This is a genomic window from Buttiauxella agrestis (genome assembly GCF_900446255.1).
Classification (GTDB): domain Bacteria; phylum Pseudomonadota; class Gammaproteobacteria; order Enterobacterales; family Enterobacteriaceae; genus Buttiauxella; species Buttiauxella agrestis.
Genome location: NZ_UIGI01000001.1, coordinates 2984529 through 3041644 on the forward strand (window position 1 = coordinate 2984529; position 57116 = coordinate 3041644).

Sequence of the window (57116 nt, forward strand, 5' to 3'; positions counted from 1 at the left end):
ATCGCCGGGGATCATGAATTGCTTACCGCTGCTGGCCTGGTAGATTTCAGGCATACCGCCCTCACCTACCTGGTACATTGAGCCAGCCGATACCGGGCCACCATTCTTGCGTTTCCCTGCAATTGAACTGGAAAGCGCCATTGCTGCTATTACTGCGCCAATACCAATTGCTGCTGCGCCACCGAATGAGCCGATATCCGGAACACGCCAAACCCTACCCTTCAGGTCAAACTCTGATTTCTTAGCCAGGCGAAGCTCTACGCCGCGACAACCGGTAAGCAAGAGAAGCTTCAGAAATAACTGGTTCTGATAAGTGATCGTTGACGCTTCAACCGCCTTCCAGAATGCATTAATTTCACCATCGCTAAAGTTCCGCTTCCCGCTTTTCGCTGGTTTACCCACATCGATTATGCGTAAGTCAGCTACAGGGTTTCTCTTGATCATCTCTGTACGGATGCAATATGAAAATATTGTCTTCATGCGAGACAGTACTTCCCCTGAAAAAGTCTCTGCACCATTCTCACGCATTCTCTTGAAAACTGGCTGCCAGTGAGAAATAGCCATGTCATCAACAATCATGTTACCGACATAAGAGCTAACGTGCCGTTTTAGCGCCCTATCCCAATGGTCTCGCTTGACAAGCCGACTTGCTGACGCACTTACCAGCCACGCATTAATACAGTCTTCAACAGTCGCGGCCTGAATGTTGGTTTCAATCTGCATATCTCGAACCGTGATAGGGTCACGCCCAACGGATACGAGCTTCCGATATTCAGCGACGAGTTCTCGCGCTTCCTTAAGCGATAATTCATCATACTGGCCCAGCGTCATTCGCCTTGGCTTGCCGTCAATTTTGTATCGGTATTGAAAAGCGATCACTCCAGTCGGGGTTACGCGAACTGAAAGCCCATTAGCATCAGATAGCTCAATACGCTTTTCTATAGGCTTCCCGTTTATCTTCCTGAGCTTTGCATCCGTTAACATGTGTACACCCTGATAACTGTGTACACGATTTTTACGGCACGAACTGGAATAAGATAAAACGGAGTGAAACACCTGAATGGTGCTTAGTCAATGATAGCAAGGCGTTAGATTGGGAAAGTGAAACGGGGAGTAACAAGGGGAAACACTAGAGGTGGTCTACACGTAAGATCACATGCAACGTTTATTTTGCTTTAGTTTCAAATAGTTGGGCAGCCATCTCGCCTACAATTGCAAGGCCGACTGCACAATTTATGCGCGCGCGTGAGGTTCACAGCTTCGCGACGGTTGGGAATACTATCACTTTCAGGAGGGAATGTCGCGCTTTGAGACCAAAAGGTCTCGTCTGACAATAAGAATAACCACCTGTTTTATCTTCATTTTAGGGGCGTTCTCTATGGGGTCTTATTAATTTAAGGAAAGCCTGTTCATTACAATTAATAAATTTCTCTAACGTTTTAAACTCAATCTATTCCGTGATACCGAAGTCGTGTGCCAGACATAAAAAAACCGGGCTTCATGCTCGGCTTTTTATTTCATGCGAAATTTAAATGAAGTCATCAATTAAGAGTTCCGCACAAAGGGATAATAAAACTTAAATTGTTAAGACCACTCACCTGCAACCAGGGTATGAACATTAAAAGCATCATCCATAGATTGCCCTGTAGATTGTGCGCCAGGTTGAATATTGGAACCAGCTTCAATATCGGTTGCATGCCATACGGCAGCAGGAGCGGTTTCTGTTGTTGTGGTCGTAGCAGGCGCTGCAGCAAATGCGCCAAATGAAAGCACCGAAAGTGCAATAGCTACAGTGGCATATTTAATATTTGTCATAGTCTTTATTCTCTTATTTATTAGTGGGCCAGCAAGTTATTATCTCTCTACAAAATAAGAGTAGATCCAGATCACACTTTTGACAAGGCTAATGACTTATCAATTCGTGTCAAATATATAGAAGATATGACTAAACAGAAGATTAAGGAGGAATTATGGAGAAAATTAGTTAGGTATCTTTTTTATTTAAAATAAAACCATGGACCAAAATAATATTAGCACATATTGATAATTTAAAACAATAAAGCCGGGCATGACCCGGCTTTGCCAATTACATCTTATAACCAAGCGTCACTGCAGTGCGGCGATCGGTGTGCTCAGGTGCAGAATCTGGCGGATTGGCGTTCCAGGTGACGTTATAACCCACCCGCAAACCGAAGTGCTCATTGATAGCAACTTCGAGCGCCGTTTCAGAGTTCACCGTCGTATCTTCACTACCCAGCACAGAAACGCCCTGGATAAATTTAGCATTGTCGGTCAATTGCCAGTTATAGATACCGGACGCATAACCCAACGCCTGAGTCTTGTGATCGCCATCTGAGTATTCGTCGTAACGAACGCCAGGACCGAATTCCACACGCAGACTGTGCACAGGCCCACTAAGGAACTGACGACCATAACCCGCGGTGAGGACATCCCTGGCTTGATAACCGTTGAATCGGTCCGTCAACCAGCTTCCCTGGCCAAACAAATAATCGCTGTCTGTCATGTTGTAACGGCTACGACCGCCCAGTGCATAAGTCTCAGAAGAGCGCTGATCGTTAGCAGAGGTATTGTTTGCGTTGCCCCACAGAGACCATGCGGTAGAGGTGTTGTACCAGGTCAGGTTGGAGTTCGCCGTCAATGAGGAGCTTGTTGTGTTACCTGATTGAGCAAGGTAGCCCGCGTTCAGATTACCTTCGAAAGGTTTTTTGGCGGTGGATGGGTCATCCATGACAGTGAAAACCGAATTATCTGCAATTGCAAAGTGACTCAATAGCGCACTTCCGGTCAGCAAAATAGCAGCCGGTACTGTCTTAACAAAATTCATTTAATCGTCCGTACAACATAAAAAGAAACCATCAAGGTTCCGGAATCTTTTCTGTGGATCAAATATTTATGAGCCAAGAAAGGTTACAAATTATAAAAAAGCCCGAATAACATAGCAATGAATTCTTCTTTCATTTTTTGAATAAGAGAGCTCTTAAAACATGTTTACTTTCATAAACATAGAGATCGGTTGCTTTTTACAAATCATTTGATAAATCATGATGTTAATCGACATTCAACATCCTGAAACAGTGCTACGCTTTATCCCAATGCTAAATTAAGGAGGATATATGACACGCATTTACACTTTGACTCTCGCCCCTTCTCTCGACAGCGCAACACTCACCGCACAAATTTATCCCGAAGGGAAACTACGTTGTACCGCACCCGTTTTTGAACCAGGCGGTGGTGGCATTAACGTTGCGCGAGCGATTGCTCATCTTGGCGGGCAGGCAACCGCCATTTTCCCGTCAGGAGGTGCCACCGGAGAACACCTTTGCAACCTGCTTTTAGATGAACACGTTGCTATTGATACCGTTGAGGCACAGAACTGGACGCGGCAAAACCTGCATGTTCACGCGCAATCCACAGGCGAACAATATCGTTTCGTCATGCCGGGTGCCGCACTGAGCGCTGACGAATTTCGCCTTCTTGAAGAAAAAGTGCTGACCATACAATCCGGTTCCATTCTGGTCATTAGCGGCAGCCTGCCGCCGGGCATAGATGTCGCTGAACTCTGCGCATTAGTCAAAGCCGCGCAAAAATCCGGAATACGCTGCATTGTCGATAGCTCTGGTGAGGCGTTAAAAGCCACGCTTGAAATAGGAGGTATCGAACTGGTTAAACCCAATCAAAAAGAGCTGAGTGCGCTGGTGAATCGCGACCTGACGCAACCTGACGATGTCCGCAAAGCAGCACAAGAAATTGTTGATAGTGGCAAAGCCAAATGTGTCGTGGTCTCACTTGGCCCGCAAGGTGCGCTGGGCGTTGACGCCAGCGGATGTGTGCAGGTCGTTCCGCCGCCGGTGAAAAGCCAAAGTACCGTTGGCGCGGGTGACAGCATGGTTGGAGCGATGACCCTGAAACTTGCCGAAAGCGCGCCGCTATTAGATATGGTTCGTTTTGGCGTCGCCGCCGGTAGTGCCGCAACGCTTAACCAGGGTACGCGTTTGTGCTCACTGGAAAACACGCAAAAAATCTACGACTACTTGCGAAGTTAACGAGTCGGGTACGCGCTGGGCGACTTGTCGTTTCGTCAAAAGTCGCCATTTTGCGCAGAAAGGCTATGCTAAAACCTTCGGGATAACAACGAGGTGAATCATGAGTAACGGAGACATCGAGCGGTATGTCATCACATTAAAATTTCAGGAACATAATCTCACCGACCTTAACGAGTTAAATAACCATCTGACGCGCGGCGGTTTTTTGCTCACACTGTCTGATGACGAAGGGAAAGTACACGAATTAGGTATCAACACCTTCGGTTTAATTAGCCCTTTAAGCCCGAAAGAAGTGGAAGAACTTGCCCGTGGTCTTGGCAAACTGGCATTAGGCGTGGAGCCAGAAGTTTCAGTCACAACCTGGGAGGCCTGGCAGCAAGAGAGTAAATAGCTTTGTTTCAAATATCATGACCGGGGATGTGCGTTAGTTCGAAGTTTGACCCGGTTAACAGCGATAAGCTAATGATCTACCAGAAAACCTGGGGAGAAGTATCATGTGGCAAGCCATTAGTCGTCTGTTAAGTGAACAACTCGGCACCGCTGAAATCGAACATCGTACAGAATTACCCGGCGGAGAGATTCATGCCGCCTGGCGTATTCACTATGCCGGTCATGAGATCTTTGTCAAAAGCGACGCTCGCGAGATGTTACCCATTTTCACCGCCGAAGCCGATCAGCTTGAGTTACTGTCGCGCAGTAACACAGTGCGAGTCCCCAAAGTCTGGGCGCTCGGCAGCGATCGAGATTACAGCTTCCTGCTGCTCGAATACATGCCCGCTAAACCGCTGGATGCGCATAACGCCTTTTTGCTGGGGCAACAGCTGGCACGTTTGCATGAATGGAGTGACCAACCGCAGTTTGGGCTAGATTTTGATAACGATCTTTCTACCACGCCGCAGCCAAATGCCTGGCAACGACGCTGGTCCACATTCTTTGCCGAGCAACGTATCGGCTGGCAACTTGAACTCGCCGCAGAGAAAGGTATCCAGTTTGGTGATATCGACTTAATTGTCGAGTTTGTTCATCAAGCTCTTGCCTCCCACCAGCCGCAACCTTCTTTATTACACGGTGATTTGTGGTCGGGGAATTGCGCGATGGGCCCGGATGGGCCATTTATCTACGATCCGGCATGCTACTGGGGTGACAGAGAGTGCGATTTAGCCATGTTGCCTTTGCACCCGAATCAACCCCCACAAATTTATGATGGTTATCAGTCAGTTTGTCCCCTTCCTTCCGATTTCCTCTTACGCCAGCCGATTTACCAACTCTACACCCTGCTCAACCGTGCAATTTTGTTCGGCGGTCAGCATTTAGTGGTCGCACAAAAAGCGCTTGATAGAGTTCTGGCCGCGTAAAAAACTCGCCACTCCCGCGCATCAGGAGTGGCGTTTTTCTAGATAAAGCCCAATAAAGAAAAGAAGAAGTAACCGATGACGATGATAATGACAGGTAAAATATAGAGCGGGAAAATTTGCAGGAATATCGTGTGGCGTGGCACCACAATTTTGCTGTCGATTTGCTCTTTGGTTAATCCGTCCGGCCCTTTTGCCTGTTCCAGAATCAACTGATCCTGCACACCTTCGCGCAGAAACTTCGCCTGGCGGCTCATGCGCGCGCCCGATGCCTGTAACGCAAGACCCACAAATATCAGCGCGTAGATCACCCAAAACAGCACATTGGCTTGTTGATGGAACTCCGGCTGGGGCGAGTTGTACCAGAAGAAATTCAAAAATGGCGTATTAAAACGCATCATCTCAATCATGACGTGCGCGAAATCCAGCATCACGGCATTAATGCCCGCCTGTTTTTCGCTATGTTCATACATAAACTTCAAAATTGAAATCAGTGTTGAAATCACTGCCGGGATGAAAATTACCCAGCCAGCCACACGTTTGAGTACGGCAATGCGTCCAGCTTGTTGATACGTCATTCGTTCCCCTTTGGTTAAGACGCAACTTGTACGCACAAAGTTTACCTCGTTTGGTGTGATTTCGCCTGAGCTTTGCGGGCGATTTTCACAAAGCGGTGGCATCAACGCGTAATTCCAGCTATTCATAAGGGATCTTATTGGTAATGCACAAAGACAGGAGTCGATAAATGGCTGCAACGCGCCAGATTTTAGCTGCAATTTTTGATATGGACGGTTTGCTGATTGATTCAGAACCATTATGGGACGAGGCGGAGCTGGAGGTCATGGCGAGCTTGGGTGTGGATATTTCGCGCCGTTGCGAACTGCCCGATACGCTCGGTCTGCGTATCGACCTGGTGGTTGATTTATGGTTTGCCCAACAACCCTGGAATGGCCCAGGTCGCGAAGAAGTCACCCAACGCGTTATTACGCGTGCGATTAGCCTGGTTGATGAAAAGCGCCCCATTTTACCCGGCGTTCGCGAAGCCATTGCGTTATGTAAAGCGCAGGGTCTGAAAGTCGGTCTGGCTTCAGCATCGCCGCTGCATATGCTCGAGCGCGTCCTCGAAATGTTTGACCTGCGTGACCAATTTGATGCCATTGCGTCCGCTGAACATCTACCGTACAGCAAGCCACATCCGCAAGTTTATCTCGATGCTGCCGCAAAACTGGGAGTTGATCCGCTGACGTGTGTCACGCTCGAAGATTCGGTTAACGGCATGATTGCCACCAAAGCGGCCCGCATGCGGTCGATTGTGGTTCCAGCCGAAGAAAACCGTAGTGATGATCGCTGGTGCCTGGCAAATGCCAAACTCTCCTCGCTGACAGAATTACGCGCCGAACATCTGCTGGGTTAATCATTTTAAGGTGCGGGGCTACCCCGCATCCTTCTCAAAACACTACCTGCGTCAAAATTATTGAAACATCATTTCAATTAAGTTTGAGTTTCTGCAATCCCCTACCTATCCTTTATTTACACGCGCAAATGCGCATTTCCGGATACCGGGGTAACTATGATTCTCGATGCTTTTAATCTGCAAGGTAAAGTCGCTATCGTCACGGGTTGTGATACCGGGCTTGGCCAGGGAATGGCGATTGGCCTTGCCGAGGCTGGCTGCGACATCGTCAGTGTGAACCGCAAAGTCCCGCAAGAGACAGCGCAAAAAGTTCAGGCGTTGGGCCGACGTTTTATGGCAATCCAGGCCGATTTAAGCCAGCAAGACGCCATTGCCAGTATCGTAGAACAAGCCGTCGCCGGTATGGGGAAAATCGATATCCTGGTCAACAACGCCGGCACTATTCGCCGTGAGGATGCCCTTGAATTCAGCGAGAAGAATTGGGATGACGTGATGAACCTGAATATTAAATCGGTGTTCTTTCTCTCACAGGCGGTAGCAAAGCAGTTCATTAAGCAAGGAGGCGGCGGCAAAATTATTAACATCGCTTCCATGCTTTCGTTCCAGGGCGGTATCCGCGTCCCCTCTTATACGGCATCGAAAAGCGCAGTCCTGGGTGTCACGCGTCTGCTGGCAAACGAATGGGCGCAACACAACATTAATGTGAATGCCATCGCTCCGGGATACATGGTGACCAACAATACTCAACAGCTCCGCGAGGATGAACAACGCAGCCAGGAAATTCTCGACCGTATTCCCGCAGGCCGCTGGGGGCTTCCTGCCGACCTGCAAGGCCCGATTGTGTTTCTCGCATCCAGCGCTTCTGATTACGTCAATGGTTACACCGTTGCCGTCGATGGAGGCTGGCTAGCCCGCTAAACATGCCGCCGCCGGGCAATCGGCGGTTGCAAAATGTTACGCCGTCACCTCTTCCGTCTACTGTATAAAAACCCTATACTGTATGAATCGACAGTTTTCATCCAGGTAGCATCATGACGGCGGAAGGCCACCTTCTTTTTTCCATTGCCTGTGCAGTATTTGCTAAAAATGCTGAACTCACGCCAGTGCTCGCTCAGGGCGACTGGTGGCATATCGTGCCGTCAGCAATTTTGACCTGTTTACTACCGGATATCGACCATCCCAAGTCATTCCTCGGCCAACGCTTACCCTGGATTTCCAAACCGATTGCCCGCGCCTGCGGCCATCGTGGTTTTACACACAGTTTGTTCGCGGTGTTTGCAAGCCTTGCGTTGTTCTATCTCAAGGTGCCTGAAACCTGGCTCATCCCCGCCGATGCGCTGCAAGGCATGGTATTGGGCTATTTAAGCCATATTCTGGCGGACATGCTGACACCGGCTGGCGTTCCACTGCTCTGGCCGTGCCGCTGGCGCTTTCGTTTCCCGATAATCAGGCCGCAAAAAGGCAATCAGCTTGAACGCGCCTTATGCATGGTGTTATTCGGTCTGGCTGTGTGGATGCCGCAAAGCGTGCCCGATAACAGCGCAGTGCGCTGGTCATCACATATGATAATTTCGCTGCAAATGACCTTTAATAGTTTTTTAAATAACCACCTGGAACAATAATTAGACGAAATAACTCAAAATGTAATAATCAATTCCTTTTGAATATAAGACTCGTTCTGAGCTTCTGGTACGATTTACCCAATAAAGATGGCAAACAGTCCATCTATTGGTAAAACACTCAGGAGATACGGGATGAACTTTCCACTTATAGCGAACGTTATCGTGTTCGTTATTCTGCTGCTGTTGTTGGCGCAAACTCGCCACAAACAGTGGAGTCTGGCGAAGAAAGTACTGCTTGGTTTAGTGATTGGTGTGGTCTTTGGCCTTGCACTGCACACCATTTATGGCGAAGACAGCCCAGTACTGAAGCAATCTATCCAATGGTTCAACATCGTCGGCAACGGCTATGTACAACTACTGCAAATGATCGTGATGCCATTAGTGTTCGCCTCAATTCTGAGCGCGGTTGCACGTCTGCATAACGCATCGTCTTTGGGAAAAATCAGTTTCCTGACCATCGGCACTTTGCTGTTTACCACGCTGATTTCAGCGCTGGTCGGTGTTTTAGTCACCAACCTGTTTGGTTTGACGGCTGAAGGCCTGGTACAAGGGACTGCGGAAACTGCGCGTCTGAGCGCCATCGAAACCACTTACGTGGGCAAAGTGGCCGACCTGAACGTGCCACAGCTGATTCTGTCCTTCGTACCGAAAAACCCGTTTGCTGACCTGACCGGTGCGAATCCAACTTCCATTATTAGCGTGGTAATTTTCGCCGCCTTCCTGGGTGTTGCTGCACTGAAATTGCTGAAAGATGATGCCCCGAAAGGTGAACGCGTCCTGGTGGCGATTGATACGCTGCAAAGCTGGGTGATGAAGCTGGTTCGTCTGGTCATGCAACTGACTCCGTACGGCGTGCTCGCCCTGATGACCAAAGTCGTTGCCGGTTCAAACTTGCAAGACATCATCAAACTTGGCAGCTTCGTGGTCGCGTCCTACCTCGGCCTGGCGATCATGTTCGGTGTGCATGCGATTCTGCTGGCGGTTAATGGCGTTAGCCCACTGAAATACTTCCGTAAAGTGTGGCCAGTGCTGACCTTTGCCTTCACCAGCCGCTCCAGTGCTGCAAGTATCCCATTAAACGTTGAAGCGCAAACGCGTCGTCTGGGTGTTCCTGAATCTATCGCAAGCTTTGCTGCATCCTTTGGTGCGACCATCGGTCAGAACGGTTGTGCGGGTCTGTACCCGGCAATGTTGGCCGTAATGGTAGCGCCTACCGTGGGTATCAACCCGCTGGATCCGGTATGGATTGCAACGTTAGTCGGTATTGTGACCGTTAGCTCCGCAGGCGTGGCCGGTGTGGGCGGCGGTGCAACCTTCGCCGCACTGATTGTACTGCCAGCGATGGGCTTGCCGGTCACTTTGGTCGCATTGTTGATTTCTGTTGAACCGCTTATCGATATGGGCCGTACCGCCCTGAACGTCAGCGGCTCCATGACTGCCGGTACTATCACCAGCCAGTTGATGAAACAAACCGATAAAGAAGTCATGAATAGCGATGAAGAAGCAGAACTGGCGCATCGCTAACCAGTAGCTAAATCACCGCAGAATCTGCGACAATAAAGCGGCTCCCAAAACAGGGGGCCGTTTTTTTATTTATAACTTAGAGCGCCCGCATAGGGAGCCAAACCCGATTACCGCCTACGGAATTTCTTTCATGAAACGATTGTGCATTCTGATGTTCTTTTGTTTATCAACCGCCTGGGCCGAAACGCCCGACAGCCCCTATTTAAAGCAGGCTAAGGCAGGCGACAGCCGCGCTCAGTTCTATCTTGCCGATACCCTTTTTAGCGCAGGCGAATACCAGCAGGCTGAAGACTGGGCTGCAAAATCTGCGGCGCAAGGTGATGCTGATGCACTCGCCCTTCTGGCGCAGTTAAAAATTCAGAACCCGGCAACGGCGGATTACCAACAGGCTAAATCATTAGCTGAACAGGCAGTACAACGGGGCAGCAAAACCGGCGAAGTCACGCTCGCACGCCTTCTGGTAAACACACAAACCGGTAAACCTGATTACCCTGCTGCCATAAAGCTGCTGGAAAGCGCATCGCAGGACCTTGAAAGTGACTCCGCGGTGGATGCGCAGATGTTCTTAGGTTTGCTTTATGCCAATGGCGTGGGCATTCCCCAGGACGATGAGCAAGCCACATTCTGGTTCAAGCGCAGCTCGGCACTCTCCCGCACCGGTTATGCCGAATACTGGGCGGGCATGCTGTTTTTAAACGGTGAGAAAGGGTTTATTGCGGCCAATAAGCAACGAGCGTTGCAGTGGTTAAACCTGAGCTGTATGGAAGGTTTTGATACCGGCTGTGAAGAGTTTGAGCAAATCAGTAACGGCGGGTAAACCCGCCATTACGGCAACACCAAATCCGATAATCCCTCAGGAAATCTCGTTTTCATGTCTGACTTGCATCGCCCAACGTTGAGCCGCCTCCGGTAACGTAAAGGGCGGTGACTGGCGGAACGCATTCCCCACCAGCACAAATGCCACATAGCGATTGCGTAGCATCCACACATCCTTAAATCCTTCTACACGCCAGGCATGGGCTGGCGGCACGGGTTCAACACGCGGTTGATACGTAATAACGGGGCGAGTATTCGGTTGGCGCAAAGGTTTCATAGGCAATGGAATCAAAACTAAATTGATGAACAACTTCACTATGATAGCGGAGAACTGCCCTTCTCGTCTCGCGTTGAGATGACCTTGTCCTATAGTTAAAGATGTTTTGATCATACAAAGCATCTTTATAACAAGACTAAATCAGGAGAAGTGTTCAATGTCGACGAACGATAAACATCCGCTTAGCCACAATGCACCGATACATGACGCCAATGAATCAAAACCCGGAATGGATTCGCTGGCACCCGAAGACGGCTCACATCGCCCTTCCGCAGAACCCACGCCACCCGGCGCACAGCCCACCGCTGCGGGGAGTTTCAAAAGCCCGGACACTTCCAATGAAAAGCTGAAATCGCTCGATGTGCATCGCAAAGACGGTGAAAACTTCCCGCTCACCACCAACCAGGGCGTGCGCATCGCCGACGACCAAAATTCACTGCGCGCAGGTACGCGTGGGCCTACGCTTCTGGAAGATTTTATCCTGCGGGAAAAAATCACCCATTTTGACCATGAGCGTATTCCCGAGCGTATCGTTCACGCCCGCGGTTCAGCCGCCCACGGCTATTTCCAACCGTATAAAAATTTATCGGATGTCACCAAAGCCGATTTCTTATCCGACCCTGACAAAATCACCCCGGTATTCGTTCGATTTTCTACCGTCCAGGGCGGCGCTGGCTCCGCCGATACCGTGCGTGATATCCGTGGGTTTGCCACCAAGTTCTACACCGAAGAAGGGATTTTCGATTTAGTCGGCAACAACACGCCGGTGTTTTTCATTCAGGACGCGCATAAATTCCCGGATTTTGTCCATGCCGTTAAACCCGAGCCGCACTGGGCTATCCCGCAAGGCGGCAGCGCCCACGACACCTTCTGGGATTATGTTTCGCTGCAACCCGAAACATTGCACAACGTCATCTGGGCGATGTCTGACCGTGGCTTACCGCGCAGTTACCGCACCATGGAAGGTTTTGGGATCCATACCTTCCGCATGATAAACGCCGAGGGCAAAGCCACTTTCGTGCGCTTCCACTGGAAACCAACCGCCGGAAAAGCCTCTCTTATCTGGGATGAGTCGCAAAAACTGACGGGCCGTGACCCGGACTTCCACCGTCGCGACCTCTGGGAATCTATCGAGGCAGGCGATTTCCCGGAATACGAACTGGGACTGCAATTAATTCCAGAAGAAGATGAATTTAAGTATGACTTTGACCTGCTGGACCCCACTAAACTGATCCCTGAAGAACTGGTTCCGGTTCACCTGGTGGGCAAAATGACGCTCAATCGCAACCCGGATAATTTCTTTGCCGAAAACGAACAGGCGGCGTTCCATCCGGGCCATATTGTTCCTGGACTCGATTTCAGTAATGACCCGCTGTTGCAGGGGCGCTTGTTCTCCTACACCGATACGCAAATCAGCCGTCTGGGTGGGCCAAACTTCCACGAAATCCCGATTAACCGCCCAACCTGCCCGTATCACAACTTCCAGCGTGACGGCATGCACCGCATGGATATCGACAGTAATCCGGCAAACTACGAGCCGAATTCAATTAACGATAACTGGCCGCGTGAAACGCCTCCAGGCCCGAAACGCGGAGGTTTCGAAAGCTACCAGACGCGCGTTGAAGGGCATAAAATCCGTGAGCGCAGTCCATCGTTTGGCGAATATTACTCACATCCGCGCCTGTTCTGGCAAAGCCAGACGCCTGTTGAACAACAGCATATTATCAGCGCGTTTAGCTTTGAATTATCCAAGGTCGCCAGACCCTATATTCGTGAACGCGTGCTCGATCACCTCACGCGTATCGATATTTCCCTCGCTCAGCCGGTTGCGGAAAACCTGGGCATCGAACTGTCACACGAGCAAATGCACGTCGCACCACCGAAAGACGTCAACGGATTGAAGAAAGACCCGAGCCTTAGCCTGTATGCGGTGCCGAGTGGTTCCGTAAAGGGCCGCGTAGTGGCGATTTTGCTCAGTGAAAAAGCCAATGCAGCGGATGTGCTGGCGACCATGAAAGCATTAAAAAATGAAGGCGTGCACACCAAATTGCTGTTTGCCCGTATGGGTGAAGTGGCTGCTGATGACGGTTCCCTATTGCCCATCGGCGCAACCTTTGCGGGTTCACCTTCGGTCACAGTCGATGCGGTCATTGTGCCGGGAGGCGACCTGAGTTCAATTCTCGATAATGGTGATGCGGCTTACTATTTACTGGAAGCCTATAAACACTTGAAAGTGATTGGTCTCGCAGGAGATGCCCGCCAGTTCAAATCTAAACTGGCGATTGATGCGCAGGGTGAAGAAGGTGTTGTAGAAGGTGACGCTGTCACAAAATCATTTACCGATGATTTCCTGAAATCTTTAGCCGCCCACCGCGTCTGGTCGCGGCATAACAAAATCGCTCATATCCCGGCATAAGCCATAAAAAAAGCCGCCACATTAGTGACGGCTTTTTCAGAAATAACGGGAATTATTTCTTAGTCTGCGGATCGGTATCGTACTCAGCACAAGTCTGATAACCCGAATTCATCACATGCCCGGTGTCATCAAGGGCGACGAAATAAGTTTCTGTTTTGCCATCGCGCTGGCCAAGAATATAAGTCTGGCAAGTCCCACGCGCGTGAATCATGGTCACTTCAGAAGAAGGCTTGCCGGCCACCTGCTGCACTTGCTCACGGCTCATGCCTTTTTTCACATCTTTCACGACTGGCGTCGTAACCTGATCTTTTGTGCGGTCATATGCCGTACAACCCGCAAGCATAGTCATCACCGCTGCTGCACCTAAAATTCCTGCAAAAGTCTTGTTCATATTTTATCCTCGTTTTTCAGGGTATTGCTCATGCGTGTTAGATAAGCCTGGAATATAAAAGAGGTTTTATCAACTAAGCAGACCAAATGAACAAATTTTAGGATTATTATACAAAACACCATGTTAGCGCCAAATCGCTCTAAATCGCGCCAAATGGTTCCCATGCCCCCGCATGAGTCTTGTCGTTTTACCTACAAAAGGTTAGTTTTAATCAATCTACCTGCACGCGCAGGTGAATTTCAATCGGAGGGTTTAAATGGCTCTGCAACAAGAGATTATCCAGGCACTAGGGGTTAAACCGCAGATCGATCCTGCACAAGAAATTCGTGTCAGCGTCGATTTTTTGAAAGCCTATCTGAAAAAGTATCCCTTTATTAAATCTCTGGTGCTGGGCATCAGCGGCGGTCAGGATTCAACCTTGACCGGCAAACTGTGCCAGACCGCCATCAGCGAACTGCGCGAAGAAACCGGTGACGAGAGCTACCAGTTCATCGCGGTGCGCTTGCCGTTTGGCGTGCAGGCCGATGAGCAAGACTGCCAGGACGCCATCACCTTTATCCAGCCCGACCGCGTGTTAACCGTGAACATCAAAGGTGCCGTGCTGGCGAGCGAACAAGCGCTGCGCGAAGCCGGTATCGAACTGAGCGATTTTATTCGCGGCAACGAAAAAGCCCGCGAGCGTATGAAAGCGCAATACAGCATTGCCGGAATGACCAAAGGCGTGGTGGTTGGGACTGACCATGGCGCAGAAGCGGTAACAGGTTTCTTCACCAAATACGGCGATGGTGGCACCGATATCAACCCAATCTTCCGTCTGAACAAACGTCAGGGCAAAGCGCTGCTTAAAACCCTGGGCTGCCCGGAGCATTTATATCAGAAAGCGCCAACGGCTGACCTCGAAGACGATCGCCCTTCTCTGCCTGACGAAGCCGCACTGGGTGTGACTTACGACCAGATTGATGATTACCTTGAAGGCAAAACGCTTGATGAAGGCACCAGCAAAATCATTGAAGGCTGGTATCTGAAAACCGAACACAAACGTCGCACGCCGATCACTGTGTTTGATGATTTCTGGAAATAACTTTTTCTGTAAATAGCGTCGGATGGCGCTTCGCTTATCCGACAAGACTTATCTGGAAACCCATGGATAGCGCTGCAAAACGCGCCACGGCCTTTGGCCTGCTGGCCATTCTCCTCTGGAGTACCTCGGTTGGTTTACTGCGAAGTATCAGCGAGCATTTTGGCCCCGTCGGCGGCGCGGCGCTGATTTATACCGTCAGCGCCCTTTGCCTGTGCCTGGCTCGCGGTTTACCCAAAGTCCGTGAAATCCCTCAGCGATATTTATGGATTGGCGGGGCATTATTTGTCACTTATGAAATTTTCCTCGCCTTAGCGATTGGCCTTGCACACACCCGCACGCAGTCGTTAGAACTCGGGATGATTAATTACCTGTGGCCGAGCCTGACCATCTTACTGGCGCTATTTATCAACCAGCAACGTAGCAGCTTGTGGTTATGGCCGGGGCTTGCACTTTCGCTTGCGGGTATTGTGCAGGTGATGAAAGGGGATGGAGTCTGGTCGCCGCTGCAAATGTGGCACAACATTCTCGATAACCCGCTGGCTTACGGCCTGGCGTTTGCCGCAGCACTCATTTGGGCGCTGTACTGCAATATTACGCGCCGCTGGAGTGACGGAAAGAACGGCGTTTCATTGTTTTTTTGCGCCACCGCTGCTGTGCTGTGGGTGAAATTCGCCTTCGTGAGCGAAGCGCCGATTCACTTTACGCTGCCTGCAACGCTGCAACTGTTGTTTATGGGAGCTTCCACGGCAATAGCCTATTCGGCCTGGAACCACGGCATTCAACGCGGGAATATGACGTTACTGGCTACGGCATCGTATTTCACGCCAGTGCTTTCGGCGTTAATGGCGAGTTTGTGGTTGGGTCTGCATCCGGGTTGGGGGTTTTGGCAGGGTGTGGTTATGGTGGTGGCCGGATCGCTTCTGTGTTGGCTCGCGACCCGGCGTTACAGTTAAGGCGTTATTTCACCATCGGGAGTTTTAAATCATGCTCCCGCGCGCATTCAATGGCGCTCTCATAACCCGCATCGGCGTGGCGCATCACGCCGGTTGCCGGGTCATTCCACAGCACACGCCCCAAACGCACCTCCGCTTCCGGGGTACCATCGGCCACAATCACCACTCCGGCATGTTGCGAGAAGCCCATCCCCACGCCGCCGCCGTGATGCAAACTCACCCAGGTTGCACCGCCCGCAGTATTTAACAACGCGTTGAGCAATGGCCAGTCCGAAACCGCATCAGAACCATCTTTCATGGATTCCGTTTCACGATTGGGCGAAGCCACTGAACCGCAGTCCAGATGGTCACGCCCGATAACCACTGGCGCTTTCAACTCGCCATTGCGTACCATTTCGTTAAACGCCAGCCCTGCGAGATGACGCTCTCCCAGACCCAGCCAGCAAATACGCGCCGGTAATCCCTGGAAAGCAATGCGTTCCTGCGCCATATCCAGCCAACGATGCAAGTTCTGGTTATCCGGGAATAGCTCTTTCAGTTTGGCGTCTGTTTTCGCAATATCTTCCGCATCGCCCGACAGCGCCACCCAGCGGAATGGCCCTTTGCCTTCGCAGAACAGCGGGCGAATATAGGCCGGAACGAAGCCCGGGAAATCAAAGGCATTTTCCACGCCTTCATCGAAAGCCACCTGGCGAATGTTATTGCCATAATCCACCGTCGGCACGCCCATTTCCCAGAAATCGAGCATCGCACGAACGTGTACGGCCATTGACTCACGCGCCGCTTTTTCTACTGCTTTAGGTTGCGTGGATCTTTCGCTCTGCCAGCGATCCACTGTCCAGCCTAACGGCAAATACCCGTTGACCGGATCGTGCGCCGACGTTTGGTCGGTCACGATATCAGGCTTGATCCCACCCGCTTTGGCGCGTTTGACCAGTTCAGGCAAAATTTCTGCCGCGTTACCCAGCAGGCCCACAGAAATAGCTTTTTTCTCCGCATTGGCCTGCTCAATAATCGACAGGGCTTCATCCAGATTCGTCGCTTTATAATCCAGATAACGGGTACGCAGGCGGAAATCAATGCGAGACTCCTGGCACTCGATAGCTAATACCGAAGCGCCCGCCAGAACACCCGCCAGCGGCTGCGCACCGCCCATTCCGCCCAGCCCCGCAGTCAGAATCCATTTGCCGCGTAAATCACCGCCATAATGCTGGCGGCCTGCTTCGGCAAAGGTTTCAAACGTCCCCTGCACAATGCCCTGCGCACCGATATAAATCCACGAACCGGCGGTCATCTGGCCGTACATCATCAGCCCGGCTTTATCCAGCTCATGGAAATGATCCCAGTTAGCCCAATGCGGCACGAGGTTTGAGTTGGCAATTAACACTCGCGGCGCATCCGTGTGAGTGCGGAAAACACCCACCGGTTTGCCGGATTGCACCAGCAACGTTTCATCAGCTTTAAGCGTGCGCAGCGAGGCAAGGATCTGCTCGAAGCATTCCCAGTTGCGAGCCGCTTTGCCGATCCCGCCGTACACCACCAGATCCTCCGGGCGCTCAGCGACATCCGGATCGAGGTTATTCTGGATCATGCGGTAAGCCGCTTCGATCAACCAGTTTTCGCAGTGCAGCGTGGTGCCATGTGGAGCGCGTACCGTGCGGGCTACCGCCTGTTTTACAGATTCAGTCATTGGAGTGGCTCCCGGCATCACGCCGATGTAGAAGGAAAGAGTTGAGTAATCACCGCAGGCAGTTCGCCGCTGGCACCCCACTGGCGCATGCTTTCAATATCGGGTGCCAGTAAACGGTCTTTATCGAGGAATGCCACGCGCTCACGCACGCCGCTGAATACCTGCTCCATGAGCGGTGAACTGCGCAGCGGGCGTGAAAATTCAATCCCCTGAGCTGCCGCCATCGCTTCAATTCCCACCACTGCGGAGGTGTTGAAGCACATATCACCGAGGCGGCGAGCCGCGTAGGTCGCCATCGAAACGTGATCTTCCTGGTTTGCCGACGTTGGCAGGCTGTCAACGCTGCCAGGATGCGCCAGCGATTTGTTTTCAGACGCCAGAGCGGCGGCAGTGACCTGAGCAATCATAAAGCCTGAGTTAATCCCGCCCTCTTTCACCAGGAATGGCGGCAGGCCAGAAAGCCCGGTATCCAACAACAACGCCAGGCGGCGTTCGGAAATCGCACCAATTTCTGCCACCGCCAGCGCGATAATGTCTGCGGCGAACGCAACGGGTTCAGCGTGGAAATTACCGCCAGAAATCACCTCACCCGTTTCGCTAAACACCAGCGGGTTATCGGATGCGGCGTTGGCTTCAATTTGCAGCACACGCGCCGCGTGGCGCAGGTTATCGAGACATGCGCCCATCACTTGTGGCACGCAGCGAATCGAATACGGGTCTTGCACGCGCCCACAATGCTGATGGGAATCGACAATCTCACTGCCGTCCAGCAACGCTCTGACTGCGGCCGCGACGTCAATTTGCCCGGTTTGCCCGCGCGCTTCATGAATACGGGCATCGAACGGTTTCACCGAACCTTTGATGGCTTCGAGGGATAACGCGCCCGCCACCAGTCCGGCACCAAAGACTTTCTCGCCTTCAAACAAACCGCGCAGCGCCAGTGCTGTAGAAACCTGGGTGCCGTTGAGTAACGCCAGCCCTTCTTTTGGCCCGAGCACTAACGGCTCGACACCGGCAATTTTCAGCCCGGCAATCGCAGGCAGTTCTTCGCCGTTGATACGAACGTTGCCTTCACCCAGTAGCATCAGGGAAAGATGCGCCAACGGTGCTAAATCACCCGAGGCACCCACTGACCCTTTTTCAGGGATCACCGGCATCACGCCCGCGTTAAACAAGGTCAGCAAACTGTCGATAACCTTCATCCGCACGCCAGAATGACCACGGGCGAGACTGATGATTTTGCTCGCCATCACCAGGCGCACAACATCATCAGGCAGAGGTTGCCCAAGGCCGACGCTGTGGGAAAGCACCAGATTGCGTTGCAACTCAGCGAGGTGCTCTTTTGCAATGGTGGTTTGCGCCAGTTTGCCAAAACCCGTGTTAATGCCGTAAACCACATCGCCGTGATTCACGATATCCTCAACGGTTTTTTGGGACTTTGCGACTGCCTCAACGGCCTGCGAATCAAGGCTCAGAGTGACGGTTCCATGGTAGATTTCACGCAGCGTGGCGAGCGTTACACGCCCTGGAGTGAGACAGCACAGCTTTTTTTGCAGGGACATAGTGACATCCTGATGGCATCAATTCGTATGAACGTATAGAGTTGTATAGACAACCTAACTAATAAACCCAAATGACCGCCAGCACGTCATAGGTAATTTTTATTGAACAGTGAGCGGGATCGCGCTTTCACCGCAAAATGAAATAATCAAGGAACCGCTAATGTCTGAGACTCTCGCCCAATTACGCGCCGCCATCAGTGATTTACCCGCGCCCATTTATTTGCGGGTGAAGCAGGGAATTATCACTCAGATACGCAGCGGTAACTGGGTTGCCCACCAGCGAGTGCCTTCGGAAACTGAATTGGTTAATGCGCTTAATGTCAGCAGAATGACGATTAACCGCGCGTTGCGGGAACTGACGGGGGAAGGCTGGCTGGTGCGAATGCAGGGGGTCGGAACATTTGTCGCCGAGCAAAAAGGCCATACCGCTATGCTGGAAGTGGGCAGCATAGCCGAAGAAATTACCGCCCGTGGCCATCATTATCGCAACCAGGTGGTTGCCCTTGAGCAAGTCAACGCGGATGAAAAGCTGGCGCATGCTTTTTCAATTAACATCGGCGAACCGCTGTTTTACTCGCAGCTGGTTCATTACGATAACGATATGGCGGTGCAACTGGAAACACGCTACGTCAATCCGGCGCTCGCCGCTGATTATCTACACCAGGATTTTCGCCTGTTCACGCCGCACCACTACCTGAGCAAAGTTGCGCCGTTAACCTCAGGTGAACATGTTGTGGAAGCGGTGCTCGCCGACGAAACGCAACAAGGCTTACTTGAAGTGACCGCTAGCCAGCCTTGTCTGTTGATTCAACGCCGCACCTGGCATCATTCTCAGGTGGTGACGGTGGCCCGGCTGTTGTATCCAGGCTCACGTTATCAGTTGGTAGGCAGTTTTACAGGTAAGTGATTTCACTAAACAGCAGTTTCCCTTCCGATTTCAGCAAGCGCAAAGTGTGGCGGCCATCTTGCCACCACGCGCCCTGCTCCGCCTTGAGCAGTTTGTCACCCAGTTGCCACTCGCCGCTTAATACGTACACAATCCCGCCGCGTGGTGCGAAGGTGGTAAACGAGCGGTCCGCCACACGCACTTTGGCGCGGCAACGGTCACGGTGCGTCATGATATTAAAATCCATCGACATCCCCTGTTTCAGCTCGGCTTTAACCGTGTAATCACCAGCAAAAGCAAACGGCTGGAAGTGCTTCAGGGTATGGCGAAACGCCTTTCCTGCATCCAGCACCACTTCGCCCCCTTCGAGCAAAGTGATGACGCGGTCTACCTGTGGGAACGCCGAAAACTCACCGCTACTGGCGATCGAAGCGATACTGGCGCGCCAGTTAAAATCACGCGTTGCGGGCGGAAAGCAGCAAATTTCGCGGGTTTCTCCAGCCCCGTTACGCCACAAACTGACGGGCACTTTCCGTATATCAAAAAATTCCATCACCACTCCTGAAGGGTGCGCATCACCTGCGCAAACTGTGTGTTGCTTTGTTCATCGAGCGGGTGCTGCCTGTCGCTGATTACCTGCTTCCCGGCAACCCACACGTCTCTGATTTGTTCACGGCTCCCACCAAATATCCAGCGGTTGAGCAACGCATAATCTTCTATGTGCGCAAGCCAGGAATCACGCTCGAGCACCAGCCAGTCTGCACGTTGCCCCGGCGCTATCATGCCCATAGTGACGCCGCAAGCCTGTGCGCCTCCCACCGCCGCTTGTCGCCATAACACTTCACCCACCTGCGGCAGTTCTGGCAGCACAATCCGATTGCGGCGTTTGTCGCGCAGACGCTGCGCATATTCGAGCCAACGTAGCTCTTCGAGCGCATTCACCGAAACATGGCTGTCGGAGCCAATCCCCCAGTGCCCGCCCTGCGCAATGAAATTGGTTGCCGGGAAAATACCGTCACCGAGATTCGCTTCGGTAGTGGGACACAACCCCGCCACGGAGCGGCTTTCAACAATTTGGGTTAACTCTTCCGGCGACAAATGCGTGGCGTGAACCAGGCACCAACGGTCATCCACAGCAAAGCGGTTATACAGCCACTCCACCGGGCGCTCGCCACTCCAGGCAAGGCAGTCATCGACCTCTTTTTCCTGCTCGGCAATATGGATATGCACCGGCATTCGGTAGTCGCTGGCTTCCAGCACATCTTCCATTTGCTCCTGCGTCACCGCTCTTAATGAGTGGAAACACAGGCCATGATTAATCAACGGATAGCGACGCAGCGCATTGCCCAGCGCCTGTTGCTGGCGCAAGTAACGGTCGACATCCTGAATAAATCTTTTCTGCCCAACGGCGGGAGGCTGCGCGCCAAATCCCGCATGGCTATAGAGCACAGGCAACAAAGTCTGCCCTATTCCGCTGTTATCGGCAGCAAGCAGCAATTGCTGTAGCATCAAATCGCCTGACGCATACGGTTTTCCGTTAACGTCATGATGTAAATAATGAAATTCTGCAACCTGGGTATAGCCGCCCTTGAGCATGTCGATATACAAGCGTGTGGCAATAGCGCCAACTTGCTCCGGCGACAGCTTTTGCACCATGCGATACATCACATCGCGCCACGTCCAGAAGCTATCTTGCGGATTGCCCGCGACCTCCGTCAGCCCCGCCATCACCCGCTGGAAAGCATGCGAATGCAAATTCGTGATAGAAGGAATCACTACACCGGGAAGCAGCGTAGCCTCCTCGCTTGTAGCGCCAGCCTCAACATGAGTTATCGTCCCTCGTTCATCGACGGTAATGCGCACATTGTGTCCCCAGCCTTGGGGGAGCATGACAACTGGTGCAAAAAATGCTGGCATAGATTTGATTCCTTCTTTTGCGATGCCAATGATTTAGCGATTATTTCGTGCCGACGCAAACCAAATCCGTCGTTTGCTAAAAAATTGTGTGACGGACAACAAAACGCGGGGTTGCCTGCTACTTTAGCGGCAACCTGGTTGCTCAACTCATCATGCTGCGCTAGCTTGTAGTCAATTGTCTATACAACCTGATGTGGAGAATGTCATGACTTATCCTCGCGCCTGCGACAGCCTGTGGAGTGGCGCAACCCTGGTCACGATGAAAGACGGTCTTTACCACTTAATTGAAGATGGCGTTATCGCGGTGCATCAGGGGAAAATCGTCTGGCTCGGCGCGCGGGCGCAACTTCCTGATATCACGGCCGCTGAACATCACCATTTTGACGGCGGAATCGTGACGCCAGGCTTTATCGATTGTCATACGCATTTAGTTTTTGGCGGCGATCGCAGCGCGGAATTTGAAATGCGCTTAAACGGCATGAGCTACGCGGAAATCGCCGCACAGGGCGGCGGGATTATTTCCACCGTTCGCCACACGCGCGAAGCTGACGAAAATGACCTGCTGAACGCCGCACGTCAGCGCCTGCAACACTTGTTAAAAGAAGGCGTGACCACCGTCGAAATAAAATCGGGCTATGGCCTGGATATCGACAACGAAATCAAAATGCTGCGTGTGATTCGTCAACTCGGAGAAACGCTCCCGGTTGAAGTGTATGCCACCTGCCTGGCCGCGCACGCCATACCGCCAGAATTTAGCGGCGATGGCGATAAGTGGGTCGACGTGGTTTGCGAGCAGTTACTCCCTCGTGTGGCGCAAGAAAAACTGGCCGATGCGGTTGATGCATTTTGCGAACATCTGGCTTTCAGTCCGGCACAAACCGAAAAAGTCTTTGCTGCTGCTCGCGGTTTGGGATTGCCGGTCAAACTTCATGCCGAACAACTCTCCGCACTGGCGGGTAGCAGCCTGGCGGCTCGTTACCAGGCGTTATCTGCCGATCATCTTGAATACGCCACCGATGCCGATGCACAAGCGATGGCCGCAGCGAATACCGTGGCCGTTCTGCTGCCGGGCGCGTTTTATCTATTGCGCGAAAAACAGCAGCCTCCGGTCGCTGCATTCCGCGAACATGGCGTGCCGATGGCCGTCGCCAGTGACGCAAACCCAGGCACGTCCCCGGTACTTTCGCTGCGATTAATGCTCAATATGGCGTGTACGTTGTTTGGCCTGACGCCAGAAGAAGCGCTGGCGGGCGTGACGCTTCACGCGGCGCAGGCGCTGGGAATTAGAGAAAGCCACGGCAGTCTAGAATGCGGGAAAGTTGCCAACTTTGTGCACTGGCCTGTGGCACGTCCGGCTGAACTGGTCTATTGGTTAGGGGGGCAATTGCCCTGCACCGTGATTTATCAGGGAGAGAAACGTGACAGCACCTTTTAATTTCAGCCGTGGGAAACTGCCACTATTGGTCAGCATCCCTCACGCAGGCACCGCATTAACGCCAGAAGTTGAGTCGTCCCTGAGCGATGCGGCACGCCCATTGCCCGATACCGACTGGCATATCCCGAAGCTATATGAATTTGCCCACGCACTCGGCGCGAGTGTGATTGTCGGTAATTATTCGCGGATGGTTATCGACCTTAACCGCCCCGCCGATGATAAACCGCTCTATACCACGGCGACAACTGGCCTGTACCCCGAAACCTTGTTCGATGGCACAGCCGTTTTTATTCCCGGTAAAGAACCCAATACGCCGCAGCGTAAAGCCGCGCTGGACACTATCTGGCAGCCGTACCATCAGCAATTGCAGAGCGAGCTGGAGAGAATGAAAGCCGAACACGGCTACGCGCTATTGTTCGATGCGCATTCCATCGCCAGCCATATTCCGCGTCTGTTCGACGGCAAATTACCGGATCTGAATTTCGGCACCAACGGCGGTAAAAGTTGCGATGAGCTGATTGAAGAACATCTGGTGGCCTGTGCGGCCTCGCAAAACCAATTTAGCTGGGTGGCAAACGGGCGCTTTAAAGGTGGATATATCACGCGCGCTTATGGGCAGCCGTCGCAAGGCGTTCACGCAGTGCAGTTAGAACTTGCGCAGTGTAATTATATGGATGAGCAACCGCCGTTTGCATGGCGTGAAGAGCGAGCAGAAAAACTGCAACCGCTGCTTGAGCAGTTTATTCGTTCGATGTTGAGTAGCGCCCAGCAGATTGCCTGAGAATTAAAACGGGTAAAAAGAAAACCGCCGGTCCTGTCCACAAGATAACGCTTTGTGGACAGGACCGGCGGTCTTAAGTCAGTCGATCAGTTATTCCTGATCAGCAGGCATTTTACCTTCATGTTGAGGACGTTCTGTCAGACGCTTCTCAAAATTGGCATTAAATTGTTTTTTCTGCTCAGGCGTCAGAATGTTGTAGATTTTATTCTGCGTTTCCATATGAGCCATCATACGAGTTTTGTTTTGCTCGGCCATTTTGTCGACTTGCGCCTGGGCTTTCGCTTTGTCGAAGCTGTCGCTGGCGATAATATTATGTGCCGCACGACGTTCTTCTACTGAAGGACGCTCCATTTTACCGCGCTGGTCTTTCATGATGTCGCGCACTTGCTGTTTCTGCGCATCCGTCAAATTCAAATCTTTGAACATCATATCGTGATGGCCGCCACGCATACCTTTATGGTGCATCATCGGCGCATCGGTTTTTGCCGCCGTGGTCGTGGTGGTGTCAGCTGCATGAGCCAGGTTCGCCGCGCCCAGAGCCAGAGTTGAAGCAACAAAGAGAGCTGTTAATTTACGCATATTGTTTATTCCTGTTCTGATTTCTATTACGACAAGGTGTGCCGCGTTGACGAAATTAAGTTTACGGGGTTGTGCGTCAAGTAATAGTGCGCATCGGTAAAGCATTGAAAGGATAAAAAACAAAATTGCAGCAATTATGAAGAGAATAAGGATAAAACGTCGCTGAATTGCAACAGAATATAACAAGGCGATGATTTTAAAGGAATTATGAAGAGATTGTATAGTAATTAGAATGTTGAAGAAAGCATCTATTAAGATTTATCTGTATATTGTTGTTTGACCGGTGATTATTTTCCGGCCCCATTACTGAGGCCGATGCATATTAAAGTTCGCGTAGCATTAATCCAGCACGTAATCCCACCGCGACATTAGGATTAGGGAATAATACATATTCAATATCTTCTTTCACCACGTAACGCGTGTCGCCATCTTCTGCCAGTAATGTGTCTTTAGGAAACGCGGTGAAATTCTGCGTTTTCGCCGACATGTGCAACACAAAGGCATCGCTGAGGCGAGTGATCTGTTGCGCCACTTTATAGCGTAGCGGCTCGCCTTCCGCTGCTGGCGGAGTTTCACCACTCAGTAAAGCCTGCAATGCCTGTTTGGTTTGTTCAAACTGGCTGAGATCATTTTCACCAAAGGCTTGCGCCTTGCCCAATTCCAGCGTGCAGCTCAGCGCATTGAAATGCTCACTGCTGAAATGAGTGAAAGTCCCGCCCGGTGACTGGTGGAACACCAGCGCCTGTAACCCCGCGCAACCCAGCCACGAGAGAAACGCCTCATCGTACGGCGTGGTGCGTGAAGGTAATACCCCAAAACGTGGATGGTATGAGCTACGAATGGCAGTGTGCATATCGAGATGCCAGCAAATGGTCTCTTCGCTTTGGGCGAGGAACAAATCCATCGCGTGTTCAAGGCGACAGGCACGCTGAGTTTCAATGCTTTCCGGGAACTGCTGCCAGCCCCCGCCGAACATGCGGTTCATGTCGCTGTGTTGGTAACGCTGGTTGCTGCGCAATGCCTCTGGATTACCCAGAATCACCAGCAACCGCCATTGCAACGCCAGCTCACCCGCGAGAAGACTATCAACAAGCTGCGCGAGTATTTCTACTGGCGCAGTTTCGTTACCGTGGATACCCGCCGACAACACCAGCGTCTTTTCCACAGATTGATGCGGAGTCAATGCCAAAATCCCCTCATCCCACCACTGCCAACGTAGGTGAGTGTTTTTTCCTGCGGTCTGCGTTGGCACTTTACCCGCCAGGGTTTGCGCCAAAAAATCCAACATTGAGCCTCCGGTTAGGACTGAAATTAGTGCTGAAACGGATAAACAAAACCTAAGTCTAGTATACGCGTCAGTTCGTCGAGTGCTTCGCGCCCTTCACGCAACAGTTGAGGGTCAGCTAAATCAGCCTGAGTTAACCGATCGCGATACCAGCGATCGACCCAGTTGTTGAGGGTGATAAACAACTTGTCGTTCATCATCACCGCCGGGTTTACCGCTTTGAGTTCTGCATCATTGAGAACCACACGCAGACGTAAACACGCCGGGCCGCCGCCGTTAGCCATGCTTTCGCGCAGGTCGAAGACCTGCAAATCGCTAATCGGGTTATCCGCCGCCAGAACCTCATTGAGATAACGCCACACGCCCGCGTGTTGGCGTGACTCTTCGGGCAAGATAAGCGTCATACTACCATCTTCACGGCTCAGTAACTGACTGTTAAATAAATACGTTCCGACCGCATCAGCCACACTCACTTTATCCGCTGGCACTTCAATGGCGGTAAAACCAGGCACTCTTTCACGTAACTGCTCGTAAAGCGCGTGCTGATGCAGGAACGCCTGTTCGTGGCAGAACAGCACCTGGCGGTTGGAAACCGCAATCACGTCGTTGTGGAATACGCCCTGGTCGATAACCATCGGGTTTTGTTGCGCGAACACCAGTAAATCCGGTTTGACCTGGTTCAGTCGCGCTACCGCCTGGCTTGCTTCTAATGTCTGACGTGCCGGGTAGCGCGCCGGAATGAGTCCGGCTTTGGCTTCTTCACGCCCATAAACAAACAGTTGTGTCGACGGTTCGCCATAGGCTCCGCCCAGACGGTTATGGTTCGCCGCCCCTTCGTCACCAAACATCGCGACCTGCGGCAATGCGCCGTGAACAGAAAAATACTGCTCATTACGGAAGATGGCTCGCAATGTGTTTTCTGTGGTTGGCGCTTCACTGGCGCGGTGGAATTTGTTGTTCAGATTCGCCACCGAGAAATGCACTTTGCCATCCAGGCTGTCGGCCGATGGGCAAACGGTCGCGGCATTGGCCACCCACATAGAGGAAGCCGAACTGACAGCCGACAAAAGCTGCGGTGCATCTTTGGCGACACGCTCAATAACTTGCGCATCCGTTCCACTGAAACCTAACTGGCGCAGCAGAGGTACATTAGGCCGCTCTTGCGGAGGGATAACCCCCTGCGCGAAACCGGCATCTGCCAGCGCTTTCATTTTCAGCAAGCCTTGTTTAGCGGCAAGCTTAGGGTTCGAGACGCGGAACTGGTGCTTAGTCGACGCTTCGTTACCGAAAGAAAGCCCGGCGTAATGGTGGGTTAACCCCACCAGTCCATCAAAGTTAACTTCACGCGCTTTCATGGCTATTCCTCACGGCTGAAATCAAGCCCCGGACTCAGGGTCGCAGGCAGCGGGAAGGACGGGCTTTCAAGCGTCGCCATCGGCCATGCGCAATAATCTGCCGCATACCACGCACTGGCGCGATGGTTGCCGGATGCACCGACGCCACCAAACGGAGCCGCACTCGAAGCACCCGTTAGCGGTTTATTCCAGTTCACAATCCCTGCGCGGGCTTCGAGTAACAACTGGTCGAATTGCTCGCGATGCGGAGAAATCAGCCCGCTTGCCAGGCCGTAGCGCGTGTCGTTTGCCATGCTGATGGCTTCATCAAAATCGCTATAACGATAAACCGTCAGCAATGGCCCGAAGATTTCTTCGTCCGGTACGTTTGCCACGCCGGTTAATTCGACAATACCTGGCGTCAGCAACGACGTTCCCGTTTTGAGCAGTTTGGGTTCAAGCAATGCTTTCCCACCACGGGCGATATGCTCCTGCCAGCCGGTCAGCACGCGTTCTGCGGCCTGGACCGAAATTAGCCCGCCGATAAACGGCTGCGGCACTGCATCCCACGCAGCCGGGCGAATACGCCCCGCCACTTCCACCAGCCGTTGTAAAAATGCATCGCCCTGCGCACCGTGTTTCACCAGCAAGCGACGCGCACAGGTACAGCGCTGCCCCGCAGTCACAAACGCCGACTGAATCACCAGATGCACCGCACCATCAATATCCTGCGGATCTTCAACAATAAGCGGGTTATTGCCGCCCATTTCCAGCGCCAGAATTTTCTCCGGCTGCCCGGCAAACTGGCGATGTAGCTGGTATCCAGTGTTTGCACTACCGGTAAATAACAGGCCATCAAGCATCGGCTGCTGTGCCAGAGCCTGGCCCGTTTCACGTCCGCCCTGCACCAGATTCAGCACGCCTGCGGGAACACCCGCCTGCTCCCACAATTTCATCACTTGCTCGCCAATCAGCGGCGTCAGTTCACTCGGTTTAAACACCAGCGTATTACCCGCCAGTAACCCCGGAACAATATGCCCGTTTGGCAGATGTCCGGGGAAGTTATACGGGCCAAATACCGCTAACACACCGTGCGGACGATGGCGCAACGTGGCCGCACCATCCGGCATTTCGGTGTGCGTTTCGCCGGTACGGGTGCGGTAAGCCTTAATCGAAATGGCGATTTTATTGATCATTGCCGTGATTTCAGTTGCCGCCTCCCAGCGTGGTTTGCCGGTTTCCTGGGAAATCGTCACCGTCAGCGACTCTTTGTTGGCTTCGAGCAAGGTGGCAAATTTTTCAACGATAGCCTGGCGCTCAGTAAACGGGCGTTTCGCCCAGGCCGGAAATGCGGCACGTGCCGCATGACACGCTTGCTCAACTTGCGGCTCATTTGCCGCAGCCCCTTCCCACAGCAAATCACCATTCACCGGATTGTGCTTTTGCAGCGTTTCGCCCAGGCCCGAAAGCCATTGTCCATTAATCCACTGAGTCATACTTTTTTCTCCTCGGGGCACAAACGCACCAGTCGTACTTTATCGCCAGTGCTGCATTTCAGGGCGTCAGCGGTTTTGGCATCAATAATCAGCCGGTCGCCTTTTGGGTTCGCCTTAATCAGCATGGAGCGGAAATTGTTGTATTTTTCATTGGCGACCAGGCACATCGGTAACTCTTCGGTTGCCGGTTGCCCAATCACCACTTCAACGAGGCGGCTTTTGCGGATCGCACGCACGCGGTCGATATCACATTCAAGCGTTGGGCCGCCGTCGAAAATATCGACGTAATTGCGATAGCGGAAACCTTCGGCTTCAAGAACCGCACGCGCAGGCGCAGTTTGCGGATGGACTTTGCCAATCACCGCCCGCGCCTCGGCAGACAGGAAATCGGTATAAATCGGATGCTTCGGCATCAGTTCCGCGATAAACGCTTTCTGACCGGTACCGCACAGGTAATCGGCACGGCTAAATTCCATTGAGAAAAAGCGATTGCCGAGGCTTTCCCAGAATGGCGAATGACCGTGTTCGTCAATCACGCCACGCATCTCAGCGACCACTTTTTCATTAAAGCGGTCGCGAAACGCCGCCATAAAGAGAAAGCGTGATTTGGAAAGCAGGTAGCCGTTGCCTTCTTTGCGCCAGTCGGCATCAAGGAAAAGCGTGCAAAGTTCGCTGCTGCCAGTGTGATCGTGGCTAAGGAACAGTGTCGGTAACGCGTTGTAAATGTTCAGCTCTTTGGAGGCATGAACATGGGTGCCAACGTGGTAGTTGTACCAGGGGTCGTTTAAGCCCACCGCCACTTCAATAGCGCAAATGCCGACGACGCGTTCTGTCGTGGAATCTTCCAGCACAAACACATAACCCTGGTCGCCTTCTGGCAGGTCGCCTTGCCAGGTTTGAATGGAGCGTTCGATACGTGCCGACAGCGTTTTTTCATCCGCAGGCAGCGAGGTCAACCCGCCGCCCGTTTTACCCGCCAACGCCAGCAGCCCGGATATATCACCGCGCTCAACCGGACGGATAATCATCATGATTGCTCTCCCGCTAAAAAGCGTTCACAGGCGCGCTCAAAACGATCCAGCCCTTTTTGCACTTCGGCTTCACTGACAATTAATGCCGGTGCGAAACGGACCACATTTGCCCCGGCGATAAGCATCATCAAGCCTTCCTGAGCCGCAGCCTGTAAAATAAGTTTAGCTTTTCCACTGTATTCCGGTTGAAGGACACAGCCAATTAACAACCCCAAACCGCGCACTTCGCTGAACAGTTGATGCTTCTGGTTAATTTTGTTTAAACGCTCAACAAACCAGGCGTGGCGCTGCTTAACTCCGTTCAGCACTTCTGGCGTGTTAATGATTTCCATCACGCGACCGGCAACCGCACCCGCCAGCGGATTACCACCGTAGGTGGTGCCGTGGGTGCCGACGACCATCACTTTTGAGAATTTATCGGTGGTCAGCATCGCGCCAATCGGGAAGCCACCGCCCAACGCTTTAGCGGTAGAAAGGACATCCGGCGTGATGCCGTAGTGCATATAGGCGTAAAGCTCGCCGGTGCGGCCGACACCGGTTTGCACTTCATCGAAAATCAGTACCGCGTTATGGCGGTCGCAAAGCTCGCGCAAACCTTGCAGGAAAGTAGGATCGGCGGGTACCACGCCGCCTTCGCCCTGCATCGGCTCCACAATCACCGCGCAGGTATTTTCGTTGATCAGTTCGCTGGCAGATTGCAGATCGTTATAAATGGCGTGGCTAATTTGCGGCGGCAGCGGCGCAAAATCCTGCGAATAAGCCGGTTGCCCGCCTGCCGAAACAGTAAACAACGTACGACCGTGAAACGCATTTTTGAATGCAACGATGCCACTTTTGTTCGGGCCAAAATTATCGTGGGCGTATTTTCGTGCCAGTTTGAGCGCCGCTTCGTTGGCTTCTGCACCCGAGTTACAGAAGAACACTTTGTCGGCAAAAGTGGCATCGATCAGTTGTTTTGCCAGGCGCAGAATCGGCTCGTTAGTGTAGCCATTGCCGGTATGCCAGAATTTTGCCGCCTGCTCTTCTAACGCTTTGCGTAAATCAGGGTTGGCGTGGCCCAGCGCGTTGACCGCAATACCCCCGGCGAAATCGATATAGTCTTTGCCTTGCTGGTCCCACAATGTCGACCCTTCACCGCGCACAGGAATAAAAGAAGCTGGGGCATAAACGGGCATCATCCATTCGTCGAAATTTTGGCGGGTAATTGACTGCGACATAAAGACCTCTCCGGGTAAATAAAAAGTTATTTATATGTTAAATAATTGAGTGTTTGCGCTGTAAATGTAGATTGCACGCTTCGTGCCAGCCAGCGATATAAATGCATAGCGGAGGGTTGATAAAGGAAAATCAAGGAGTTACAAACCAGGCATATTCACTAAAAGTGAATATATAGTGCATAGTTTTATGGTGCCGTATGGATCGCCGCACGAAAACAAGAAATATTATGCAACCGTAAAATTTAATACTGGATTTGTGATCGATGATGGGGTTTGCACGGCTATTACGCCCCAAAACGGGGCGGCGTGACTGAATTTGGTGCAGATTTTGTATGTGTACAGACTTCAGACCCTGGCGCTTATCCCCGACAAAACGGCGATCCCTCGGCATTTTTGCCATTTTCTGCTAACATCCTGCAACATTGACTCGTCACCACGGCAGCGACTTATGAAATTCGTCTCTTTTAATATCAACGGCCTGCGCGCCCGTCCGCACCAACTTCAAGCCATTGTTGAACAGCATCAACCTGACGTTATCGGTTTGCAGGAAACAAAAGTCCACGATGACATGTTCCCGCTCGAAGAGGTTGCAAAGCTGGGTTACAACGTCTTTTATCACGGTCAGAAAGGCCATTACGGTGTGGCGTTGCTCACCAAAGAGACGCCAATTTCGGTGCGTCGTGGTTTCCCTGGCGACGATGAAGAAGCCCAGCGCCGTATTATCATGGCCGAAATTCCTTCCCCATTAGGCAATCTGACGGTGATAAACGGTTACTTCCCGCAGGGTGAAAGCCGCGACCATCCGACCAAATTCCCGGCCAAAATGAAGTTCTATCAGGATCTGCAAAACTACCTGGATACCGAACTGAAGAAAGATAATCCGGTGCTGATTATGGGTGATGTGAACATCAGCCCGACCGACCTGGATATTGGTATTGGCGAAGACAACCGCAAACGCTGGTTGCGTACCGGTAAATGTTCCTTCCTGCCGGAAGAACGTGAATGGATGGACCGCCTGATTAGCTGGGGCCTGGTCGATACTTTCCGCCACGCAAACCCTGAAGCGCAAGACAAGTTCTCGTGGTTTGATTACCGCTCGAAAGGTTTTGATGACAACCGTGGCCTGCGCATAGATTTGCTGCTGGCAAGCCAACCGCTGGCTGAACGCTGTGTTGCAACCGGCATTGATTACGATATTCGCAGCATGGAAAAACCATCCGACCATGCGCCGGTGTGGGCTGAATTTAAGCTATAAGGAAGAACACCACATCCCATGCGTAAGTTACTGTTTGCCACGCTGGTTGTGGTTTTCGTTCTCCTCATTATCTATTTGCCGCCGGGAAGTCTGGCGGCCCTGCAACACTATCAAGCGCAATTCTCAGCCTGGCATCATCAGCATCCGCTGCAAACGGCGTTTGCCTTCTTCGTGATTTATGTCCTCATCACTACACTTTCGATCCCCGGTGCCACGTTGTTAACGCTGCTGGCTGGCTCGCAATTTGGTTTGATTCAGGGCACGGTTCTGGTTGCTTTGGCGGCGACCTGTGGCGCAACACTTGCCATGCTGATTAGCCGTTATCTGTTACGTCATTGGGTACAGCAACGTTTTGCGGCTCCCATGTCGGCCATAAATCGTGGGATGGAACGCGAAGGTTTGTACTATCTTTTTGCTTTACGTCTGACGCCGGTTTTCCCGTTCTTTTTGATCAATTTGCTGATGGGCCTGACGTCGGTCAACACTCTGCGTTATTTTGCCGTTAGCCTTGTCGGGATGCTGCCAGCGATTGTGGTTTATCTCAACGCCGGACGCGAACTGAGCCAGCTTCGAACACTGAGCGATATTCTTTCCCCCGGCATGATGCTGATGTTTATTTTGCTGGGTTTATTGCCACTGGTTTCACGCCGGATAGTCCGCCTGCTCCGAAAATCATAAGGATTCCATTTTGCGTCTTTTAACACTTTTGCTGTCGCTGGTTGCGGTCAGTTTCGCGGCTTTTGCACAGCCTGACAACTGGAACAGTCTGCGTCAGCAAGCCAATGGCCAGACCGTTTATTTCAACGCCTGGGGCGGTGATCCGGCGGTAAACCGTTATCTCGACTGGGTTGCCGGTGAAATGAAACAGCAGTATGGCGTGACGGTAAAAGTGGTGCGCCTTGCCGATGCTGCTGATGCGGTAAAGCGTATTCAGAGCGAAGATGCCGCCGGGCGCAAAACCAGGGGTTCGGTCGATTTACTGTGGGTGAATGGCGAAAATTTCCGCACCCTGAAACAGGCTGGATTGCTGAAAGAAGGCTGGGCGTGGGAGTTACCCAACTGGCGCTACGTCGATCAGAGAAAACCCGTGCGCGAAGATTTTTCACAGCCGACTGACGGTGCCGAAGCACCGTGGGGCAGCGCGCAATTAATGCTCATTGGCAATGTGCAGCCCAACGTGAAATTCCCGCGCAACGCTGATGAACTACTGGCATTTGCCAAAGCGCACCCGGGTAAACTGAGTTACCCTCGCCCGCCCGATTTCACCGGCACCGCGTTTATCGAACAGCTATTAATTGTGCTGACTCACGATCGACAAGCGTTGCGTATCCCGCCGGACGCAGCGACGTTCCAGCAGGTGACGGCTCCGCTGTGGGATTACCTGGATAAGCTGCATCCGCTGTTATGGCGTGAGGGCAAAACATTCCCGCCAACGCCTGCACGCATGGATCGCATGCTGGCCGACGGCGAACTGCTGTTCTCCGTGACGTTCAACCCCTCGCATGTCGACAATTTAATCGACCGCAAACAACTGCCAAAAACAGCCCAGGCGTTTGGATTTGAGCAAGGCATGTTGGGGAACGTCCATTTTGTGACGATCCCAGCTAATGCCAATGCGCAGGCGGGCGCGCAAGTGCTGGCTAACTTCCTGATGTCGCCAGAGGCGCAAATTCGTAAAGCCAACCCGGCAATCTGGGGCGATGCGACGGTGCTTGATAGTTCGACACTGCCACAACCGTTGCGTGAACAACTCGATGCTCAAAAGCCTGTCCACCAGCATAGCGTGCCTTATCTGGCTGAACCGCACGCCGCCTGGGTAGAGGCTCTGGAAAAAGAGTGGTTGCAGCGTTACGGGGCTAAATGAGCCATCGTCTCTTAGCAAACCTTGCTGTGGCGTGCGTTTTTGCACCGCTGCTACCGGGTTTAGCTATGATGACAAAGCCGCTGCTTATGCCCGAAATATGGCAGGCGTTGTGGACGGATAACCAATGGCCGCAGGCGCTGCTGGCGACGCTAAATTCAACTCTGATTAGCGTCGTGGGGGCGCTGGTGCTGTGTTTGATTCTGCTTTGCGGGCTTTGGCCTGGCGTTCGCTGGCAACGTTACACCGCGCAACTGCCGCTCCTGTTAGCCTTGCCTCACGTTGCCTTCGCCAGCGGTTTTCTGTTGCTGTTTGCCGATAACGGCTGGCTGGCACGCTTGTGTGGCGTGTCATTTCATCTTGATGAATTTGGTGTAGGGCTGGGCATATTGCTGGCGCTCAAAGAGAGCTGGTTTTTGTTATGGATTGCCAGCACGCAGCTCCACCACACGACGCTGTCCCAACAACTCACCGTGGCGCAAAGCCTGGGTTATGGCCCGCTGCAAAGCCGCATTCGGGTTATTGTTCCGCAGCTTTTACCGCGCCTGAAGTGGGCGGTATTAGCGGTTGTGGCCTACAGCCTTTCGGTGATTGATGTCGCGATGATTCTTGGCCCGGCAAACCCGCCAACGCTCGCGGTTCTTGCCTGGCAGTGGCTTAACGATGCCGACCCGCAACGCGTGGCAATGGGGATGTTAACGTCCCTGCTGATGTTGGTAATGTTGATCGTTTTTATTGTCGTTGGCTACGGGCTCTGGATGTTCATTCGCCGCGCTTTAGGGCAATTTTCCGGCAGGCGCCATCAATCTGGTATTCAGCCGCTGGCTTCGGGTGCCGGTTTTATGATGAGCGCAACGGGCATGGCGGCCATCGCAATACTGGTAGTTTGGTCATTCGCCGACGGCTGGTTCTACCCTTCGCTATTTCCCGATGGACTTGCGTTTTCTGGCTGGCAAGCAGCTGAGTTATCGTCGTTAACTACCACACTGCTAATCGCGCTGGCGAGTAGCTTACTCGGTTTGCTGGTGGTGATTCTTTGGCTGGAAGGTGGAAACTCGCGCTTTGATATGTGGCTGGTTCTACCGTTGTTTTTACCCGCGCTGCCGCTGGTCGCCGGGCAATATCGAATGTTGTTAGTGCTTGATCAAGATGGTCATTGGCCCGGTGTTATCTGGAGTCATTTGCTGTGGGTGGTGCCGTATATGTTATTAGTGGCACGCCCCGCCTGGCAGCAGTTTGACAGGCGGTTGCTTATCACCGCGCAGACTTTTGGCTGGTCGAGATGGAAGATTTTATGCCGGGTTAAACTGCCGATTTTAGTTCGCCCGCTGCTGGCCGCTTTTGCCGTTGGGTTCTCAGTCAGTGTCGCGCAGTATTTACCCACGCTCTATGCGGGTGCCGGGCGTTTTTCCACCGTCACCACTCAGGCGGTGGCCTTAAGCAGCGGCGGCGACCCACAACAGCAGGCGATTCAGGCGTTGCTGCAAATGCTGCTTCCGGCAATGATGTTTATCGCTACACTCCAGGTTAGCCGCCTGGTGAGTCATTATCGACAAGGGTTACGCTGATGCTCAATGTTCAGAACTGTTCGATTTCTAATGCATCGCACTCGCTGATTAATGAGCTGAATTTTACCGTTTCTCCGGGCGAAGTGCTGACGCTAATGGGGCCGTCGGGCGCGGGGAAGTCGACGTTTTTAAGCTGGATGATTGGCGCATTGTCGGCTGAATTTCGCGTGTCAGGTGAGCTTTGGCTTAACCAAAAACGCCGCGATACTTTACCTACTGAACGGCGAAACATTGGCATTCTGTTTCAGGATGCATTGCTGTTTGCTCATCTGAACGTTGGGCAGAACCTGGCGATGGCGATTCCTGAGGCGATTAAAGATCGTAAGCTGCGCCAGCATTGCGTTGAAGAAGCCCTGGCAAACGCACAACTCGCGAATTTTGCCCGGCGCGACCCGGCAACACTTTCCGGTGGGGAACGGGCGCGCATTAGCGTGCTGCGGGCTTTGTTGGCAAAACCAGAAGCGCTGCTGCTCGACGAACCTTTTTCACGTTTAGATCAGACCTTACGCGAGCAATTTCGCCAGTTTGTCTGGCAACAAGTCGAGCAAATGGACATTCCGGTGGTGCTGGTCACGCATGACCCGCAGGATATTCCCGCTGGCGGAAAAATAATCACGATCAATAGTTCCCCCTGCTAATTCGTCATACATATTCATGCGTTACCGCAAAGAATAGCCGTCGCTATTAGGCAAAAATAGCGGCTCTTTTTTTCTCTCTTTCAGGTTATAAGATGAAACGTGTTTCTCAACTAACCGCCGCCTTGATGTTATCCGGGTTGGCGCACATGGCAACCGCGGCAGAAATGCCATCCCAGATGACTTTATCCACTCTTCAAGCGCAGCACGGCGTGGTTATTGATACACGTCTAAGTGCCTTTTATAACGGCTGGCCACAAACCATTTCCAGTGTCGGTGGCCACGAGCCTGCCGCTCTGAATTTATCGGCCAGTTGGTTAGACATGATGAATGACGAGCAACTGCAATTGTGGGCAAAACAGCACGCGATTAAACCTGACAGCCTGATTGCTCTGTATGGCAATGATGATGAGACAAAAGCGGTGAAAACACGCTTGTCTAAGCTGGGCTATCAGCATGTTGCACTGCTTTCAGATGCTCTCCAGCAACCTGCTCGTTTGCAGAAAATGGCTCACTTCGAGCAGTTGGTTTACCCGCAGTGGCTGCACAATCTGATGCAGAATAAACCTGTCGTGGCAAAACCGGCCGGTGAAGTGAAAATTATTGAAGCCGCCTGGGGCGCGCCAAAACAATATCTGCTAAGTCACATTCCAGGTGCGGATTACATTGATACCAATGACATCGAAAGCGAGCCGTTATGGAACAAAGTTTCTGACGACAAGCTGAAAGCATTGATGGCAAAACACGGTATTCGTCACGATACCACCGTGATTATGTACGGGCGTGATGTCTACGCTGCGGCACGTGTCGCACAAATTCTGCTGTATGCAGGCGTGAAAGATGTGCGTTTGCTCGATGGCGGCTGGCAGAGTTGGTCTGATGCCAAATTGCCTGTCGAACGCGGCTTGCCAAACGATGTAAAACCCGCACCTGACTTCGGCGCAACCATTCCAGGCCAGCCACAACTGATGCTCGACACCGAGCAGGCTCGTGGCCTGTTAGGTCGTAAAGACGCGTCTTTAGTGAGCATCCGTTCCTGGCCGGAATTTATCGGTATCACCAGCGGCTATAGCTACATTAAGCCAAAAGGTGAAATTGCCGGTGCGCGTTGGGGCCATGCGGGTTCCGACTCCACGCATATGGAAGATTTCCACAATCCAGATGGCACTATGCGTTCGGCTGATGATATTGCCGCGATGTGGAAAAGCTGGAACATTACGCCGGATCAGCACGTTGCGTTTTATTGCGGCACCGGTTGGCGCGCGTCTGAAACCTTCATGTATGCCCGCGCAATGGGCTGGCAGAATGTTGGCGTGTACGATGGCGGCTGGTATGAGTGGAGCAGTAATCCGAAGAACCCGGTGGCGACTGGGGAGCGTAAACCGCTGTAATGCCCTCACCCTAACCCTCTCCCCAGGGAGAGGGAATTGAACAGTGGATAACATTAGCGTTTATCCACCCGACTTAACGTCTCATACCCACTCCACACTCGCGTAAATGTGGTCATCCAGCACAGCGCACCAAACACCCACGCAAACCAGACAAACCACTGCGGGAACAGGCAACTCAGGACAAAGAGCGCGATAGTCTCCGTGCCTTCCGTCAGGCCACCGAGATAGTAAAACGATTTGTGCGCGTAGCCGGGGTTATCAAGATGATGCTTTTGCGCCACCGCAGCAAACGCCAGGAAACTGCTGCCGGTGCCGATAAACGCAAACAGAAGCCAGCCACCGGCTAATGCATTTTGCGCCGGGTCGGCAAGAATAAAGCCAAATGGCACCAGAGCGTAAAACAAAAAATCTAACGAAATATCGAGAAAACCACCGGCATCCGTCAGGCCGCGCCGCCGCGCCAGTGCGCCATCTAAACCATCAAACAGCCGGTTCAACACTATCGCAACCAGGGCTGCGCCATACCATTCCAGCGCTAAAAATGGCAACGCAAGCACACCGATGGCAAAGCCAATTAGCGTCAGCCCATCGGGAGAAGTAGAGGGTTTATCCAGCACCGCCGCAACGCGCTCCAGTGACGGTTTAATCCGTGGATGGAGGTAACTATCAAACATGAGGCTGTTTCCCGGTTGCGCTGACGCATAGCCCTTGCGCCGGAATATCCAGTGCGGCATTAAAGCGGGCGGAGAGATTCTGGAATGCAATCAATGCGGTTAATTCGGTGATGGCCGGGTCGTCATAATGCGTTTTCAGCTCGGCTTTTAGCGCATCACTGATTTGCGGAGGGGTCGCCGTCATCGCATCAGCATAAGCGAGTGCCGCTTGTTCTTTGGCGGTGAACAGCGTCTCGTCACGCCAGTTCGCGACGGCCAGGACTTTGTCCATCGAACCGCTACGCTCTGCCAGCCGCAAGCTATTAGCATCAATGCAAAATTCGCAGCAGCATTGTTGGGAAACACGCGTCATCACCAGGGAGCGCACCACCGGGTCGATTTTCGCCCGCCGTCTTTCGAGAAAGCCCACGAACAGCGCCACCAGCCAGAATAAAAACGGAAAGCGCCCCCACCATCGCGTTGGATTTAGCACCGATCCGAAATGCTTTTGTTGCATTGAAACAATGGGCCGTAAACTGGCAGGTAATTTTTCAAGCGGAGCCACCCAGGGAGCGCTGTTTTTATTCATCATTCGGGAAAATCTTCAGAAAATCTTTGGTGGCGCGTATTATGCCACGCCAATAGGGAAAGAACGGATGAGTATCATGAAAACCATTGATGTCGTTGCGGCAATTATTGAGCGCAACGGTAAGATTTTACTCGCCCGACGCCCGGAAGATGGCGATCAGGCGGGGTTATGGGAATTTCCCGGCGGTAAAGTCGACGCGGGTGAATCACAACCTGAAGCCCTGGCGCGGGAGTTAGAAGAAGAACTGGGGATTAAAGCGGTCATTGGCCATTACATTGCCAGTCATCAGCGGGAAGTTTCCGGGCGAATGATTCATCTGCACGCCTGGCATGTCAGTGAGTTTAGCGGCGAATTAACCGCGCTTTGCCACAGTGAACTGGCCTGGTGTTTACCCGCCGGGGCGTTGGATTACAACCTTGCCCCGGCAGATATTCCGTTACTTGAAGCGTTTATGGTTTTACACGCCGCCAGACTAAAGGATTAGTACTAAGCGTCTTTTCGTCGCGCTGGCATTGCAACAAAATTCCGCCATCGGCTTTCACAACCGCCCCTTCGGTGTAATTTTGATCCTGATAGATACAACACTGGCTGCACGGTGCCGCTCTTTGCCCCTGAGTGCTGAACACTTCCGGCGGCACAGAAATATCAACCTGGGGATCAAGACGCTGCGCCATCCCCGGCAGGCTTATCATCAGCGCCACGGCGGCGGCGAGCAGGCTTTTTAGTTTCATCTTCACTTCCCTCTTTTTTCGCCCATTGCTTACGTGGTTTTTTCTGCTCATCGGGCGCTTTAACGCCTTTGAAGGCATGATGAACCGGTTTGGTTCGCGCCTGGTGAATCAGGTCATATAACGTTTGCACCAGCGGCTGCATGAAATCCTGATAACGGCACTGCTTTTCACTGATTTGCGTCAGCGTCGATTCCCACTGCGCCGTCATATCTGGCCTTGCAGCCAGTTCTGGCAGCGAGTGAATTAACGCCCGCCCGGCATCTGACGAGTGAATATAGCGCCCTTTTTTCACCAGAAACGTTCGTTTGAACAACAGTTCGATGATGCCGGCACGAGTCGCTTCTGTGCCTAATCCGTCCGTTGCGCGCAGGATCTTTTTCAGATCTTTATCCTGCACGAAGCGGGCAATCCCGGTCATTGCCGAAAGCAGCGTTGCATCGGTGAAATGGCGTGGCGGTTGGGTCTGGCGTTCAATCACCTCACCTTTTTCACACAGCAATTCATCCCCTTTGGCAACCACCGGCAGCGGCGTACCATCGTTTTCTTCATCGCGCTCTTTGCCGCCCAACAGCGTGCGCCAGCCTGCTTCGGCCAGGAAACGAGCTTTGGCGTTAAATTTGCCGCCAGCAATATCAAGATCGATGGTGCATTTGCGGAACACCGCATCGGCACAGAACTGCATTAAGTATTGTCGGGCGATCAGGTTGTAAACTTTAGATTCATTTTCAGAAAGCGAAATTTTAGAGCTACGTGCAGTCGGGATAATCGCGTGGTGAGCATCAACTTTTTTGTCATCCCAACAGCGGTTGCGCAGATCGGTATTCAGCGCAGGCTGCGGGAATAAATCAGGCTGGTGCACACTAATCGCATTCAGTACCGCGTGGCGCCCGGCAAAATGTTCATCCGGTAAGTAACGGCTATCCGAGCGCGGGTAAGTGATCAGTTTATGGGTTTCGTACAGTTTCTGGCAGATATCCAGCACGTTCTGTGCACTTAGCCCAAAACGTTTGGCCGCCTCGATTTGCAGGCTGGAGAGCGAAAACGGCAGCGGGGCGACTTCTGATTCCCGTTTATCATTATACGCGGTGACGATCGCCGGTTGCCCGCCGATACGGTTCACCACATGTTCAGCGAGCGGGCGATGCAGCAAGCGCCCCTCTTCGTCCTGATACGGTTCGCAAGATTCGCTTGGTTGCCACGTGGCGACAAATCGTTCATCCGCAGGCGTAACGATGTGCGCTTTGACTTCGAAGAAGTCTTTAGCGACGAAGTTCTCAATTTCTTCGTCGCGACGCACCACCAGCCCGAGAACCGGCGTTTGCACGCGCCCGACGGAGAGCACGCCCTGATAGCCCGCATTACGCCCCAGAATGGTGTAAGCGCGGGTCATGTTGATGCCGTAAAGCCAGTCGGCACGGGCGCGAGCCAGGGCTGAAACACACAGCGGAATAAATTCACTGTTCGCACGCAGGCGACTTATTGCGCGTTCTACCGCCTGCGGGTTGAGATCGTTTATCAGGCAGCGTTGAACCTGCTGACGCTTTTCCGGTGCCAGTTCCAGGTAGTCGAGAACTTCGTCCACCAGCAGTTGCCCTTCGCGATCCGGGTCGCCTGCATGAACCACTTCGTCAGCCTGGACGAGGAGTTTTTTGATGGCATTAAGCTGTTTAGTCACCGACGGGCGCGGCTGCAACTGCCATTTTTCCGGGACAATCGGCAAATCGGCAAGGTTCCAACGCGCGAAACGCGCATCGTAAGCATCCGGCTGGGCCTGTTCGAGCAAGTGGCCGATACACCAGGTAACGACTTGCCCATTACCACACTCAATGAACCCATCGCCACGGCGGTGGGGCTTGGGTAGCACGTCAGCAATAGCGCGAGCGAGACTCGGTTTTTCGGCAATAAACAAACGCATCCGACTAACGAATCTCAATCATCGGGCGGCCCGCGCGTGCGGTTTTTAGCTCGCCAATCGCGGTCAGTTTGATGCCATTTTTTTCGGCGACGGCGGCAACGGCAGCTTCTGCGCTCTCTTCAACGGCCAGCAGCAAGCCGCCAGAGGTTTGCGGGTCACAGAGCAAATCACGCTGCGCCTGGGTCATTTCACCCATCAGGTAGCCGTAGCTGGCAAAGTTGCGCGAAGTACCGCCTGGCACGCAGCCCTGCGCGATGTAGTCTTCGACATTCGGCAATTTAGGGACTTTGTCGAACCAAACTTCGGCCTGAATGCCTGCGCCCTGGCACATTTCGCTGAGATGGCCGAGCAGACCAAAACCGGTGACATCCGTCATGGCGGTGACGCCTTCGATATCGGCAAATTCGGCGCCAGGTTTGTTGAGTTGGCACATGACGTCTGCGGCCAGGCCGTAGTGTTCGGGTTTAAGCAGGGATTTTTTCTCAGCGGTGGTCAGCACGCCAATACCGAGCGGCTTGGTGAGGAACAGTTTGCAACCTGCGGTGGCCGAGCTGTTTTTCTTCACGCGGTCGGTAGGCACAATCCCGGTCACGGCGAGGCCAAAAATAGGCTCTGGTGCGTCAATGGAGTGACCACCCGCCAGAGAAATTCCGGCCTGCTGGCAAACAAAACGCCCACCTTCAATGACTTTACGCGCGATTTCTGGTGCCAGGGTGTTAATCGGCCAGCCAAGAATGGCGATAGCCATAATAGGTTTGCCGCCCATCGCGTAGATATCACTGATCGCGTTAGTGGCAGCAATGCGCCCAAAATCGAAAGGGTCGTCGACGATCGGCATAAAGAAGTCGGTGGTGCTGATGACACAAGTGCCGTTGCCCAGATCGTATACCGCCGCATCATCACTGGTTTCGTTTCCTACCAGCAAGTTAGGGTCGACAAATTTAGCCTGCTCGGATTGCAGAATAGTTTGCAGGACTTTCGGGGAAATTTTGCAGCCGCAACCAGCTCCGTGGCTGTACTGCGTCAAACGAACGGTTTGCTCACTCATGGACTACTCCTGTCATTGGCAATGCCGCTATGGTAACTCTTCGGCCAGGGAGTAGTAAGTATCAGTGTCTGAATTGCGCCATTGCTGGTCACAATCCAGACAGCTTTTATGTGATTGCTTAGAATTTGTGCACAAATGGAGCGATGTCTGGCACGCTGACGGTGGTAGACGCTTTAAGCTGCGGCGTTCCCAGATAGAGGAAACCCACCACTTCGTCTTGCTCACGACACTTGAGCGCGTCACGCACGGCTTCGCTTTCAGTCCAGATTCCTGTGCGCCAGATGCCGTTGTAACCCTGAGCCACTGCCGCCATCTGCATCGCCATAACAGCGCAACCCGCAGAGACCACTTGCTCCCAGACCGGGACTTTGTGATTGTCATCGCAATGCGCGACGACCGCGATAATCATTGGCGCACGGAACGGAGCGGTGCGCGCTTTTTCAATGCCCTTTTCCTCCTGCTCTTCAGCGATGGCAGCCTGTTCCATCACTTTGCTAAAGCGCTCACGCCCTTCGCCTTCGATGATGGTGAAACGCCACGGCTGTAATGTGCCGTGGTCCGGCGCACGCATACCCGCACGAATAATGTTATTCAGGACATCGCCTGCGGGAGCAGGTTCTACCAGGCGGGAAGCGCTGCGACGGTTAAGTAGTAGTTCGAGTGCATCCATTTGAAAACTCCTGTAATGATTTTTAACGGCAAAACTAACACAGCAGGTGAATTTGTTACAGCGCAGGGCAGATTTCCTACTGACTTTCGCCCTGGAGGTATTTAGGATAGCGGTAACTTTGGCTGTCACACGCAGCTTGCCAGAAATAACGGAGTATTCATGCGCACCATTGGGCGATTTGTTGCCGGTTTTTTTAAGTGGACCTGGCGTCTGCTTAACTTTATTCGAGAGTTTATTCTCAACCTGTTTTTAGTGCTGTTGGTTCTGGTCGGCGTTGGCATCTGGATGCAGCTGAACAGCGCTCCAGCCGAGCCTGCGCGGGGTGCGTTGCTGCTGGATATTACTGGTGTGGTGGTCGATAAACCGTCGGTGAGTAATAAGCTGGGCGTGATTGGCCGCCAGTTGCTGGGTGCCAGTTCTGACCGCTTGCAGGAAAACTCGCTGTTTGATGTGGTCGATACCATTCGTCAGGCTAAAGATGACCGCAACATCACCGGAATTGTGCTGGACTTAAAAGAGTTCGCCGGTGGCGATCAGCCTTCGATGCAATATATCGGCAAAGCACTGCGTGAATTCCGCGACAGCGGCAAGCCGGTTTACGCCGTGGGTGACAGCTATAACCAGGGTCAATATTACCTGGCCAGTTTCGCCAATAAAATCTGGCTCTCGCCACAAGGTATGGTGGATTTACACGGTTTTGCGACAAACTCCCTGTATTACAAAACGCTGCTGGATAAGCTGAAAGTCTCCACGCACATCTTCCGCGTCGGCACCTATAAGTCTGCCGTGGAACCGTATATTCGTGACGATATGTCCCCTGCTGCGCGTGAAGCCGATAGCCGCTGGATTGGTGAGCTGTGGCAAAACTATCTCGCGACGATTGCCGCTAACCGCCAGATAACGCCTGATCAGGTATTCCCTGGGGCACAAGGTCTGCTTGATAGCCTGCAAAAACTCGGTGGCGATACGGCGAAATATGCGTTGGATAACAAGCTAGTAGATGAACTGGCCAGCAGCGCCACCATCGATAAAGCCATGGTGAAACAGTTTGGCTGGAACAAAGAAAACAAAGATTTCAGCTACACCAGTATGTATGACTACGTGGTGAAAAAACCGGCTGATAGCGGAGATGCAATTGCTGTCATCATCGCCAATGGCGCAATTATGGATGGCGAGGAAACGCCAGGCCAGGTCGGCGGTGATACCACGGCAATGCAAATTCGCGAAGCGCGTCTTGACCCTAAAGTGAAGGCAATTGTGCTGCGTGTTAACAGCCCTGGCGGCAGCGTTACGGCGTCAGAAGTGATCCGTGATGAACTGGAAGCCGCGCGTGCGGCGGGCAAACCTCTCGTGGTTTCGATGGGCGGAATGGCAGCATCAGGCGGCTACTGGATTTCAACTCCAGCCAATTATATTGTCGCCAGCCCGAACACCCTGACCGGCTCGATTGGTATTTTTGGCGTGATCAATACCGTTGAAAATAGTCTTGATTCGATTGGCGTTCATACTGATGGCGTGGCAACTTCGCCATTAGCGGATGTGGCGGTGACGAAATCGTTACCACCGGAAGTTCAGCAGATGATGCAGTTGACCATCGAAAATGGCTATAAGCGCTTCGTTAACCTGGTGGCGGATTCGCGTAAGAAGACACCGGAGCAAATTGATGCCATCGCGCAAGGTCATGTCTGGACCGGCCAGGATGCGAAAGCGAACGGGCTGGTCGATAGCCTCGGTGATTTCGATGATGCCGTAGCGAAAGCGGCAGAACTGGCGAAGCTGAAAACCTGGCACCTGGATTTCTGGCAGGATGACCCGAGCTTTATCGATATGGTGTTTGATAGCATGAGCGGTTCCGTGCGCGCCATGTTGCCGCAAGCGTTGCAGGCATATTTGCCCGCGCCACTGGCTGAAGCTGCGTTAGCCGTTAAAGCGCAAAACGATAAGTTTGGCACCATGAATGACCCGCAAAACCGTTACGCTTTCTGCCTCACTTGTGGTGATGTGCGATAATTCATAACTTCCAGGGTGGATGAGCGTCGCGCCATCCACCGCTTTTTAAGGCGGGTGACACTTCGTTTACCCGCCCTACATTGCTGATGTGAAACCATTCCATGCAAAAAAAATCCATCTACGTTGCCTATACCGGCGGTACTATCGGTATGCAACGATCTGAACACGGTTACATTCCCGTTTCCGGGCACCTGCAACGCCAGTTGGCGTTGATGCCAGAATTCCACCGCCAGGAAATGCCTGATTTCACCATTCATGAATATCAGCCGCTGATGGACTCCTCGGATATGACCCCCGAGGACTGGCAGCACATCGCCGATGACATCAAAGCGCATTACGACGAGTACGACGGTTTCGTGATTTTGCACGGCACTGACACGATGGCATTCACCGCCTCAGCGCTGTCGTTTATGCTGGAAAATCTGAGCAAGCCCGTGATTGTGACCGGCTCACAGATCCCTTTAGCTGAATTGCGCTCGGACGGGCAGATTAACCTGCTCAACTCGTTGTATGTGGCGGCAAATTTCCCGATTAATGAAGTCACATTGTTCTTTAATAATCGTCTGTATCGCGGCAACCGCACCACCAAAGCGCACGCTGACGGTTTCGACGCATTTGCCTCACCCAATTTGGCACCGTTGCTTGAAGCGGGAATTCACATTCGCCGCCTGAATACGCCACCCGCGCCGCACGGTGATGGAGAACTGATCGTTCACCCGATTACACCGCAGCCGATTGGCGTGGTAACGATTTACCCGGGCATTTCGGCAGATGTAGTCGGTAACTTCTTACGCCAGCCGGTAAAAGCGTTGATATTGCGTTCCTATGGTGTGGGTAATGCGCCACAGCACGGCGCGTTCCTCAAGGAGTTACAAGAAGCCTCTTCACGCGGCATTGTGGTAGTAAACCTCACGCAATGTATGTCCGGTAAAGTGAATATGGGGGGTTATGCCACGGGTAATGCGCTAGCTCAGGCAGGCGTTATCAGCGGCTATGATATGACGGTAGAGGCCACGCTGACTAAACTTCATTATTTGCTTAGCCAGAATCTCGACGTGCAGGCCATACGCGAAGCGATGTCGCTTAACTTACGTGGCGAACTGACTCCAGATGAGTAAGGAGAAACCATGAAACGTGCTTTGTTATTGGTTGATTTACAAAATGATTTTTGTGCCGGTGGCGCACTCGCCGTCCCGGAAGGTGATAGCACGATTGATATCGCTAACACCTTGATAAGCTACTGCAAAGCAAAGGGCGATGCCGTGGTTGCAACCCAGGACTGGCACCCCGCCAATCATGGGAGTTTTGCCAGCGTTCAGCGAACCGAACCGTTTTCACAGGGGAAGCTCGACGGGCTTCGCCAAACCTGGTGGCCGGATCATTGCGTGCAGAACAGCGAAGGAGCAAAGCTCCATCCTTTGCTCAATACTCATGAAATAGAGGCTGTTTTTCAAAAAGGCGAAAACCCGCAGATTGATAGCTACAGCGCGTTTTTCGATAACGGGCATCGTCAAAAAACTCAACTTGATGACTGGCTCTACCGCAAAGAGATTAAACAGCTCGTGGTGATTGGCTTGGCGACAGACTATTGTGTGAAGTTCACCGTACTCGACGCCCTGTCGCTCAGTTATGACGTCACCGTGATTACAGATGGCTGCCGCGCGGTGAATCTGCATCCTCAGGATAGTCTGCGAGCGTACCAGGATATGTCTGCCGCTGGCGCAACGCTAATGACACTGGCTGATTTTACTTACTAAATTACTTACCCGGTTCCCCAGGGCGTGAAAGCGCCCTCCTTTCTTTATTCGATTCCGCTCTCATTCTTAACTTTTAATGCTCGCTCATTTCTGAGAGCGCTCTCATAATGAATTTGTTTATTAATGCAGCAACTTAGCTGCGTTTATTTTGCCTTCCGTCCCCTCTGGTTACTGAAGGCTTGCTCGTCAAAGAGGAACTACCCTATGGTCTTCACGCGTAAACTGCTGCCGTTACTGGCAGTGATACAGATCGCTTGTGCCGGTGTGGCTCAGGCAAGCTCTTACCTCTCAGTCGGTTATTTCAACGGTGGAGGCGACGTCACAGCCGGACCGGGCGGCGATATAGATAAACTCGATGTACGCCAGATAACGCACCTCAACTATTCGTTTGGTCTGATTTATAACAATGAAAAAGACGAAACAAACCCTGCACTGAAGGATGCGTCGAAACTGCATCAAATTTGGTTGTCACCGAAAGTGATGGCCGATCTGGAAAAGATCCCCGACCTACGTAAACAAAATCCTTCCCTGAAAGTGCTGCTATCGGTTGGCGGTTGGGGCGCGCGTGGCTTCTCAGGTGCTGCGGCGACACCAGAAAACCGTGCGATATTTATCCACTCAGCGCAGGAGGTTATTAAACGTTACGGGCTGGATGGTATCGATCTTGACTGGGAGTATCCGGTGAATGGGGCGTGGGGTTTGGTGAATAGCCTGCCGGAGGATAAAGCGAACTTTACCGCGCTACTCAACGAAATGCGGGCCGCGTTAGGTAAAGAAAAACTTCTGACCATCGCCGTGGGCGCTAACGTGAAAAGCCCAACCGAGTGGGTGGATGTAAAAGCCATTGCGCCAGCGCTGGATTACATCAATCTGATGACCTACGACATGGCATACGGCACGCAATATTTTAACGCCAATCTTTATGATTCAAAAACCTGGCCGACTGTGGCCGCTGCGGATAACTACAACGTTAACTTTGTCGTGGATAACTACATTAAAGCCGGTTTGAAGCCTGCGCAGATGAACCTGGGAATTGGCTTCTACGGACGAATCCCTAAACGTGCAACCGAACCAGGCATTGACTGGGATAAGCCAGACGCCGCTAAAAACCCGGTGACACAGCCCTATTTCGGCGATACCGAGAAAGCCTTGTTTATGTCTATGGGCGTTGACCTGACAAAAGACAGTTACATGAAATACAACGACATTGTCAGCAAACTACTTAACGATCCGCAAAAGCGCTTTACGGAAAACTGGGATAACGATGCGCATGTTCCGTATCTGACCATTAAGTCTGCTGAAGGCAAAGATCTGTTCGCTATTTCGTATGAGAACCCACGTTCTGTGGCAATCAAGGCGGAGTACATCAAAGCGAAAGGATTGGGTGGCGCGATGTTCTGGGAGTACGGCGCGGATGACAACAATAAACTGGCGAAAGAGTTAGCCAAAGATTTGGGCATTAAAACCGAGCATTAATGAATCAGCGTGTATGGCGGGCAACGCAAGGTTACCCGCCTTTTCAAATTTAGAGCTTCACCGTCAAAATCGGCGCAGGCTCAATACCAAACTCCGCTTTGAGCTGCTGCTTACTTTTCATCACGATATTGCCATCGGTGCCAATGGTCATATGCTGCGGGTCAGTGTTGTGACGCGTCTGCCACATCATTACCAGCTGTAGGCTGTTCTCTTTTTGGTCTGGGGTCAACGCCACACCGTCAGGCCATTTTCCCAGCTCAACGGCTGTCACCAGACGTTGATAAACTTCCGGTGTCATTGTGTCTAACATTTCATCCAGGTTCATCATGCGGCAAGTTCCTGTGGAATAATTTGCTGAATCGATTTTTCAACCTTCGGTTTGTTCACCGTTTTTATCATCAGTGAAGTTTAGCGAGGCTGAGTTTACGCAGTAGCGCTCACCGGAAGGCTGCGGGCCATCGGGGAAAACATGGCCTAAATGCGCCTCACAGTTGCTGCAACGGATCTCAACACGTTCCATACCATGTGAAAAATCTTTGATATAGCGGATAGCGTCGTCGCTCACTGGCTCGTAGAAGCTAGGCCAGCCGCAGCCTGAGTCATATTTGGACTCTGACATAAACAGCGGTGCATCACAGACCAGGCAATGATAGACACCATCACGTTTGTTATGCAGTAAACGTCCAGAAAACGGTGGCTCAGTGCCATGTTTCTGCGTGACATAGAACTGCATTTCAGACAGGTTTTTTTTAGATGAATCAGGAGGTAATTGATTAGCCATATGCGTACATCTCGTGCAGTGGGTGCTGTGACTGATAACAGCATGATTCTAACAAAAAATTAACAACGCCGTGCTGTTTTTTGTTCTAAACTTAGCCCTGAATTTCTGGCGCAGCGTCATTTGTGATCGCCGTCACATTTTTGTTGGAATTGATCTTTAAAATTCCTCGCATCGTCCCCATTTGGATAAAGAGCCAAAAGGGAAGCGCGAGGCGGTTCAGTCGTTCAAATGATGTCCATAGGATTGATTTGTCGCAATGATTGACACGATTCCGCTTGACGCTGAGTAAGGTTTTTGTAATTTTACAGGCAACCTTTTATTCACTAACAAATAGCTGGTGGAATATATGACTATCAAAGTAGGTATCAACGGTTTTGGCCGTATCGGCCGTATTGTTTTCCGTGCTGCTCAGGAACGTTCTGACATCGAGATCGTTGCAATCAACGACCTGTTAGACGCTGAATACATGGCTTACATGCTGAAGTACGACTCAACTCACGGTCGTTTCAACGGCACTGTAGAAGTCAAAGACGGCCACCTGGTTGTTAACGGCAAAACTATCCGTGTTACCGCAGAACGTGACCCGGCTAACCTGAAATGGAACGAAGTTAACGTTGACGTAGTTGCTGAAGCAACTGGTCTGTTCCTGACAGATGAGACCGCTCGTAAGCACATCACCGCTGGCGCGAAAAAGGTTGTTCTGACTGGTCCTTCTAAAGACAGCACTCCTATGTTCGTTCGTGGTGCTAACTTCGAAAAATATGCTGGCCAGGATATCGTTTCTAACGCATCTTGCACCACTAACTGCCTGGCTCCACTGGCTAAAGTTATCAACGACAACTTCGGTATCGTTGAAGGCCTGATGACCACTGTTCACGCAACTACCGCTACTCAGAAAACTGTTGATGGCCCGTCTCACAAAGACTGGCGCGGCGGCCGTGGCGCAGCTCAGAACATCATCCCTTCTTCTACCGGTGCTGCTAAAGCTGTAGGCGTTGTACTGCCAGAGCTGAACGGTAAAATCACTGGTATGGCGTTCCGCGTTCCAACTCCAAACGTGTCTGTTGTTGACCTGACCGTTCGTCTGGAAAAAGCTGCGACCTACGAAGAAATCAAGAAAGCAATGAAAGCGGCTTCTGAAGGCGCAATGAAAGGCGTTCTGGGTTACACCGAAGACGACGTTGTTTCTACTGACTTCAACGGCGAAATCTGTACTTCTGTGTTCGATGCTAAAGCGGGTATCGCACTGAACGACAAATTTGTGAAACTGGTTTCCTGGTACGACAACGAAACTGGCTACTCTCACAAAGTACTGGATCTGATTGCTCACATCTCCAAATAAGTTGAGATGAGTCATTAATCCTGAAGGGCGACTGTGGTCGCCCTTTTTTTTCGCCTTTGATCGATAGGTTGAACAAATGATTAATAAAATTTTTGCCCTTCCGGTTATTGAACAAATCACCCCTTCCGTGTCTCTTCGCAAAATTGACGAGCTGGAAGCTATCGTGGTCGACCATCCACAAGCTCGCGGTTCCTTTACTTTGCAAGGCGCACACCTTCTGTCGTGGAAACCTGCTGGTGAAGAAGAAGTACTGTGGTTGAGCGACAATACGCCGTTCCAGGACGGCAAAGCTATTCGCGGTGGCGTGCCAATCTGCTGGCCGTGGTTTGGCCCAGGCGCACAAGCCGATCTGCCAGCACACGGTTTTGCGCGTAATCTGCCATGGGCATTGACTGCACATAATGAAGATGAAAGCGGTGTTTCACTGACTTTCGAACTGCAAAGCAGCGACGCCACTCGCAAATACTGGCCACATGACTTCACCCTGTACGCACGTTACAAGCTGGGTAAAACCTGTGAGATGGAACTGGAAGCACACGGCGAGTTTGAAGTGAACTCTGCACTGCACACTTACTTCAATGTTGGCGATATTGCTGATGTGAAAGTGAGCGGGCTGGGCAACAAATATATCGATAAAGTGCTGAATGCCTCTCTCGGCCAATTAACCGACGGCGTGCAAACCTTCCCGGACCGCACCGACCGCGTCTATCTGGAGCCAGAAGAGTGCAGCGTGATTCACGATGCGAGCCTGAACCGCAGCATTGATGTGATTCATCATCATCATATCAACGTCGTTGGCTGGAACCCAGGCCCGGCACTGTCTGCCTCTATGGCTGATATGCCGGACGATGGCTATAAGACTTTCGTGTGCGTGGAAACGGCATGCGCCAGTGCACCGCAAAAAGCAACGGCAGATAAGCCAGCGCGTTTAGCGGCAACACTACGTGTAGCAAAAAAAGCTTAAACCATATCTAAAGGCGTTTTGCGGCCCGGTGCCGGAAACGCCTTCTCCATCAGTTCAATCTCTTCCTGACTCAACTCAATCTCCAGCGCTGCGGCATTTTCTTTTACATGCGCCACAGTTCCCGCTTTTGGAATCGCGATAACACCATCATGGTGAATGACCCAGGCTAAGAGCAGTTGCGCAACCGTCGCACCTTTTTGATTCGCGAGCTGATTAAGTACCGGATGATTCATTAACCCGCTACGTAAACGCCCGGCCTGCGCTAATGGACAATATGCCATAACCGGCATACGTTGCTGCTGACTCCACGGCAATAAGTCATATTCAATGCCGCGTGAAGCAAGGTGATAGAGCACCTGATTGGTGGCGCACTCGTGCCCGCCTGCCACATTCCACAGTTCCTGCATATCGCTGTAGTCGAGATTGGATACACCCCAACGGCGAATTTTGCCCTGCTTAATAAGGTGTTGCATCACACTAACGGTTTCTTCAAGCGGGATATCCCCACGCCAGTGCAATAAATAGAGATCGAGATAATCGGTTTTCAAGCGCCTGAGACTGTTCTCACAGGCGGTGATAGCGCTCTGGCCCGCAGCATTCCATGGGTAGACTTTCGAGACCAGGAAAACATCATCTCGCCTGCCGCTGATAGCCTCTCCAACCACTTTCTCGGCACCACCATTGGCGTACATTTCAGCAGTGTCGATTAGCGTTAACCCGAGATCAATCCCCGCTCGCAGCGCATTCACCTCATCCACATGCTGCGCGGCGTTCTCACCCATGTACCAGGTTCCCTGCCCGATGGCGGGTAAGGGTTGTGAATCTGAAAAGAGAATTTGTTTTGCCATGACATCCCTCCAAAACTGTTGCACCACAATAATGCAAACGGGGCGCAAGCGCCCCGTATCAATACATTAACTGCATATCAGAAACTATAAGTGATACCCGTCATCAACACGCCGGTCCACTCTTTATCAACCATTGGGCTGTTTGTGACTTCATCCGCCAGGCGAATGTAGCGACCCATACCGAAGACATTCCAGTTATCTGTCAGTTTGTAGTTAACAGATAACTCAACATACGGCGCCCAACTATCATCTGGATCATAAGAATTTAAGCCGCTGCGCGCGGATTCATTCTTGCTGATGCCATAATAGTATTCGTTCTGGTTTTCGCTGCTCCACGTAATTCCGATACCCGGCGTTAAGGTCAATCGGTCGGTAGTGTAGCGATACAACCACGCAGTGTCCCACGTCACACCATTGCTGTTATCCAGCGTGTCACCCGCAAGTACCGTGCGCAAGAAACCATATTGCGTGTAATGGGCGTAAGAAAGTCCCGCCATCAGTGTCGCGTAGCGGTTACTCAACTGACGCATACTGTGAAGATTGCTGTCTTTCGCGCGGAAAAAGAGCGGTGAATAGTATGCCGTGATAGACAGCTTGTCGGTCTGGTCATTCCACAGGTAATAACCCGCAGTCAAGCCACGCAGATAGAAATTATCCCCTTCATAACCCACCATCGGCACAGGATAAACACGGTCCTGGTCGCCTTTGTACAAGTTCGGTGTGACCAGGGCTGCCGCCCCTAAAGACCATGGGCCGTCAGCGGCGTGAACAGAAGAAAAAGATGAGGCAATTAGCGCCCCCAATGTAAGAATTTTGAATTTGCTCACAATCCATTAAGTCCTTTAATCAAATAATCAGCGATGAGAGTGTAACCTTCCTTTCCATTCACCCCAAATTTTTTACGTTCCAGAAACCTCCGATTAACTGCTCAACATCTCTCAAACAGGTTTCACTGACTTTTCAGTTTTATGAATCGCAGGTGAAACCCGCTGCTTCTCTTTACAACAAAAGGAGAAATAATTGGATGAGTTATTGATATGTCATTGAAATTGGCTTGCGGCCGTATGCAAGTTTTGCAAATGCCATCTACGCTTTATTTTAGGAAGATGAAATACGCTGAACGAGGCAATGAAAATGCCACTAATGAAGTTGGCATGAGGGTTGCTCGAGATTCAGGAGACGTCTTCCGGGGGCCTCCATTACTCATACGAACGGCTCTCTAACCTGTGCTAAAAACGAAAGGACGGCATGCCATGAATATATTCGATCACTATCGCCAGCGTTATGAAGCTGCCAAGGACGAAGAGTTCACACTGCAGGAGTTTCTTGCTGTCTGTAAGCAAGATCGCAGTGCCTATGCTAATGCGGCAGAAAGGCTATTGATGGCCATTGGTGACCCCATAATGGTGGATACTGCCACAGAGCCACGGCTGTCCCGTCTCTTTTCGAACCGGGTGATTTCCCGTTATCCGGCTTTTGAAGAGTTCTATGGCATGGAAGAAGCCATTGAACAAATTGTTGCCTATCTCAAACATGCAGCCCAGGGGCTGGAAGAGAAGAAACAGATCCTCTACTTACTGGGGCCTGTCGGTGGCGGTAAATCCTCGCTCGCTGAACGCCTGAAAGCGTTGATGCAACGCGTACCCATTTACACGCTCAGTGCTAACGGTGAACGCAGCCCGGTGAATGACCACCCGCTGTGTCTGTTCAATCCGCAAGAAGATGCCTCTATTCTTGAAAAAGAGTACGGTGTCCCAACCCGCTATCTCGGCACGATTATGTCGCCGTGGGCGGCAAAACGTCTGCATGAATTTGGCGGCGACATCACCAAGTTCCGCGTGGTGAAAGTCTGGCCGTCGATTCTGGCGCAAATCGCGATTGCCAAAACTGAACCCGGTGATGAAAACAACCAGGATATCTCGGCGCTGGTCGGTAAAGTGGATATCCGCAAACTGGAAAATCATGCGCAAAACGATCCGGATGCTTACGGCTATTCCGGCGCACTGTGCCGTGCAAACCAGGGCATCATGGAATTCGTGGAGATGTTCAAAGCCCCAATTAAAGTGCTTCACCCGTTGCTGACCGCAACCCAGGAGGGCAACTATAACGGGACTGAAGGCATTTCCGCCCTGCCGTTTAACGGTATTATTCTGGCGCACTCCAACGAATCTGAATGGGTGACGTTCCGTAATAACAAAAACAATGAGGCGTTCCTTGACCGTGTTTACATCGTCAAAGTGCCTTATTGCCTGCGGATTTCCGAAGAGATCAAAATCTACGAAAAACTGCTAACCCACAGCGAACTGTTACACGCGCCGTGTGCCCCTGGCACGCTGGAAACGCTGTCGCGATTTTCGATTTTGTCGCGTCTGAAAGAGCCAGAAAACTCCAGTATTTACTCCAAAATGCGGGTGTACGACGGCGAAAGTCTGAAGGATACCGATCCGAAAGCGAAATCCTACCAGGAGTATCGTGATTACGCCGGTGTGGACGAAGGCATGAACGGGCTATCGACACGTTTTGCGTTCAAAATCCTCTCCCGCGTGTTCAACTTTGACCATGTGGAAGTGGCGGCAAACCCGGTTCACCTGTTCTATGTTCTGGAACAGCAAATCGAGCGCGAGCAGTTCCCGCAAGATGTGGCAGAGAAATACCTCGAGCATTTGAAAGGCTACCTGATCCCGAAATATGCTGAATTTATCGGTAAAGAGATTCAAACGGCGTATCTCGAATCTTACTCAGAGTACGGGCAAAACATTTTCGACCGTTATGTTACCTACGCTGATTTTTGGATTCAGGATCAGGAGTACCGCGACCCGGATACCGGTCAGTTGTTTGACCGTGAATCACTGAATGCGGAACTGGAAAAAATTGAAAAACCGGCTGGCATCAGCAATCCGAAAGATTTCCGTAATGAAATCGTCAACTTCGTGTTGCGTGCCCGTGCCAACAACAATGGTCGTAACCCTAACTGGACCAGCTACGAGAAGCTGCGCACGGTTATCGAGAAGAAAATGTTCTCGAATACCGAAGAGTTACTGCCCGTTATCTCGTTCAATGCCAAAACCTCGACCGACGAGCAGAAAAAACACGATGACTTTGTCGATCGTATGATGGAGAAAGGCTACACCCGTAAACAAGTTCGCCTGCTGTGCGAATGGTATCTGCGGGTACGCAAGTCTTCATAACGTCTGAGTCAAAGATGGGGCCACACTTAGTGGCCCCCCTGCGCAGTTGGCAAAGAAGTTTGGGGGAACTATGGCCTATTTTATTGACAGGCGACTGAACGGCAAAAACAAAAGCGCGGTGAATCGCCAGCGCTTTTTGCGCCGTTATAAAGCACAGATTAAACAGTCGATTTCCGAGGCCATCAACAAGCGTTCGGTAACCGACGTGGACAGCGGCGAGTCCGTCTCTATCCCAAGTGAAGACATCAGCGAACCGATGTTTCATCAGGGGCGTGGCGGGCTGCGTCATCGTGTTCATCCGGGTAACGACCACTTTGTGCAGAATGACCGCATCGAGCGCCCACAGGGCGGCGGCGGGGGTTCAGGTGGCGGCCAGGGCCAGGCAAGTCAGGATGGTGAAGGCCAGGACGAATTCGTTTTCCAAATCTCAAAAGACGAATATCTCGATTTACTGTTTGAAGACCTGGCCTTGCCGAATCTAAAAAAGAATCAGCATCGCCAGATTACCGAATTTAAATCACATCGCGCTGGCTACACCTCGAATGGCGTACCGGCCAATATCAGTGTGGTCCGTTCGCTGCAAAACTCTCTGGCTCGTCGCACCGCGATGACCGCCGGAAAACGTCGCCAGTTGCATGAACTGGAAGACAGTCTTGAAACCGTGAGCAACAGCGAACCAGCTCAGTTGCTTGAAGAGGAGCGCTTGCGCAAAGAAATCGCTGAACTGCGCGAGAAAATTGCCCGAGTGCCGTTTATCGATACCTTTGATTTACGCTACAAAAATTACGAAAAACGCCCTGAGCCTTCGAGCCAGGCAGTAATGTTTTGTTTGATGGACGTTTCTGGCTCGATGGATCAGGCAACCAAAGATATGGCAAAACGCTTTTACATTTTGCTCTATCTGTTCCTGAGCCGAACCTACAAAAACGTGGAGGTCGTTTATATCCGCCACCACACCCAGGCCAAAGAAGTGGACGAACATGAATTCTTTTACTCGCAGGAAACGGGCGGCACAATTGTCTCTAGTGCTCTGAAATTAATGGATGAAGTGGTAAAAGAACGTTATGACCCGGCGCTGTGGAATATCTACGCTGCGCAAGCGTCTGATGGTGATAACTGGGCAGATGATTCACCACTGTGTCACGAACTACTGGCGAAAAAAATACTGCCGATGGTGCGTTATTACAGTTATATCGAAATTACCCGCCGCGCCCACCAGACACTGTGGCGCGAATATGAGGATTTGCAATCGACGTTTGATAACTTCGCGATGCAGCATATTCGCGACCAGGATGATATCTATCCGGTGTT

Annotated in this window: 54 protein-coding genes and 2 pseudogenes (2 of these 56 cut by a window edge); 29 read left to right on the forward strand and 27 right to left on the reverse strand. The window is 52.0% G+C overall.

Features of this window, described 5'->3' with window-relative positions; translation table 11 throughout:
* From DY231_RS14195 to DY231_RS14210, 4 genes and pseudogenes are all read right to left on the reverse strand, one after another.
* Positions 1 to 195, reverse strand: a pseudogene (locus DY231_RS14195) (tape measure protein) (its annotated part extends 222 nt beyond the left edge of the window); the annotation flags it as partial.
* A 228-nt stretch (positions 196 to 423) separates the two neighbouring features.
* A pseudogene (locus DY231_RS25695) lies at positions 424 to 984 on the reverse strand (integrase arm-type DNA-binding domain-containing protein); the annotation flags it as partial.
* Positions 985 to 1584: 600 nt separating this feature from the next.
* Positions 1585 to 1815, reverse strand: a complete 231-nt coding sequence (locus tag DY231_RS14205) for a hypothetical protein (protein ID WP_115629265.1) — start codon at positions 1813 to 1815, stop codon at positions 1585 to 1587.
* Between the two features lie 271 nt (positions 1816 to 2086).
* A complete protein-coding gene (locus DY231_RS14210) occupies positions 2087 to 2845 on the reverse strand; it encodes a DUF481 domain-containing protein (RefSeq protein ID WP_115629268.1) in 759 nt (252 codons plus the stop codon).
* A 289-nt stretch (positions 2846 to 3134) separates the two neighbouring features.
* Here DY231_RS14210 and pfkB point away from each other — a divergent pair, with 289 nt between their 5' ends.
* The 3 genes from pfkB (at position 3135) to DY231_RS14225 (ending at position 5419) form a co-directional block, all read left to right on the forward strand.
* A complete protein-coding gene (gene pfkB / locus DY231_RS14215; RefSeq protein WP_115629270.1) occupies positions 3135 to 4064 on the forward strand; it encodes a 6-phosphofructokinase II in 930 nt (309 codons plus the stop codon).
* Between the two features lie 100 nt (positions 4065 to 4164).
* Positions 4165 to 4455: a type V toxin-antitoxin system endoribonuclease antitoxin GhoS gene (gene ghoS, locus DY231_RS14220; RefSeq protein WP_115629272.1), complete on the forward strand. Its 291-nt coding sequence runs from the start codon at positions 4165 to 4167 to the stop codon at positions 4453 to 4455.
* A gap of 103 nt (positions 4456 to 4558) precedes the next feature.
* Positions 4559 to 5419 (forward strand): fructosamine kinase family protein, encoded by an 861-nt coding sequence (locus tag DY231_RS14225; RefSeq protein ID WP_115629275.1) that lies wholly within the window; start codon positions 4559 to 4561, stop codon positions 5417 to 5419.
* Positions 5420 to 5457: 38 nt separating this feature from the next.
* On the opposite strand, the gene DY231_RS14230 is transcribed toward DY231_RS14225, so the two are convergent.
* Positions 5458 to 5994 (reverse strand): YniB family protein, encoded by a 537-nt coding sequence (locus DY231_RS14230; protein WP_034494787.1) that lies wholly within the window; start codon positions 5992 to 5994, stop codon positions 5458 to 5460.
* 167 nt (positions 5995 to 6161) lie between these two features.
* Between DY231_RS14230 and hxpB the strand changes: the two genes are divergently transcribed.
* The 5 genes from hxpB to DY231_RS14255 all read left to right on the forward strand — a co-directional run bounded on the left by hxpB (position 6162) and on the right by DY231_RS14255 (position 10793).
* Positions 6162 to 6830, forward strand: coding sequence for a hexitol phosphatase HxpB (gene hxpB / locus DY231_RS14235; protein ID WP_115629277.1), 669 nt, complete (start codon positions 6162 to 6164; stop codon positions 6828 to 6830).
* 156 nt (positions 6831 to 6986) lie between these two features.
* Positions 6987 to 7748 carry a 2-dehydro-3-deoxy-D-gluconate 5-dehydrogenase KduD gene (kduD, locus tag DY231_RS14240; RefSeq protein ID WP_115629278.1) on the forward strand — a complete coding sequence of 254 codons (762 nt, stop codon included), beginning with the start codon at positions 6987 to 6989 and terminating at the stop codon, positions 7746 to 7748.
* A 113-nt stretch (positions 7749 to 7861) separates the two neighbouring features.
* Complete coding sequence (locus DY231_RS14245; protein ID WP_115629281.1) at positions 7862 to 8452, forward strand: metal-dependent hydrolase; 591 nt, start codon at positions 7862 to 7864, stop codon at positions 8450 to 8452.
* 132 nt (positions 8453 to 8584) lie between these two features.
* Positions 8585 to 9976 carry an L-cystine transporter gene (locus DY231_RS14250; protein ID WP_034494781.1) on the forward strand — a complete coding sequence of 464 codons (1392 nt, stop codon included), beginning with the start codon at positions 8585 to 8587 and terminating at the stop codon, positions 9974 to 9976.
* A gap of 130 nt (positions 9977 to 10106) precedes the next feature.
* Complete coding sequence (locus tag DY231_RS14255; RefSeq protein ID WP_115629284.1) at positions 10107 to 10793, forward strand: tetratricopeptide repeat protein; 687 nt, start codon at positions 10107 to 10109, stop codon at positions 10791 to 10793.
* 36 nt (positions 10794 to 10829) lie between these two features.
* Here DY231_RS14255 and cedA read toward each other — a convergent pair whose 3' ends face one another.
* Entirely contained in the window at positions 10830 to 11069 is a 240-nt protein-coding gene (cedA, locus tag DY231_RS14260) for a cell division activator CedA (RefSeq protein ID WP_034494779.1), read from the reverse strand.
* A gap of 157 nt (positions 11070 to 11226) precedes the next feature.
* On the opposite strand from cedA, the gene katE reads away from it, so the two are divergent.
* On the forward strand, positions 11227 to 13485 hold the full coding sequence (katE, locus tag DY231_RS14265) for a catalase HPII (RefSeq protein ID WP_115629287.1): 2259 nt from the start codon (positions 11227 to 11229) through the stop codon (positions 13483 to 13485).
* A 52-nt stretch (positions 13486 to 13537) separates the two neighbouring features.
* Here the strand turns inward: katE and osmE are convergent, their stop codons facing one another.
* Positions 13538 to 13876 (reverse strand): osmotically-inducible lipoprotein OsmE, encoded by a 339-nt coding sequence (osmE, locus tag DY231_RS14270; protein WP_115629290.1) that lies wholly within the window; start codon positions 13874 to 13876, stop codon positions 13538 to 13540.
* 256 nt (positions 13877 to 14132) lie between these two features.
* Here osmE and nadE point away from each other — a divergent pair, with 256 nt between their 5' ends.
* Both nadE and yddG read left to right on the forward strand, forming a co-directional pair.
* On the forward strand, positions 14133 to 14957 hold the full coding sequence (nadE, locus tag DY231_RS14275; protein ID WP_115629293.1) for an NAD(+) synthase: 825 nt from the start codon (positions 14133 to 14135) through the stop codon (positions 14955 to 14957).
* 62 nt (positions 14958 to 15019) lie between these two features.
* The gene (yddG, locus tag DY231_RS14280; RefSeq protein ID WP_115629295.1) at positions 15020 to 15910 is read left to right on the forward strand and encodes an aromatic amino acid DMT transporter YddG; all 891 of its coding nucleotides are present in this window, start codon (positions 15020 to 15022) and stop codon (positions 15908 to 15910) included.
* Positions 15911 to 15914: 4 nt separating this feature from the next.
* Here the strand turns inward: yddG and hutU are convergent, their stop codons facing one another.
* Both hutU and hutH read right to left on the reverse strand, forming a co-directional pair.
* A complete protein-coding gene (hutU, locus tag DY231_RS14285; protein ID WP_115629298.1) occupies positions 15915 to 17600 on the reverse strand; it encodes a urocanate hydratase in 1686 nt (561 codons plus the stop codon).
* A gap of 17 nt (positions 17601 to 17617) precedes the next feature.
* Positions 17618 to 19162 (reverse strand): histidine ammonia-lyase, encoded by a 1545-nt coding sequence (hutH, locus tag DY231_RS14290; protein WP_034494769.1) that lies wholly within the window; start codon positions 19160 to 19162, stop codon positions 17618 to 17620.
* Positions 19163 to 19322: 160 nt separating this feature from the next.
* Between hutH and hutC the strand changes: the two genes are divergently transcribed.
* Positions 19323 to 20069, forward strand: a complete 747-nt coding sequence (gene hutC, locus DY231_RS14295) for a histidine utilization transcriptional repressor HutC (protein WP_034494768.1) — start codon at positions 19323 to 19325, stop codon at positions 20067 to 20069.
* Here hutC and ves read toward each other — a convergent pair.
* Entirely contained in the window at positions 20056 to 20601 is a 546-nt protein-coding gene (gene ves / locus DY231_RS14300; RefSeq protein WP_034494766.1) for an environmental stress-induced protein Ves, read from the reverse strand. The two genes, hutC and ves, sit on opposite strands and share 14 nt — an antisense overlap.
* On the reverse strand, positions 20601 to 21965 hold the full coding sequence (locus DY231_RS14305; RefSeq protein ID WP_115629300.1) for a formimidoylglutamate deiminase: 1365 nt from the start codon (positions 21963 to 21965) through the stop codon (positions 20601 to 20603). Before DY231_RS14305 ends, ves begins: the two co-directional genes overlap by 1 nt.
* A 205-nt stretch (positions 21966 to 22170) precedes the next feature.
* On the opposite strand from DY231_RS14305, the gene hutI reads away from it, so the two are divergent.
* Together hutI and hutG are read left to right on the forward strand one after the other, a co-directional pair.
* On the forward strand, positions 22171 to 23400 hold the full coding sequence (gene hutI, locus DY231_RS14310) for an imidazolonepropionase (protein WP_115629303.1): 1230 nt from the start codon (positions 22171 to 22173) through the stop codon (positions 23398 to 23400).
* The gene (gene hutG / locus DY231_RS14315; RefSeq protein ID WP_115629306.1) at positions 23384 to 24181 is read left to right on the forward strand and encodes an N-formylglutamate deformylase; all 798 of its coding nucleotides are present in this window, start codon (positions 23384 to 23386) and stop codon (positions 24179 to 24181) included. Before hutI ends, hutG begins: the two co-directional genes overlap by 17 nt.
* 90 nt (positions 24182 to 24271) lie before the next feature.
* Here the strand turns inward: hutG and spy are convergent, their stop codons facing one another.
* The 6 genes from spy to astC form a co-directional block, all read right to left on the reverse strand.
* Complete coding sequence (gene spy, locus DY231_RS14320; RefSeq protein WP_034494758.1) at positions 24272 to 24760, reverse strand: ATP-independent periplasmic protein-refolding chaperone Spy; 489 nt, start codon at positions 24758 to 24760, stop codon at positions 24272 to 24274.
* 322 nt (positions 24761 to 25082) lie between these two features.
* The gene (astE, locus tag DY231_RS14325; protein ID WP_115629309.1) at positions 25083 to 26048 is read right to left on the reverse strand and encodes a succinylglutamate desuccinylase; all 966 of its coding nucleotides are present in this window, start codon (positions 26046 to 26048) and stop codon (positions 25083 to 25085) included.
* Between the two features lie 23 nt (positions 26049 to 26071).
* Positions 26072 to 27400: an N-succinylarginine dihydrolase gene (astB, locus tag DY231_RS14330; RefSeq protein ID WP_115629311.1), complete on the reverse strand. Its 1329-nt coding sequence runs from the start codon at positions 27398 to 27400 to the stop codon at positions 26072 to 26074.
* A gap of 2 nt (positions 27401 to 27402) precedes the next feature.
* Positions 27403 to 28875, reverse strand: coding sequence for a succinylglutamate-semialdehyde dehydrogenase (gene astD / locus DY231_RS14335; protein ID WP_115629314.1), 1473 nt, complete (start codon positions 28873 to 28875; stop codon positions 27403 to 27405).
* Positions 28872 to 29906, reverse strand: coding sequence for an arginine N-succinyltransferase (gene astA, locus DY231_RS14340; protein ID WP_115629316.1), 1035 nt, complete (start codon positions 29904 to 29906; stop codon positions 28872 to 28874). The genes astD and astA overlap by 4 nt, the downstream gene beginning before the upstream one ends.
* Complete coding sequence (astC, locus tag DY231_RS14345) at positions 29903 to 31123, reverse strand: succinylornithine/acetylornithine transaminase (protein ID WP_115629319.1); 1221 nt, start codon at positions 31121 to 31123, stop codon at positions 29903 to 29905. Before astC ends, astA begins: the two co-directional genes overlap by 4 nt.
* 448 nt (positions 31124 to 31571) lie before the next feature.
* On the opposite strand from astC, the gene xthA reads away from it, so the two are divergent.
* The 6 genes from xthA to DY231_RS14375 all read left to right on the forward strand — a co-directional run bounded on the left by xthA (position 31572) and on the right by DY231_RS14375 (position 37833).
* On the forward strand, positions 31572 to 32378 hold the full coding sequence (gene xthA / locus DY231_RS14350) for an exodeoxyribonuclease III (protein ID WP_034494745.1): 807 nt from the start codon (positions 31572 to 31574) through the stop codon (positions 32376 to 32378).
* Positions 32379 to 32396: 18 nt separating this feature from the next.
* The gene (locus tag DY231_RS14355) at positions 32397 to 33056 is read left to right on the forward strand and encodes a TVP38/TMEM64 family protein (RefSeq protein WP_115629322.1); all 660 of its coding nucleotides are present in this window, start codon (positions 32397 to 32399) and stop codon (positions 33054 to 33056) included.
* A 10-nt stretch (positions 33057 to 33066) separates the two neighbouring features.
* Positions 33067 to 34242 (forward strand): ABC transporter substrate-binding protein, encoded by a 1176-nt coding sequence (locus tag DY231_RS14360; RefSeq protein WP_172588699.1) that lies wholly within the window; start codon positions 33067 to 33069, stop codon positions 34240 to 34242.
* Positions 34239 to 35807, forward strand: coding sequence for an ABC transporter permease (locus DY231_RS14365; protein WP_115629325.1), 1569 nt, complete (start codon positions 34239 to 34241; stop codon positions 35805 to 35807). Before DY231_RS14360 ends, DY231_RS14365 begins: the two co-directional genes overlap by 4 nt.
* Positions 35807 to 36445, forward strand: a complete 639-nt coding sequence (locus tag DY231_RS14370; protein ID WP_115629327.1) for an ATP-binding cassette domain-containing protein — start codon at positions 35807 to 35809, stop codon at positions 36443 to 36445. The genes DY231_RS14365 and DY231_RS14370 overlap by 1 nt, the downstream gene beginning before the upstream one ends.
* A 92-nt stretch (positions 36446 to 36537) precedes the next feature.
* Complete coding sequence (locus DY231_RS14375; protein WP_115629330.1) at positions 36538 to 37833, forward strand: rhodanese-like domain-containing protein; 1296 nt, start codon at positions 36538 to 36540, stop codon at positions 37831 to 37833.
* Positions 37834 to 37886: 53 nt separating this feature from the next.
* Here the strand turns inward: DY231_RS14375 and DY231_RS14380 are convergent, their stop codons facing one another.
* Both DY231_RS14380 and DY231_RS14385 read right to left on the reverse strand, forming a co-directional pair.
* Complete coding sequence (locus DY231_RS14380) at positions 37887 to 38507, reverse strand: CDP-alcohol phosphatidyltransferase family protein (protein ID WP_115629332.1); 621 nt, start codon at positions 38505 to 38507, stop codon at positions 37887 to 37889.
* Complete coding sequence (locus tag DY231_RS14385; RefSeq protein WP_370511331.1) at positions 38500 to 39078, reverse strand: carboxymuconolactone decarboxylase family protein; 579 nt, start codon at positions 39076 to 39078, stop codon at positions 38500 to 38502. Before DY231_RS14385 ends, DY231_RS14380 begins: the two co-directional genes overlap by 8 nt.
* Positions 39079 to 39151: 73 nt before the next feature.
* Between DY231_RS14385 and DY231_RS14390 the strand changes: the two genes are divergently transcribed.
* Positions 39152 to 39559 carry a pyrimidine (deoxy)nucleoside triphosphate diphosphatase gene (locus DY231_RS14390; RefSeq protein ID WP_115629335.1) on the forward strand — a complete coding sequence of 136 codons (408 nt, stop codon included), beginning with the start codon at positions 39152 to 39154 and terminating at the stop codon, positions 39557 to 39559.
* Here DY231_RS14390 and DY231_RS14395 read toward each other — a convergent pair.
* From DY231_RS14395 to DY231_RS14410, 4 genes are all read right to left on the reverse strand, one after another.
* Positions 39525 to 39806, reverse strand: coding sequence for a YnjH family protein (locus DY231_RS14395; protein ID WP_115629338.1), 282 nt, complete (start codon positions 39804 to 39806; stop codon positions 39525 to 39527). The two genes, DY231_RS14390 and DY231_RS14395, sit on opposite strands and share 35 nt — an antisense overlap.
* Positions 39733 to 41721 carry a DNA topoisomerase III gene (locus DY231_RS14400; protein ID WP_115629341.1) on the reverse strand — a complete coding sequence of 663 codons (1989 nt, stop codon included), beginning with the start codon at positions 41719 to 41721 and terminating at the stop codon, positions 39733 to 39735. Before DY231_RS14400 ends, DY231_RS14395 begins: the two co-directional genes overlap by 74 nt.
* A 4-nt stretch (positions 41722 to 41725) precedes the next feature.
* On the reverse strand, positions 41726 to 42769 hold the full coding sequence (selD, locus tag DY231_RS14405) for a selenide, water dikinase SelD (RefSeq protein ID WP_115629344.1): 1044 nt from the start codon (positions 42767 to 42769) through the stop codon (positions 41726 to 41728).
* A gap of 118 nt (positions 42770 to 42887) precedes the next feature.
* A complete protein-coding gene (locus DY231_RS14410; RefSeq protein WP_115629347.1) occupies positions 42888 to 43439 on the reverse strand; it encodes an NAD(P)H nitroreductase in 552 nt (183 codons plus the stop codon).
* A gap of 159 nt (positions 43440 to 43598) precedes the next feature.
* Between DY231_RS14410 and sppA the strand changes: the two genes are divergently transcribed.
* From sppA to chiD, 4 genes are all read left to right on the forward strand, one after another.
* On the forward strand, positions 43599 to 45449 hold the full coding sequence (sppA, locus tag DY231_RS14415; RefSeq protein ID WP_115629349.1) for a signal peptide peptidase SppA: 1851 nt from the start codon (positions 43599 to 43601) through the stop codon (positions 45447 to 45449).
* A 101-nt stretch (positions 45450 to 45550) separates the two neighbouring features.
* On the forward strand, positions 45551 to 46567 hold the full coding sequence (gene ansA, locus DY231_RS14420) for an asparaginase (protein WP_115629352.1): 1017 nt from the start codon (positions 45551 to 45553) through the stop codon (positions 46565 to 46567).
* A gap of 9 nt (positions 46568 to 46576) precedes the next feature.
* Positions 46577 to 47206, forward strand: coding sequence for a bifunctional nicotinamidase/pyrazinamidase (gene pncA, locus DY231_RS14425; protein ID WP_115629354.1), 630 nt, complete (start codon positions 46577 to 46579; stop codon positions 47204 to 47206).
* 204 nt (positions 47207 to 47410) lie between these two features.
* Positions 47411 to 48682 carry a chitinase ChiD gene (gene chiD, locus DY231_RS14430; protein WP_115629357.1) on the forward strand — a complete coding sequence of 424 codons (1272 nt, stop codon included), beginning with the start codon at positions 47411 to 47413 and terminating at the stop codon, positions 48680 to 48682.
* Positions 48683 to 48731: 49 nt separating this feature from the next.
* Here chiD and DY231_RS14435 read toward each other — a convergent pair whose 3' ends face one another.
* Both DY231_RS14435 and msrB read right to left on the reverse strand, forming a co-directional pair.
* Positions 48732 to 49007 carry a YeaC family protein gene (locus DY231_RS14435; protein WP_115631853.1) on the reverse strand — a complete coding sequence of 92 codons (276 nt, stop codon included), beginning with the start codon at positions 49005 to 49007 and terminating at the stop codon, positions 48732 to 48734.
* 42 nt (positions 49008 to 49049) lie between these two features.
* Positions 49050 to 49463 carry a peptide-methionine (R)-S-oxide reductase MsrB gene (msrB, locus tag DY231_RS14440; RefSeq protein ID WP_115629360.1) on the reverse strand — a complete coding sequence of 138 codons (414 nt, stop codon included), beginning with the start codon at positions 49461 to 49463 and terminating at the stop codon, positions 49050 to 49052.
* A 346-nt stretch (positions 49464 to 49809) separates the two neighbouring features.
* Between msrB and gapA the strand changes: the two genes are divergently transcribed.
* A complete protein-coding gene (gene gapA / locus DY231_RS14445) occupies positions 49810 to 50805 on the forward strand; it encodes a glyceraldehyde-3-phosphate dehydrogenase (protein WP_064547648.1) in 996 nt (331 codons plus the stop codon).
* Between the two features lie 76 nt (positions 50806 to 50881).
* A complete protein-coding gene (locus DY231_RS14450; protein WP_115629363.1) occupies positions 50882 to 51769 on the forward strand; it encodes a D-hexose-6-phosphate mutarotase in 888 nt (295 codons plus the stop codon).
* On the opposite strand, the gene DY231_RS14455 is transcribed toward DY231_RS14450, so the two are convergent.
* Both DY231_RS14455 and DY231_RS14460 read right to left on the reverse strand, forming a co-directional pair.
* Positions 51766 to 52617, reverse strand: coding sequence for an aldo/keto reductase (locus DY231_RS14455; RefSeq protein ID WP_115629366.1), 852 nt, complete (start codon positions 52615 to 52617; stop codon positions 51766 to 51768). The genes DY231_RS14450 and DY231_RS14455 overlap by 4 nt on opposite strands.
* Positions 52618 to 52694: 77 nt before the next feature.
* Entirely contained in the window at positions 52695 to 53444 is a 750-nt protein-coding gene (locus tag DY231_RS14460; protein WP_115629369.1) for a MipA/OmpV family protein, read from the reverse strand.
* Between the two features lie 426 nt (positions 53445 to 53870).
* Here DY231_RS14460 and yeaG point away from each other — a divergent pair, with 426 nt between their 5' ends.
* Both yeaG and DY231_RS14470 read left to right on the forward strand, forming a co-directional pair.
* Positions 53871 to 55805 carry a protein kinase YeaG gene (yeaG, locus tag DY231_RS14465; protein WP_115629372.1) on the forward strand — a complete coding sequence of 645 codons (1935 nt, stop codon included), beginning with the start codon at positions 53871 to 53873 and terminating at the stop codon, positions 55803 to 55805.
* Between the two features lie 70 nt (positions 55806 to 55875).
* Positions 55876 to 57116 carry the 5' portion of a YeaH/YhbH family protein gene (locus DY231_RS14470; RefSeq protein WP_115629374.1) on the forward strand. It continues 43 nt past the right edge of the window, so only the first 1241 of its 1284 coding nucleotides appear in the window; its start codon is at positions 55876 to 55878; the stop codon falls past the right edge of the window.

What these genes read in the sequence shown, in the direction of transcription:
- hutC (WP_034494768.1), top strand. Translation starts at nt 19,323, where the DNA reads ATGTCTGAGACTCTCGCCCAATTACGCGCCGCCATCAGTGATTTACCC.
- ansA (WP_115629352.1), top strand. Translation starts at nt 45,551, where the DNA reads ATGCAAAAAAAATCCATCTACGTTGCCTATACCGGCGGTACTATCGGT.
- yeaG (WP_115629372.1), top strand. Translation starts at nt 53,871, where the DNA reads ATGAATATATTCGATCACTATCGCCAGCGTTATGAAGCTGCCAAGGAC.
- katE (WP_115629287.1), top strand. Translation starts at nt 11,227, where the DNA reads ATGTCGACGAACGATAAACATCCGCTTAGCCACAATGCACCGATACAT.
- ghoS (WP_115629272.1), top strand. Translation starts at nt 4,165, where the DNA reads ATGAGTAACGGAGACATCGAGCGGTATGTCATCACATTAAAATTTCAG.
- cedA (WP_034494779.1), bottom strand. Translation starts at nt 11,069, where the DNA reads ATGAAACCTTTGCGCCAACCGAATACTCGCCCCGTTATTACGTATCAA.
- DY231_RS14390 (WP_115629335.1), top strand. Translation starts at nt 39,152, where the DNA reads ATGAAAACCATTGATGTCGTTGCGGCAATTATTGAGCGCAACGGTAAG.
- DY231_RS14210 (WP_115629268.1), bottom strand. Translation starts at nt 2,845, where the DNA reads ATGAATTTTGTTAAGACAGTACCGGCTGCTATTTTGCTGACCGGAAGT.
- DY231_RS14245 (WP_115629281.1), top strand. Translation starts at nt 7,862, where the DNA reads ATGACGGCGGAAGGCCACCTTCTTTTTTCCATTGCCTGTGCAGTATTT.
- DY231_RS14380 (WP_115629332.1), bottom strand. Translation starts at nt 38,507, where the DNA reads ATGTTTGATAGTTACCTCCATCCACGGATTAAACCGTCACTGGAGCGC.
- msrB (WP_115629360.1), bottom strand. Translation starts at nt 49,463, where the DNA reads ATGGCTAATCAATTACCTCCTGATTCATCTAAAAAAAACCTGTCTGAA.
- DY231_RS14400 (WP_115629341.1), bottom strand. Translation starts at nt 41,721, where the DNA reads ATGCGTTTGTTTATTGCCGAAAAACCGAGTCTCGCTCGCGCTATTGCT.
- spy (WP_034494758.1), bottom strand. Translation starts at nt 24,760, where the DNA reads ATGCGTAAATTAACAGCTCTCTTTGTTGCTTCAACTCTGGCTCTGGGC.
- DY231_RS14365 (WP_115629325.1), top strand. Translation starts at nt 34,239, where the DNA reads ATGAGCCATCGTCTCTTAGCAAACCTTGCTGTGGCGTGCGTTTTTGCA.
- DY231_RS14250 (WP_034494781.1), top strand. Translation starts at nt 8,585, where the DNA reads ATGAACTTTCCACTTATAGCGAACGTTATCGTGTTCGTTATTCTGCTG.
- astE (WP_115629309.1), bottom strand. Translation starts at nt 26,048, where the DNA reads ATGTTGGATTTTTTGGCGCAAACCCTGGCGGGTAAAGTGCCAACGCAG.
- DY231_RS14355 (WP_115629322.1), top strand. Translation starts at nt 32,397, where the DNA reads ATGCGTAAGTTACTGTTTGCCACGCTGGTTGTGGTTTTCGTTCTCCTC.
- hutI (WP_115629303.1), top strand. Translation starts at nt 22,171, where the DNA reads ATGACTTATCCTCGCGCCTGCGACAGCCTGTGGAGTGGCGCAACCCTG.
- DY231_RS14225 (WP_115629275.1), top strand. Translation starts at nt 4,559, where the DNA reads ATGTGGCAAGCCATTAGTCGTCTGTTAAGTGAACAACTCGGCACCGCT.
- DY231_RS14255 (WP_115629284.1), top strand. Translation starts at nt 10,107, where the DNA reads ATGAAACGATTGTGCATTCTGATGTTCTTTTGTTTATCAACCGCCTGG.
- sppA (WP_115629349.1), top strand. Translation starts at nt 43,599, where the DNA reads ATGCGCACCATTGGGCGATTTGTTGCCGGTTTTTTTAAGTGGACCTGG.
- DY231_RS14385 (WP_370511331.1), bottom strand. Translation starts at nt 39,078, where the DNA reads ATGATGAATAAAAACAGCGCTCCCTGGGTGGCTCCGCTTGAAAAATTA.
- osmE (WP_115629290.1), bottom strand. Translation starts at nt 13,876, where the DNA reads ATGAACAAGACTTTTGCAGGAATTTTAGGTGCAGCAGCGGTGATGACT.
- DY231_RS14450 (WP_115629363.1), top strand. Translation starts at nt 50,882, where the DNA reads ATGATTAATAAAATTTTTGCCCTTCCGGTTATTGAACAAATCACCCCT.
- DY231_RS14205 (WP_115629265.1), bottom strand. Translation starts at nt 1,815, where the DNA reads ATGACAAATATTAAATATGCCACTGTAGCTATTGCACTTTCGGTGCTT.
- nadE (WP_115629293.1), top strand. Translation starts at nt 14,133, where the DNA reads ATGGCTCTGCAACAAGAGATTATCCAGGCACTAGGGGTTAAACCGCAG.
- astD (WP_115629314.1), bottom strand. Translation starts at nt 28,875, where the DNA reads ATGACTCAGTGGATTAATGGACAATGGCTTTCGGGCCTGGGCGAAACG.
- hutU (WP_115629298.1), bottom strand. Translation starts at nt 17,600, where the DNA reads ATGACTGAATCTGTAAAACAGGCGGTAGCCCGCACGGTACGCGCTCCA.
- selD (WP_115629344.1), bottom strand. Translation starts at nt 42,769, where the DNA reads ATGAGTGAGCAAACCGTTCGTTTGACGCAGTACAGCCACGGAGCTGGT.
- DY231_RS14435 (WP_115631853.1), bottom strand. Translation starts at nt 49,007, where the DNA reads ATGAACCTGGATGAAATGTTAGACACAATGACACCGGAAGTTTATCAA.
- astB (WP_115629311.1), bottom strand. Translation starts at nt 27,400, where the DNA reads ATGAAAGCGCGTGAAGTTAACTTTGATGGACTGGTGGGGTTAACCCAC.
- astC (WP_115629319.1), bottom strand. Translation starts at nt 31,123, where the DNA reads ATGTCGCAGTCAATTACCCGCCAAAATTTCGACGAATGGATGATGCCC.
- DY231_RS14375 (WP_115629330.1), top strand. Translation starts at nt 36,538, where the DNA reads ATGAAACGTGTTTCTCAACTAACCGCCGCCTTGATGTTATCCGGGTTG.
- DY231_RS14455 (WP_115629366.1), bottom strand. Translation starts at nt 52,617, where the DNA reads ATGGCAAAACAAATTCTCTTTTCAGATTCACAACCCTTACCCGCCATC.
- gapA (WP_064547648.1), top strand. Translation starts at nt 49,810, where the DNA reads ATGACTATCAAAGTAGGTATCAACGGTTTTGGCCGTATCGGCCGTATT.
- DY231_RS14395 (WP_115629338.1), bottom strand. Translation starts at nt 39,806, where the DNA reads ATGAAACTAAAAAGCCTGCTCGCCGCCGCCGTGGCGCTGATGATAAGC.
- hxpB (WP_115629277.1), top strand. Translation starts at nt 6,162, where the DNA reads ATGGCTGCAACGCGCCAGATTTTAGCTGCAATTTTTGATATGGACGGT.
- pncA (WP_115629354.1), top strand. Translation starts at nt 46,577, where the DNA reads ATGAAACGTGCTTTGTTATTGGTTGATTTACAAAATGATTTTTGTGCC.
- DY231_RS14305 (WP_115629300.1), bottom strand. Translation starts at nt 21,965, where the DNA reads ATGCCAGCATTTTTTGCACCAGTTGTCATGCTCCCCCAAGGCTGGGGA.
- yddG (WP_115629295.1), top strand. Translation starts at nt 15,020, where the DNA reads ATGGATAGCGCTGCAAAACGCGCCACGGCCTTTGGCCTGCTGGCCATT.
- hutH (WP_034494769.1), bottom strand. Translation starts at nt 19,162, where the DNA reads ATGTCCCTGCAAAAAAAGCTGTGCTGTCTCACTCCAGGGCGTGTAACG.
- kduD (WP_115629278.1), top strand. Translation starts at nt 6,987, where the DNA reads ATGATTCTCGATGCTTTTAATCTGCAAGGTAAAGTCGCTATCGTCACG.
- xthA (WP_034494745.1), top strand. Translation starts at nt 31,572, where the DNA reads ATGAAATTCGTCTCTTTTAATATCAACGGCCTGCGCGCCCGTCCGCAC.
- DY231_RS14230 (WP_034494787.1), bottom strand. Translation starts at nt 5,994, where the DNA reads ATGACGTATCAACAAGCTGGACGCATTGCCGTACTCAAACGTGTGGCT.
- pfkB (WP_115629270.1), top strand. Translation starts at nt 3,135, where the DNA reads ATGACACGCATTTACACTTTGACTCTCGCCCCTTCTCTCGACAGCGCA.
- DY231_RS14410 (WP_115629347.1), bottom strand. Translation starts at nt 43,439, where the DNA reads ATGGATGCACTCGAACTACTACTTAACCGTCGCAGCGCTTCCCGCCTG.
- astA (WP_115629316.1), bottom strand. Translation starts at nt 29,906, where the DNA reads ATGATGATTATCCGTCCGGTTGAGCGCGGTGATATATCCGGGCTGCTG.
- DY231_RS14370 (WP_115629327.1), top strand. Translation starts at nt 35,807, where the DNA reads ATGCTCAATGTTCAGAACTGTTCGATTTCTAATGCATCGCACTCGCTG.
- chiD (WP_115629357.1), top strand. Translation starts at nt 47,411, where the DNA reads ATGGTCTTCACGCGTAAACTGCTGCCGTTACTGGCAGTGATACAGATC.
- ves (WP_034494766.1), bottom strand. Translation starts at nt 20,601, where the DNA reads ATGGAATTTTTTGATATACGGAAAGTGCCCGTCAGTTTGTGGCGTAAC.